At 61.5% G+C, this 51272-nt stretch carries 47 protein-coding genes, 1 tRNA gene and 1 pseudogene (1 of these 49 cut by a window edge); 35 read left to right on the top strand and 14 right to left on the bottom strand.

All coding sequences use genetic code 11. From position 1 onward, the window contains the following. A partial coding sequence (locus HMPREF2757_RS12070) for an IS3 family transposase (RefSeq protein WP_083304044.1) occupies positions 1-185 on the top strand: 185 nt, incomplete at its 5' end. Between the two features lie 218 nt (positions 186-403). Beyond that, positions 404-1327 carry a Na+/H+ antiporter NhaC family protein gene (locus HMPREF2757_RS02370; RefSeq protein ID WP_226829149.1) on the top strand — a complete coding sequence of 308 codons (924 nt, stop codon included), beginning with the start codon at positions 404-406 and terminating at the stop codon, positions 1325-1327. 70 nt (positions 1328-1397) lie between these two features. On the opposite strand, the gene HMPREF2757_RS02365 is transcribed toward HMPREF2757_RS02370, so the two are convergent. Then, positions 1398-2999, bottom strand: coding sequence for a sulfatase-like hydrolase/transferase (locus HMPREF2757_RS02365; RefSeq protein WP_226829151.1), 1602 nt, complete (start codon positions 2997-2999; stop codon positions 1398-1400). Positions 3000-3303: 304 nt separating this feature from the next. Between HMPREF2757_RS02365 and tig the strand changes: the two genes are divergently transcribed. The 4 genes from tig to clpX all read left to right on the top strand — a co-directional run bounded on the left by tig (position 3304) and on the right by clpX (position 7697). Beyond that, on the top strand, positions 3304-4623 hold the full coding sequence (gene tig / locus HMPREF2757_RS02360; RefSeq protein WP_070572960.1) for a trigger factor: 1320 nt from the start codon (positions 3304-3306) through the stop codon (positions 4621-4623). A gap of 239 nt (positions 4624-4862) precedes the next feature. Beyond that, a complete protein-coding gene (locus HMPREF2757_RS02355) occupies positions 4863-5477 on the top strand; it encodes an ATP-dependent Clp protease proteolytic subunit (protein ID WP_370919375.1) in 615 nt (204 codons plus the stop codon). Positions 5478-5499: 22 nt separating this feature from the next. Then, entirely contained in the window at positions 5500-6165 is a 666-nt protein-coding gene (locus HMPREF2757_RS02350; protein ID WP_070573047.1) for an ATP-dependent Clp protease proteolytic subunit, read from the top strand. Positions 6166-6425: 260 nt separating this feature from the next. Beyond that, positions 6426-7697, top strand: coding sequence for an ATP-dependent Clp protease ATP-binding subunit ClpX (gene clpX, locus HMPREF2757_RS02345; RefSeq protein ID WP_070572959.1), 1272 nt, complete (start codon positions 6426-6428; stop codon positions 7695-7697). A 94-nt stretch (positions 7698-7791) separates the two neighbouring features. On the opposite strand, the gene valS is transcribed toward clpX, so the two are convergent. Next, positions 7792-10446, bottom strand: a complete 2655-nt coding sequence (valS, locus tag HMPREF2757_RS02340; protein WP_070572957.1) for a valine--tRNA ligase — start codon at positions 10444-10446, stop codon at positions 7792-7794. Positions 10447-10608: 162 nt separating this feature from the next. On the opposite strand from valS, the gene HMPREF2757_RS02335 reads away from it, so the two are divergent. The 5 genes from HMPREF2757_RS02335 (at position 10609) to ndk (ending at position 17184) form a co-directional block, all read left to right on the top strand. Beyond that, entirely contained in the window at positions 10609-11361 is a 753-nt protein-coding gene (locus HMPREF2757_RS02335) for an SDR family oxidoreductase (RefSeq protein WP_070572955.1), read from the top strand. 279 nt (positions 11362-11640) lie between these two features. Then, the gene (gene ileS, locus HMPREF2757_RS02330; protein ID WP_070572953.1) at positions 11641-14943 is read left to right on the top strand and encodes an isoleucine--tRNA ligase; all 3303 of its coding nucleotides are present in this window, start codon (positions 11641-11643) and stop codon (positions 14941-14943) included. Further along, positions 14940-16319, top strand: a complete 1380-nt coding sequence (locus tag HMPREF2757_RS02325; protein WP_070572951.1) for a bifunctional folylpolyglutamate synthase/dihydrofolate synthase — start codon at positions 14940-14942, stop codon at positions 16317-16319. Before ileS ends, HMPREF2757_RS02325 begins: the two co-directional genes overlap by 4 nt. Next, positions 16316-16762 carry a DUF4233 domain-containing protein gene (locus tag HMPREF2757_RS02320; RefSeq protein WP_070572949.1) on the top strand — a complete coding sequence of 149 codons (447 nt, stop codon included), beginning with the start codon at positions 16316-16318 and terminating at the stop codon, positions 16760-16762. Before HMPREF2757_RS02325 ends, HMPREF2757_RS02320 begins: the two co-directional genes overlap by 4 nt. Next, positions 16762-17184: a nucleoside-diphosphate kinase gene (gene ndk, locus HMPREF2757_RS02315; RefSeq protein ID WP_070573043.1), complete on the top strand. Its 423-nt coding sequence runs from the start codon at positions 16762-16764 to the stop codon at positions 17182-17184. Before HMPREF2757_RS02320 ends, ndk begins: the two co-directional genes overlap by 1 nt. Before the next feature lie 139 nt (positions 17185-17323). Here ndk and HMPREF2757_RS02310 read toward each other — a convergent pair whose 3' ends face one another. Next, positions 17324-17965: a vitamin K epoxide reductase family protein gene (locus HMPREF2757_RS02310; protein WP_070572947.1), complete on the bottom strand. Its 642-nt coding sequence runs from the start codon at positions 17963-17965 to the stop codon at positions 17324-17326. Between the two features lie 305 nt (positions 17966-18270). Here HMPREF2757_RS02310 and HMPREF2757_RS02305 point away from each other — a divergent pair, with 305 nt between their 5' ends. From HMPREF2757_RS02305 to HMPREF2757_RS02220, 19 genes and pseudogenes are all read left to right on the top strand, one after another. After that, positions 18271-21267, top strand: a complete 2997-nt coding sequence (locus tag HMPREF2757_RS02305) for an Rne/Rng family ribonuclease (protein ID WP_070572945.1) — start codon at positions 18271-18273, stop codon at positions 21265-21267. A 3-nt stretch (positions 21268-21270) separates the two neighbouring features. After that, complete coding sequence (locus tag HMPREF2757_RS02300; RefSeq protein ID WP_070572944.1) at positions 21271-22884, top strand: 4-alpha-glucanotransferase; 1614 nt, start codon at positions 21271-21273, stop codon at positions 22882-22884. Beyond that, on the top strand, positions 22868-23167 hold the full coding sequence (locus HMPREF2757_RS02295) for a chorismate mutase (RefSeq protein WP_070572942.1): 300 nt from the start codon (positions 22868-22870) through the stop codon (positions 23165-23167). Before HMPREF2757_RS02300 ends, HMPREF2757_RS02295 begins: the two co-directional genes overlap by 17 nt. Before the next feature lie 159 nt (positions 23168-23326). Continuing rightward, positions 23327-23635: a 50S ribosomal protein L21 gene (gene rplU / locus HMPREF2757_RS02290; protein ID WP_019175393.1), complete on the top strand. Its 309-nt coding sequence runs from the start codon at positions 23327-23329 to the stop codon at positions 23633-23635. A 23-nt stretch (positions 23636-23658) separates the two neighbouring features. Beyond that, positions 23659-23910 carry a 50S ribosomal protein L27 gene (rpmA, locus tag HMPREF2757_RS02285; protein WP_019175392.1) on the top strand — a complete coding sequence of 84 codons (252 nt, stop codon included), beginning with the start codon at positions 23659-23661 and terminating at the stop codon, positions 23908-23910. A gap of 66 nt (positions 23911-23976) precedes the next feature. Continuing rightward, the gene (gene obgE / locus HMPREF2757_RS02280) at positions 23977-25503 is read left to right on the top strand and encodes a GTPase ObgE (RefSeq protein ID WP_070572940.1); all 1527 of its coding nucleotides are present in this window, start codon (positions 23977-23979) and stop codon (positions 25501-25503) included. 3 nt (positions 25504-25506) lie between these two features. Further along, positions 25507-26643, top strand: a complete 1137-nt coding sequence (gene proB / locus HMPREF2757_RS02275; RefSeq protein ID WP_070572938.1) for a glutamate 5-kinase — start codon at positions 25507-25509, stop codon at positions 26641-26643. 1 nt (position 26644) lies between these two features. Then, positions 26645-27934, top strand: a complete 1290-nt coding sequence (locus HMPREF2757_RS02270; protein ID WP_070572936.1) for a glutamate-5-semialdehyde dehydrogenase — start codon at positions 26645-26647, stop codon at positions 27932-27934. Positions 27935-28017: 83 nt separating this feature from the next. Continuing rightward, complete coding sequence (locus tag HMPREF2757_RS11830) at positions 28018-28170, top strand: hypothetical protein (protein ID WP_176745864.1); 153 nt, start codon at positions 28018-28020, stop codon at positions 28168-28170. Next, positions 28170-28778, top strand: a complete 609-nt coding sequence (nadD, locus tag HMPREF2757_RS02265) for a nicotinate-nucleotide adenylyltransferase (protein ID WP_370919374.1) — start codon at positions 28170-28172, stop codon at positions 28776-28778. The genes HMPREF2757_RS11830 and nadD overlap by 1 nt, the downstream gene beginning before the upstream one ends. Continuing rightward, on the top strand, positions 28771-29883 hold the full coding sequence (locus tag HMPREF2757_RS02260) for a hypothetical protein (protein WP_070572934.1): 1113 nt from the start codon (positions 28771-28773) through the stop codon (positions 29881-29883). Before nadD ends, HMPREF2757_RS02260 begins: the two co-directional genes overlap by 8 nt. A gap of 14 nt (positions 29884-29897) precedes the next feature. Further along, positions 29898-30278, top strand: coding sequence for a ribosome silencing factor (gene rsfS, locus HMPREF2757_RS02255; RefSeq protein WP_070572933.1), 381 nt, complete (start codon positions 29898-29900; stop codon positions 30276-30278). 97 nt (positions 30279-30375) lie between these two features. Next, the gene (locus HMPREF2757_RS02250; protein ID WP_070572931.1) at positions 30376-31545 is read left to right on the top strand and encodes a glycosyltransferase family 4 protein; all 1170 of its coding nucleotides are present in this window, start codon (positions 30376-30378) and stop codon (positions 31543-31545) included. Positions 31546-31644: 99 nt separating this feature from the next. Beyond that, positions 31645-34710, top strand: a complete 3066-nt coding sequence (locus HMPREF2757_RS02245; protein WP_070572929.1) for a DUF4040 family protein — start codon at positions 31645-31647, stop codon at positions 34708-34710. Continuing rightward, positions 34707-35033, top strand: a pseudogene (locus HMPREF2757_RS02240) (sodium:proton antiporter); the annotation flags it as partial. The gene HMPREF2757_RS02245 and the pseudogene HMPREF2757_RS02240, both read left to right, overlap by 4 nt. 77 nt (positions 35034-35110) lie before the next feature. Then, positions 35111-36637, top strand: a complete 1527-nt coding sequence (locus tag HMPREF2757_RS02235; protein WP_070572925.1) for a proton-conducting transporter transmembrane domain-containing protein — start codon at positions 35111-35113, stop codon at positions 36635-36637. Beyond that, entirely contained in the window at positions 36634-36999 is a 366-nt protein-coding gene (locus HMPREF2757_RS02230) for a Na+/H+ antiporter subunit E (protein ID WP_370919373.1), read from the top strand. The genes HMPREF2757_RS02235 and HMPREF2757_RS02230 overlap by 4 nt, the downstream gene beginning before the upstream one ends. Beyond that, entirely contained in the window at positions 36996-37256 is a 261-nt protein-coding gene (locus tag HMPREF2757_RS02225; protein ID WP_070572922.1) for a monovalent cation/H+ antiporter complex subunit F, read from the top strand. The genes HMPREF2757_RS02230 and HMPREF2757_RS02225 overlap by 4 nt, the downstream gene beginning before the upstream one ends. Beyond that, positions 37256-37648 carry a cation:proton antiporter gene (locus HMPREF2757_RS02220; RefSeq protein WP_070572920.1) on the top strand — a complete coding sequence of 131 codons (393 nt, stop codon included), beginning with the start codon at positions 37256-37258 and terminating at the stop codon, positions 37646-37648. Before HMPREF2757_RS02225 ends, HMPREF2757_RS02220 begins: the two co-directional genes overlap by 1 nt. A gap of 144 nt (positions 37649-37792) precedes the next feature. Here the strand turns inward: HMPREF2757_RS02220 and HMPREF2757_RS02215 are convergent, their stop codons facing one another. Together HMPREF2757_RS02215 and HMPREF2757_RS02210 are read right to left on the bottom strand one after the other, a co-directional pair. After that, on the bottom strand, positions 37793-38077 hold the full coding sequence (locus tag HMPREF2757_RS02215; protein WP_070572918.1) for an antibiotic biosynthesis monooxygenase family protein: 285 nt from the start codon (positions 38075-38077) through the stop codon (positions 37793-37795). A 29-nt stretch (positions 38078-38106) separates the two neighbouring features. Continuing rightward, entirely contained in the window at positions 38107-38967 is an 861-nt protein-coding gene (locus HMPREF2757_RS02210; protein WP_070572916.1) for an alpha/beta fold hydrolase, read from the bottom strand. Positions 38968-39155: 188 nt separating this feature from the next. Here HMPREF2757_RS02210 and HMPREF2757_RS02205 point away from each other — a divergent pair, with 188 nt between their 5' ends. From HMPREF2757_RS02205 to HMPREF2757_RS02190, 4 genes are read left to right on the top strand one after another with little or no spacing between them, the layout of a single operon-like run. Then, entirely contained in the window at positions 39156-40094 is a 939-nt protein-coding gene (locus HMPREF2757_RS02205; RefSeq protein ID WP_070572915.1) for a metal ABC transporter substrate-binding protein, read from the top strand. A gap of 11 nt (positions 40095-40105) precedes the next feature. Beyond that, the gene (locus HMPREF2757_RS02200; protein WP_070572913.1) at positions 40106-40894 is read left to right on the top strand and encodes a metal ABC transporter ATP-binding protein; all 789 of its coding nucleotides are present in this window, start codon (positions 40106-40108) and stop codon (positions 40892-40894) included. After that, positions 40881-41837 (top strand): metal ABC transporter permease, encoded by a 957-nt coding sequence (locus tag HMPREF2757_RS02195; protein ID WP_070572911.1) that lies wholly within the window; start codon positions 40881-40883, stop codon positions 41835-41837. The genes HMPREF2757_RS02200 and HMPREF2757_RS02195 overlap by 14 nt, the downstream gene beginning before the upstream one ends. After that, positions 41834-42754 (top strand): metal ABC transporter permease, encoded by a 921-nt coding sequence (locus tag HMPREF2757_RS02190; protein WP_070572909.1) that lies wholly within the window; start codon positions 41834-41836, stop codon positions 42752-42754. Before HMPREF2757_RS02195 ends, HMPREF2757_RS02190 begins: the two co-directional genes overlap by 4 nt. Before the next feature lie 102 nt (positions 42755-42856). Here HMPREF2757_RS02190 and HMPREF2757_RS02185 read toward each other — a convergent pair whose 3' ends face one another. The 8 genes from HMPREF2757_RS02185 to HMPREF2757_RS02150 all read right to left on the bottom strand — a co-directional run bounded on the left by HMPREF2757_RS02185 (position 42857) and on the right by HMPREF2757_RS02150 (position 48846). Continuing rightward, positions 42857-43078 (bottom strand): hypothetical protein, encoded by a 222-nt coding sequence (locus HMPREF2757_RS02185; protein ID WP_070572907.1) that lies wholly within the window; start codon positions 43076-43078, stop codon positions 42857-42859. A gap of 88 nt (positions 43079-43166) precedes the next feature. Beyond that, positions 43167-44186 carry an alcohol dehydrogenase AdhP gene (adhP, locus tag HMPREF2757_RS02180; RefSeq protein ID WP_070572905.1) on the bottom strand — a complete coding sequence of 340 codons (1020 nt, stop codon included), beginning with the start codon at positions 44184-44186 and terminating at the stop codon, positions 43167-43169. Positions 44187-44478: 292 nt separating this feature from the next. Beyond that, positions 44479-44551: transfer RNA gene (locus HMPREF2757_RS02175), tRNA-Ala, on the bottom strand. A gap of 77 nt (positions 44552-44628) precedes the next feature. Further along, positions 44629-45441: a cytochrome c biogenesis CcdA family protein gene (locus tag HMPREF2757_RS02170; protein ID WP_070572903.1), complete on the bottom strand. Its 813-nt coding sequence runs from the start codon at positions 45439-45441 to the stop codon at positions 44629-44631. After that, positions 45438-46250 (bottom strand): DsbA family protein, encoded by an 813-nt coding sequence (locus tag HMPREF2757_RS02165; RefSeq protein WP_061942687.1) that lies wholly within the window; start codon positions 46248-46250, stop codon positions 45438-45440. The genes HMPREF2757_RS02170 and HMPREF2757_RS02165 overlap by 4 nt, the downstream gene beginning before the upstream one ends. Positions 46251-46301: 51 nt before the next feature. Continuing rightward, positions 46302-46634 (bottom strand): peptidase, encoded by a 333-nt coding sequence (locus HMPREF2757_RS02160; protein WP_256174357.1) that lies wholly within the window; start codon positions 46632-46634, stop codon positions 46302-46304. Continuing rightward, on the bottom strand, positions 46631-47884 hold the full coding sequence (locus tag HMPREF2757_RS02155) for an inorganic phosphate transporter (RefSeq protein ID WP_070572901.1): 1254 nt from the start codon (positions 47882-47884) through the stop codon (positions 46631-46633). The genes HMPREF2757_RS02160 and HMPREF2757_RS02155 overlap by 4 nt, the downstream gene beginning before the upstream one ends. A gap of 143 nt (positions 47885-48027) precedes the next feature. Continuing rightward, a complete protein-coding gene (locus HMPREF2757_RS02150) occupies positions 48028-48846 on the bottom strand; it encodes a ribokinase (RefSeq protein WP_070572900.1) in 819 nt (272 codons plus the stop codon). A gap of 142 nt (positions 48847-48988) precedes the next feature. Between HMPREF2757_RS02150 and HMPREF2757_RS02145 the strand changes: the two genes are divergently transcribed. Continuing rightward, a complete protein-coding gene (locus HMPREF2757_RS02145; protein WP_070572898.1) occupies positions 48989-50680 on the top strand; it encodes an AMP-binding protein in 1692 nt (563 codons plus the stop codon). Between the two features lie 135 nt (positions 50681-50815). On the opposite strand, the gene HMPREF2757_RS12170 is transcribed toward HMPREF2757_RS02145, so the two are convergent. Next, positions 50816-51272 carry the 3' end of an NlpC/P60 family protein gene (locus tag HMPREF2757_RS12170; RefSeq protein WP_083304042.1) on the bottom strand. The gene runs 635 nt beyond the window's last position, so the window shows 457 of its 1092 coding nt (coding positions 636-1092); its start codon lies off the right edge, out of view; its stop codon occupies positions 50816-50818.

Here is a 51272-nt window from a genome sequence, read left to right as displayed (position 1 = left end):
CTTCCTTACCTAAGGTAGGAACTAAACCCAGGACACTTCATGATGCTGCACGCAAGGCCGTTGCCTACTGGATTGAAGTCGTCTACAACCGTCGACGCCGACATTCCGCACTCGGTATGGTCAGCCCCGTCGACTTTGAGAACCAAATTGGTCTAATCACTAGCAGAAAAGAAATAGCTGCCTAACCACTAGGTAGCTCCACTACGTGTCCACGATTTGCGGGTAACCCCAATTCTTCCGCCTTCAGTGTTGACAGCACTGGGTGGTCTTGCAGCCGTATGGCTGCTGATCCTGTCTTCTTGAACTGTTTGCTCAGAGGGTCACAAAGAAGACAAACGCAGAACAAGACACGGTAAACCTGGGCGCCAAGTGGGGGCTGTTCGGTCTGTTTGCGGGCGCTGCCGTGCTCAGCCAGAATCTCGTTCCCGTGCACATCGCCTTCATCCCCATCATGCTCCCGCCGCTCTTGGAAGTCCTCAACCGACTGCGCATCGACCGCCGCGCCGTTGCCGTCGTACTCGCCTGCTCCATGAGTGCCAGCTGCCTGCTGCTGCCCACGGGCTTCGGCGCCATCTACCTCAACGAAATTCTGATGACCAACGTCAATGGGTTCGGCAATGCGCGGGGGCTCACTGCAACCCCTGATATGGCGTGGAAAGCGATGTTCTGGCCCGTTATGGGTCTGGCAGCCGGGATGCTCACGGCCGTTTTCTTCAGTTACCGCAAACCTCGCGACTACCCTCAGCTGCCGCAGGCAGACCGTCAGGCTGACGCGCAGGGGAGTGCGGGATCTGAGAAAGCTGTGTCGCTGCACCCGTTCCAGCTGATCATGACACTCATCGCGGTAACCGCGGCACTCATATTCCAGATTGCCTTCGATTCTCTGCTTGTCGGCGCAATGATCAGATTTCTCATCCTGACCCTGGCCGGCGTATTCCGGTGGAGGGAACAGGACGATGTCTTCACCCACGGCGTGCTCATGATGAGCCACATTGCCATCATCATCACCGTCGCCTCCGGCTTTGCCGGCCTGTTCATCACGATCGGCTTCGGAGATTCCTTTGCCAGTGTGCCGATCCTTGCTCCGATCTACATTCCTCTCGCATTGGAAAAGGGACTTGATCCTCTTGCCGCAGTCTGCCTGCTCGGTGCGGCGGCGGGCCTCGGAGACGCTGGCTCTCCAGCATCGACCATTTCTCTCGGCGTGACCTCCGGCCTGGCTGCCGATGGGCACCACGATCACATCCGAGACACCGTGATCCCAACGTTCCTGCACTGCAATATCGGCATGCTGCTGTTCGCCGGGATCGCGGTGCTCCTGCTGTAGAACCCACGGCGCTGCCGCAGCAGAAACACTCGGGGGCCGTCAGTCAGACTGACGGCCCCCGAGCTTTGAATCATTCGGCGCTGTCGCCGGGCTGCGTACTCGGAGCTTCTTGCGGTTCTTCCATGCCCCACACCTTCTTATAGAAGTCAGCCGAACGAGCCAGTGTCAGCTCGGCATAGGCATCATCATTGAGTGCTTGAGCAGAGTCGTGTGGAACGGCCTGAGAGAAGACCGATACGCCAATGCCAGCCTGACGGTCCTTGACTTCGAGACCGGCCACCTCCAGCAGGGTAGGCAGCATGTTCAGCTGATCGGCACCGGAACGAGGCTCGCCGAGGGGAAGCTTGCCGTCCTTGGTGCCGGGCATCCAGATGCGGCTGAATACCGAACGGTCGGTCTTGTCGTCCAGCTCTTCGTGGTAGACGTTCCAGTCGGCCATGTGCTTGAGGTGGTCGCCCATCAGGACAACCGAGGTGTCCTCGAGGATCCCCTCATCTTCCATGTGCTTGACAAAGCCGCCGACAGCTTCCGACGAGCACAGCCAAACCGATGCGAGTTCATCGTCTCCGGTGCGCTGCGGGCAGTCGTGGTAGCGGTGGATGGGCTCGTGGGAATCGAGCGTAAGAACCGAAAGGTTGAACGGCTGGCCCGTCTCGGCCGATTCGCGGTGCAGCGTCGAGACTTCGTCCTTGGCGTGCTCCATGAGACGGCGGTCGCTCAGACCCCAGTCGGGACGCATGTCCTTTTCCTTTTCGCCGATTTCCCTCCAGTGGGCGAGGTCTTTGATTTCGTCGTAGCCGTGCGTACGCAGGAACGAGCCCTTTGATGCGAATTCGGCACTTGCGCCGCCGAGGAACACGTTCTTGTAGCCGTTTTCCTTCAGGACATCGCCGAAGCAGTCGATGCCCGGCATGAAGTCGGCAACAGCGAGGTTGTTCATGACCTTGTCACCGGTGGCAGATCCCTTCCCCTTGAGTGGGATGCCGCACTGGGTGGATGTGATGCCGGCCATGGTCCAGCCGCCTCCGTTGTACTGCTTGAGGTCTGGAATTTCGCCCCAGCCCTTCGTGGCATCCTCCATGGGCTCCAGCATGTTCACCGGGAACAGTGAATCGTCAGCAAGGTGGTTTTCGGCAGACTCCACGTAGACCACCACGATGTTGCGTGCGTTCTTATTGCCCACGACCGTCGGCTCACGGTAATAGTCGCCAATGTTCATCGAGCTGCTGACGGATTTGATGTAGGTGGGAAGCTGAACTGCCGAAGAGAACGAGGTCGAACCGGTGATGACGGTTCCCCCGATGAGCAGGACGACAAGGGCGGAGGCCACACCTCGCACCGCCGCGTGTCGAATACGGCGGCGCGCAGCAGACAAGCGCAGGCGAGCCGACACGCGGTATCGGATCCAGAGTCGGCGACCCGCGAACAGCAGAGCGGTGATGGCAAGAGGCGCGACGATAACCCAGAAGACGGTGATCCAGACGTAGCCGCCGCCCTGACCGGCGCCGGCTATGTTGGTCAGCATCTGGTCGACGGTGATCTGTCCCCACTGCTTGCGGATGAAGATTCCGGTGAGGAGCAGTGCAACGCTTAAGAAGATGAGCGTCCACAAGGTAGCGGCACCGATGGTTCTGAGGATCCGGTGCTTAGCGGTGGTTTTCGGTCCCTTCACGTCTTCGCCTCTGAGTCAGTTGGTTTCGCAAGGTATGCCTGGGGAGTGCCCGCGGAAATAGAAAGCGAGCGCAGTTGGACATTCAATCATAGCCTGATGTTCACTTCTTTGTCTTTGCGGGTTCACACAGAAACCTGTCCCTCGCGCAGCGCGGGTGCGCCCCGGTGTGCATTCTGATAGGCGGACACACTAGGATAGAGCGCTGTGTGTCGCACGCACAGCCGCACGTGCCCGGGGGAGTGGCTCCTCGGTCGGCCTGCGGTGACGGCGACGTTCCCGTTAGTCAAATTTGAAGAGGTAGACAGTGAAGAGCTCCGTCGAACGCATTGAACCCACTCGGGTGAAGCTCAGCATCGAAGCGCCCTACGCCGATCTCAAGCCGAGCGTCGACGAGGCATACAAGGAGATCGCCAAGCAGGTCTCAATTCCCGGCTTCCGCCGCGGCAAAGTTCCCGCGCGCATCATCGACCAGCGCGTCGGCCGTGCAGCTGTCATCCAGGAGGCTGTCAACAACAGCCTTGACGGCTTCTTCCGCAAGGCTATTGCCGAAAACGACATCCAGCCGCTGGGCACCCCGGAAATCGAAGACCTCGAAATGCCGGGCCTGGACGGCAAAGAAGAGGGCGACCTGACCTTCACCGTCGAAGTCGACGCCGTGCCGGAGTTCGAACTGCCCGACTACTCGAGCCTCGAAGTTGAAGTTGAGCCGCTCGAAGTCACCGAAGAAGATGTCGAGCAGGAACTCGAAGCCCTGCGCGGCCGCTTTGGTTCGCTCAAGGCAGTTGACCGTCCTGCTGAGAAAGACGACTTCGTCACCCTCGACCTGACGGCCAAGATTGACGACGAAGAGATCGACTCGGCCTCCGAGGTTTCCTACCAGGTCGGTGCTGGCACCATGCTCGACGGCATGGACGAAGCACTCGAAGGCCTGTCGGCTGACGAAGAGACCACGTTCGAAACGAAGCTTGCCGGCGGCGAGCACGAAGGCGAAGAAGCGCAGGTGACCATCAAGCTCACCGCGGTCAAGGAACGCGAACTGCCCGAAGCAGATGACGACTTCGCCCAGCTTGCCTCCGAATTCGACACCATCGACGAACTCAAAGAAGACCTCAAGGCGCAGGCGAAGTCCAACAAGGAACTGCAGCAGGGTGTTGAGGCCCGCGACAAGGTCCTCGAACTGCTCATCGAAAAGCTCGACCTTCCGGTGCCTTCGCGCATTGTCGAAGACGAAGTCAAGCGCCACCTCGAAGGCGAAGGCCGCGAAGAAGACGACGAGCACGCAGCAGAGGTCCGCGAGCAGACTGAAAAGCAGCTGCGCGCTCAGTTCATCCTCGACAAGGTGCAGGATGCCGAAGAGATCGAGGTCACCCAGCCCGAACTCATTGAGTACATCATCACCTCCGCTCAGCAGTACGGCATGAACCCCAACGACTTCGCTCAGGCCCTTGACCAGTCCGGTCAGGTTGGCGCCGTCGCAGGCGAAGTCGGCCGTCGCAAGGCGCTGGCCGCGGTTCTCGCAAAGGCTGTCGTGAAGGACACCAAGGGCGAAGTCATCGACATGACCGAATTCACCAAGGGTTCGGAAGAAGCTGAGGAAGCCGAAGAAGAAGCTTCGGAAGACTGACCCACCCCCTGTTTAGGCAGGTTGACCAGACGAGGCGGAGCCCAGCTCCGCCTCGTCTGCTTTTGTTTTCGACTGCTCGAAAAGCGGGTCGTGCGGGGCCTGGCCGTTCGCACGCACCTTGCGCTCAGCTCGCTGTGGCGCACGGGTTTTCACGCTCATGGCGAACATCCGGACCGGCTGGACTAAAAGTTGCGCGCGGGCGGTTAGGGTCAAGAGAAATCAACCCACAGGAGAAACTTGTGAGCAAACACGAACTGACCGCGCCGGTCGCCTCGGAGGGCACGGCGGGCATGGGTTTGGATGACCACATCTTCAACCGTCTGCTGAAAGAGCGGATCATCTGGCTCGGCTCGGAAGTCCGCGACTCCAATGCGAATCGCATCTGCGCCCAGATGATGCTGCTGGCGGCAGAAGATCCCGATCGCGACATCTGGCTGTACATCAATTCGCCCGGCGGCTCCGTTACGGCAGGCATGGCAATCTACGACACCATGCAGTACATCAAGCCCGACGTGGGCACCGTCGCAATGGGCATGGCGGCTTCTATGGGCCAGTTCCTGCTGTCCTCGGGTGCTAAGGGCAAGCGCTTCGCCACTCCGCACGCGCGAATCCTCATGCACCAGCCCCTCGGCGGCATCGGCGGCACTGCCACGGACATCAAGATCCAGGCAGAGCTCATCCTGCACATGAAGAAGCAGATGGCCGAACTGACAGCAGAGCAGACGGGCAAGTCGCTCGAGCAGATTCTCAAGGACAACGACCGCGACCACTGGTTCACTGCAGATGAAGCCCTGGACTACGGCTTCATCGACAAGGTCGTCACCCACGCCGCTGACGTGCCGGATGGCCGCTGAACCGCATTCCCAAGGAGAAGAAATGGCTGACCTCTATTCCGGCGGTGCCGGATACTACGGCGGAACCGCCGGCAACATGCCGAACTCGCGGTACGTCATGCCCCAGTTCGAAGAGCGCACCCCCTACGGCTTCAAGCGGCAGGACCCGTACACCAAGCTGTTCGAAGATCGGGTGATCTTCCTGGGGGTCCAGGTGGATGACACCTCCGCAGACGATGTCATGGCGCAGCTTCTTGTGCTCGAAGCCCAGGACCCCGACCGCGACATCACCCTGTACATCAACTCGCCCGGAGGGTCGTTCACAGCGCTGACGGCCATCTACGACACGATGCAGTACATCAAGCCGCAGATCCAGACCGTCTGCCTGGGCCAGGCGGCATCGGCCGCTGCCGTGCTGCTAGCGGCCGGTACGCCCGGAAAGCGTCTCGCGCTGCCGAACGCGCGGGTGCTCATCCACCAGCCGGCCATGCAGGGCGGCGGCCAAGGGCAGGCCTCGGACATCGAAATCCAGGCAAACGAGGTTCTGCGCATGCGCCTATGGCTGGAGAACACCTTGGCCAAACACACCGGGCAGGATGCCGCGAAGGTCAACACCGACATCGAGCGCGACCTGTTCCTGACAGCCGAAGAAGCCAAGGAATACGGTCTTGTCGACCAGGTGCTCAGCTCGCGCAAGGGCGCTGACTGACCCCTGGATGTGAGCGCACAGGCGCTGCTTGCAGCACGGGGCCGTCGGGGAAATCCCGACGGCCTCTTGCGTCTGTGATGTACTGACGGCTGTGCCAGCAGATGCGGTGAGGCAAGCAGCGCGAACTCCTGTGGCTGACAGCACCCGGTCTGGCATCGACACGCGACAGAGGTCGCGGCGCATACTCGCACAGTGTGAAAGACTCGACTAGTACAGCAATCTGATCTTCCCGGTACGGCCGGGCGCGAAAGGCAGTGTGAATGGCTCGCAGCAGTGAGGGAGCAGAGCTCCTCAAGTGCAACTTCTGCGGCAAATCGCAGAAGCAGGTCCGCAAACTCATCGCCGGGCCAGGCGTCTACATCTGCGACGAGTGCATTGGCCTGTGCAACGAAATCATCGAAGAAGAACTCGGCCAGCCAGACGCGCCTGCTGAGAAGCTCGAACTGCCCAAACCACACGAAATCTACAGCCACCTCGACGAGTACGTTGTCGGCCAGGATGCCGCCAAGCGGTCATTGGCCGTGGCCGTGTACAACCACTACAAGCGAATCAACGCCTTGGAAGACGGCAAGGGCAACGACGGCGGCGTGGAAATCGCAAAGTCGAACATCCTCCTTGTCGGTCCTACCGGCTCTGGCAAAACCTATTTGGCGCAGACGCTCGCACGGATGCTCAACGTTCCCTTCGCGGTAGCCGACGCCACGGCGCTGACTGAAGCCGGCTATGTCGGCGAAGACGTCGAGAACATTCTGCTCAAGCTCATTCAGGCGGCGGACTTCGACGTCGAACGTGCCCAGAAGGGCATCATCTACATCGACGAAATCGACAAAATCTCGCGGAAGTCTGAAAACCCGTCGATCACACGCGACGTTTCCGGTGAGGGCGTTCAGCAGGCACTTCTGAAGATTCTCGAAGGCACCGTCGCCTCCGTGCCACCGCAGGGCGGACGCAAGCACCCGCAGCAGGACTTCATTCAGATCGACACGACGAATGTCCTGTTCATCGTCGCCGGCGCATTTGCCGGAATGGAAGAGATCGTAGCTGCGCGCAAGGGCCGCCACGGCGTTGGCTTTGGGGCGCCGATCCACTCAAAAGACGACGAAATCGACCTCTACGCAGAAATGCAGCCCGAGGATCTCCTCAAGTTCGGGCTCATTCCCGAATTCATCGGTCGTCTGCCCGTTCTGACCGCGGTGGGAGATCTCGACCGCGAATCGCTCGTCACCATCCTTTCGGAACCGAAGAACGCGCTCGTCAAGCAGTACCAGGCGATGTTCTCCTACGACGGTGTGGAACTGGAGTTCTCATCTGAAGCGCTTGAGTCCATTGCAGACCTCGCGCTGCTGCGGGGGACCGGTGCGCGAGGACTGCGTTCGATCATGGAAGAAGTCCTGCAGCCGGTCATGTTCGATCTGCCCAGCCGCGATGACATCGCCAAGGTGCTCGTCACCCGCGAAACAGTCGAAGAGAACGCTGCTCCCACCCTCGTCCCACACAAACAGTCTGGCCAGCAGCGAAGGAAGACCGCCTGACGTAAAGCTGCTGACACAAAGCAGAAGAACCCGAACAGCAGAAAACACAAGAGCGCGCCGCTTCAAGCGGCGCGCTCTGCGCATTCAGAAGTCGCTACTTCTTGTCTGCAGCCGGTGCGAATTCGACATCGGCAACGCGTGGGCCTTCTGCATCTGCGGCGACTTCGAGGACGAGATCGGCTACACGGCCGGCGGCCTGCAGGTCGCTCTGGGCTGCGGCAATCGTGTCGATGTCAGCCTGGGGTGCGCGCAGAGTGGCCTTGACGATCTCGGTGCGCTGAGACACCTTGGCCTCTGTCTTGGTCCGGCGAATTTCCGAGAGCGCCTGTGAGACTGTCTCCAAGAATTCGCCTGCGACGTCCTGTTCCGGGACGCTGCCAGGTGCCGGCCATGCCTGAGCGTGCACCGAGCCTTCCTGCCACCAGCTCCACACTTCCTCCGTTACGAACGGCATGAAAGGTGCGAACAGGCGCAGGGAAGTCTCCAGTGCGGTGGCCAGGGTGACATGTGCTGAGCGCTGCTGTTCTTGCCCTGCCGCACCGTAGGAACGGTCCTTGATGAGCTCAACGTAGTCGTCGGTGAACTCCCAGAAGAAGGACTCAGCTTCCATGAGGGCGTGCGCGTAGTCGTAGTCCTCAAAGAACTTGCCGGCCCTGTTGACTGTCTTCGACAATGCCGTCAGCAGGGCCTTGTCCAGCGGATTGATGACATCCTCAAGCTGGCCCACATGACCGGAGTGGACGCCCTGGGCCAGAGCGAACTTCGACGCGTTGAGGATCTTCATGGCCAAGCGGCGGCCAATCTGCATTTGGGATACGTCGTAGGCGGTGTCGACCCCCAAGCGCGCCGAGGATGCCCAGTAGCGGACGGCATCCGGACCGAAGCCGGGCTTGTTTTCCGCCAGAATGTCCGAGGGCACAACGACATTGCCCTTAGACTTCGACATCTTCTTGCGGTCCGGGTCGAGGATCCAGCCCGACAGGGCAGTGTGCGACCACGGAACGGAGTCGTTGAGCGCATTGGCCCGCACGACCGTGGAGAACAGCCACGTGCGGATGATGTCGTGCCCCTGCGGTCGCAGATCGAACGGGAAGACCTTGCTGAAGAGGTCGTCGTCAGTGCTCCATCCGCCGACGATCTGCGGGGTGAGTGAGGATGTGGCCCAGGTGTCGAGAACATCCGGTTCGCCCATGAAGCCGCCGGGCTGGTCGCGCTGTTCTGGACTGAAGCCCTCGGGCGTCTCCTGCAGCGGGTCGACCGGCAGGGACTCCGAGTCCGGAACAATCGGGTTGTCGTAGTCGGGATTGCCCTCGGCGTCCAAGCGGTACCACAGCGGGATGGGCACACCGAAATAGCGCTGACGGGAGACCAGCCAGTCGCCGTTGAGGCCTTCGACCCAGTTTTCGTAGCGGGCGCGCATGAAGCCGGGCAGCCACCTAAGTTCGCGGCCGCGGGCAATGAGGTCATCGCGAAGCTCGGCAGAGCGGCCGCCGTTGCGGATGTACCACTGGCGGCTGGTGACGACCTCGAGCGGCTTCTCGCCGCGCTCGTAGAACGGCACGGGGTGGGTGATCGGCTGCGGAGCCTCAATGAGGTCGCCGGACTCTTCGAGCAGTTCGACAATCGTCTTGCGTGCCGTGAAGGTCGTCATGCCGGCCAGCTTCTGGTACTGCTCGGCGGCGTCGGCCTTGGCGGAGTCTGCAATCCATTCGGGGGTTTCAAGTTCGAGACGGCCGGCGCGGTTGACTACTGCGCGCAGAGGCAGTTCGAGCTCGCGCCACCATGTGACGTCGGTGAGATCGCCGAACGTACACACCATGGCAATGCCGGTGCCCTTGTCAGACTGGGCGAGTTCGTGGGCGCGGACTTCAACTTCCACACCGAAGATGGGTGATGTGTACTTCGTGCCGAACTTGTCTTTGTAGCGTTCGTCATCCGGGTGGGCTACGAGGGCGACCACGGCGGGAATGAGCTCGGGGCGTGATGTGACGATCACGATGGGCTCTTCCGAGGTGTCGGCAAGACCGTCGGGTCCGGCGGGGAAGAAGGTGACCTTGTGATACGCGCCTTCGCGTTCGCGGTCTTCCAGTTCAGCCTGGGCGACCGCGGTGCCGAATGTGACGTCCCACATGGTGGGTGCGTCTTGTGAATATGCCTGGCCGCGGGCGAGTTCGTCGAGGAATGCCCGCTGCGAGACTTCGCGGGAGTGAGCGTCAATCGTCCGGTAGGAGTGCTTCCAGTCGACTGACAGGCCGACCTTGCGGAACAGGTCTTCGAATATCTTTTCGTCTTCGCCGGACAGTTCGAGGCACAGCTCGATGAACTTTTGGCGCGATACGTGTTTGAAGTCGCGCGGATTGCGCGGGACCTTGGTCGGCAGTTCGAAGTCGTCGCCCTCGTAGGGCAGGGACGGGTCGCAGGTGACGCCGTAGTAGTTCTGCACGCGGCGTTCTGTGGGCAGTCCGTTGTCGTCCCATCCCAGCGGGTAGAAGACGTTTCTGCCGGTCATCCGCTTGTAGCGGGCCAGAACATCGGTCTGGGTGTAGGAGAACACGTGGCCGACGTGCAGTGATCCCGACGCCGTCGGCGGGGGAGTGTCGATCGAGTAGACCTCCTCGCGCGTCGTGTCGCGGTCGAAGGCGTATGTTTGCTCTTCCGCCCAGCGTGCGTCCCATTTTTCTTGGAGACCTTCGAGGGCGGGCTTGTCAGGCAAATGCACCGAGTCATGTGTGCGAGAACCAAAATCCATAGCGTCATTGTCCCAGACCGCGGCGGGGATTGGGCCCGGGGCTGTTCTGTGCGGTCCCCGGGCGCGAGGTGCCGCTGAGCTTGGCGGGTGCTCGGCGCCATTTCTCAACTACAGTAATCGGACGGGGCCCGCTGAGCGGGCCGGAAGCTGAGAGGGGAAGCTATGAGTCAACTGCGCGCGGTTGTGACAGGAGCGAGTTCGGGAATCGGAGCTTCGACCGTGGAGAAGCTCACAGAACTCGGCTGGAGCGTTGTCGCCCTGGCCCGTCGCGAAGATCGCCTGCGAGAGCTGGCTGCGAAGACCGGGTGTGACTATCAGGTCTGCGATGTAGCCGACGGCGCTTCGGTTGTTGCCGCGGCTGAGAGAATCACTGCCGAAGGCCCAGTGCACGCCCTGGTGGCCAATGCCGGTCTGGCTATCGGCAACGACTGGGTCGAAAACGCCTCACCGGACAGCTGGGCGCAGGAGTACAACATCAACGTGCTCGGCATTCTGCGCAGCGTGCGTGCGTTCCTGCCGGCCCTGGAAGCAAGCGGGCGCGGGGACATCCTGCTCATGGGCTCGACCGCCGGGCTCATCCAGTACGAAGGCGGTGGAGGCTACGTAGCATCTAAGCACGGCGTTCATGCGGTGGCAGGCACTCTGCGACTCGAGCTGGCCGGTCGTCCGGTTCGGGTGATGGAGATCGCGCCGGGCATGGTCGCAACACCGGAGTTCTCACTGAAGCGAATGGGTTCGCAGGAAGCCGCCGACACCGTCTACGAAGGCGTAGAGAACCCGCTGACGGAAGACGACATCGCCGATGCCGTCGTGTGGAGCCTGACCCGACCGCATCACGTCAATGTCGACCTCATGGTGCTGCGGCCGATCGCCCAGGCAGCTCAGCACAAGGTGGCGCGCAACGCAGGGCTGTGAGCGACTTCGGCAGCATTCGCAGTGGGGTAAGATCAGACCTGCGTTGATCCGGCTATCACCGGGGAGCATCCGGAAGAAAAGCCTGCACAGCTCAGGCGAGCTTCGCCTCGTGAGCTTCAGGCCCAGTAGAACCGGACGGGTGGGCCCGTCACAGCCTTTGAGCGATCCGCGTCAGCGGATAAGCGGGGTGGTACCGCGGCAGCCTTCGGGCAGTCGTCCTCGCACGGATGAAACCGTAAACGGGTTCGGTGCCGCCGGACCCGCGAATAAAGGACGCTCATGACTGAGAACATCTATCCCAAGCAGACGACCTCTGCTTTCGGCATGTCCTCCAGCCCGGACTTCCCGGCCCTGGAAAAGGACGTTCTGAAGTTCTGGAACGACAACAGCATCTTCCAGGAATCCATTGACAACCGCGATGCCGGCAAAAACGGCGAAAACGAATTCGTCTTCTACGACGGCCCTCCCTTCGCCAACGGTCTGCCGCACTACGGGCACTTGCTGACCAGCTACGTCAAAGACGTCGTACCGCGCTACCAGACCATGCGGGGCAAGCGCGTGGAGCGCCGCTTCGGCTGGGACACCCACGGGCTGCCCGCTGAGCTTGAGGCCATGCGCCAGCTGGGGCTGAAGACCAAAGACGAAATCCTTGACATGGGCATTGACAAGTTCAATGCCGCAGCCCGGGAATCGGTGCTCAAATACACCGACGAATGGGAAGAGTACGTCGGTCGCATGGGCCGCTGGGTGGACTTTGAAAACGACTACAAGACGCTCAACCCCACGTTTATGGAGTCCGTCCTGTGGGTCTTCAAGACGCTCTACGACAAGGGACTGATCTACGAGGGCTTCCGAGTTCTGCCCTACTGCTGGTCAGACGAAACCCCGCTGTCGAACCACGAACTGCGCATGGACGACGACGTTTACAAAGACCGGCAGGACCCGGCTGTCACCGTCGGTCTTCGCTGCACGTCCGGCCCACTGGCCGACTCGACGCTGAAAGACGCCCGCTTCCTCATCTGGACGACCACTCCGTGGACGCTTCCGTCTAACCTCGCGGTCGTCGTCGGAGCGGACATCGACTACTTCGTCGTCGAATCCGACGGGCCCACCGGCAGCACGCAGCGCTACGTCATCGCCAAGGAGCGCCTGGCCGCATACGCCCGCGAACTCGGCGAAGAGCCGACGGTTGTTGCCGAACTCAAAGGCTCTGACCTGCTGGGTCACACCTACGCTCCGCCGTTTGGCTACTTTGCCGACCACGACAACGCTTTCCGCATCCTCGACGGCGACTTCGTCACCACGAGTGACGGTACGGGACTCGTGCACACCGCAGGCGCCTTCGGTGAGGACGACTACGTTGTCACGCAAGCCGCGGGAATCGAAGCTGTCATGCCCGTGGGCCCCGACGGACGCTTCACCGCCCCGGCAGTCGACTACGTCGGCGATCTTGTCTTCGACGCCAACCCCAAGATCATCCGCCACCTCAAAAAGGCCACGGCCGGTGAAGGCGACACCGGCTCCGTCACCGACGGCACCGTCCTGGTGCGCCACGAAACCTACAACCACTCGTATCCGCACTGCTGGCGATGCCGCAATCCGCTCATCTATAAGGGCGTGTCCTCGTGGTTTGTCAGCGTCACCGAGTTCAAAGACCGGATGCTTGCCAACAACGAGCTGATCAACTGGGTGCCTGACAACGTCAAGCACGGTCAGTTCGGAAAATGGCTGGAAAACGCTCGCGACTGGTCGATCACGCGCAACCGCTTCTGGGGCAGCCCCGTGCCGGTGTGGAAGTCGGACAACCCCGACTACCCCCGCATTGACGTCTACGGCAGCTTCGAGGAGATTGAACGCGACTTCGGCCGTCTGCCGCTGAACCACGACGGCCAACCGGACCTGCACCGACCCTTCATCGACGAGCTGACCCGGCCCAACCCGGACGATCCGACCGGCAAGTCCACCATGCGCCGCGTGGAGGACATCCTCGACGTGTGGTTCGACTCCGGTTCCATGCCCTACGGACAGGTGCACTACCCGTTTGACAACAAGGAATGGTTCGACAACCACTACCCGGCGGACTTCATCGTCGAGTACATCGGGCAGACCCGCGGGTGGTTCTACACGCTGCACATTCTGGCGTCTGCGCTGTTCGACAAGCCCGCATTCCGCGATGTCATCTGCCACGGCATCGTCCTGGGTTCCGACGGCAACAAGATGTCGAAGTCGCTGCGCAACTACCCGGACGTCAACGAAGTGTTCGAGCGCGATGGATCCGACGCCATGCGCTGGTTCCTCATGTCCAGCCCCGTGCTGCGCGGCGGTAACCTCATCGTCACCGAGCAGGGCATCCGCGACTCCGTACGCCAGATCATCCTGCCGGCGTGGAATGCCTGGCACTTCTTCGCCACGTACTCCAACACGGCAGATGCTCCAGGTGAAACACCCGCCGAAGGGAAATCCGGTTCCGGCTACCGGGCAGGCCACCGCTATCAGTCCTCGCAAGTGCTCGACCAGTACCTGCTGGCGAAGACACGCGACTTCATCGACAGCTTCGCCAAGCACATGGACGAGTACGATCTGTGGAGTGCCTGCGGGCTGTTCCGCGAACACCTGGACATGCTCACCAACTGGTACGTCCGCCGCTCCCGGCGCCGCTTCTGGGAAGGAACGGAGCAGACACACGAAACCTTCGATGTCTTCTACACCTGCTTCGAGGCGTTCCTCAAGGTTGCCGCTCCGCTGCTGCCGTTCACGATCGAAGAGATCTATCGCGGTCTGACGGGCGAACGCTCGGTCCACCTGGCTGACTACCCGGACAGCTCGCTGTTCGAAGCCAATCCTGAACTGGTCAGGGCAATGGACCTCACCCGGTCGATCTGCTCGGTCGGTTCGAGCCTGCGCAAGGCGGAAAAGCTGCGCGTGCGCCTGCCCCTGGCCCGCCTGACCGTCGCCACAGATGTTGAGCTGGGCGAAGAATTCACGTCGATCATCGCCGACGAACTCAATGTTCGCGAAGTCGTCGTCATGCCTGTTGAAAAGGCAGAAGAGGCAGGCTTCAAACTCGAACAGAAGCTCACCGTCAACGCCCGTGCGGCCGGCCCGCGCCTGGGCAAGAACGTCCAGGCCGCCATCAAGGGCTCCAAGTCCGGCGACTGGTCGGTCAGCGACGGCATCGTCACCGCCGGGGGCATTGAGCTGCAGGAAGGCGAATACACCCTCGAGGACGTCGCTGAATCCGGTCACGACGGCATTGTTCTGGCGCCCACGGAATCGGGCTTCGTGGCACTCGACACGGTTGTGACTGACGAACTGCGGGAAGAAGGCCAGGCGCGCGACACCATCCGCGCCATCCAGAGCGCCCGCAAGGAACTCGACCTGCACGTCTCAGACCGCATCGATGTGACAGTCAGCGTTCCAGCCGAAGCCGCGGAAGCGCTCAGCGGCTACAGCGACCTCATTGCGAAGGAAACCCTGGCCGAAACCCTGCGGATCACCCAGGAGCCGCTCGGCGAAGGACAGGTGTTTCAAGCCGCTGAGCTCGCCGAAGGTGCCGCCGTTCGCGTGGAGAAGCACGCATGACGAATCCCGAACCGACGGGCCTGCAGCTGGCCGAAGCCGCGCTGCAGGCCCGGGCGGGCGAAACCGAGATCGAACTGCGCCTGGACGCCACCCTGCGGGCGTGCCAGCTGCTCGGCGACATCCACCGGGCAGCCCCGGTCATCATGGTCGCCGGAACAAACGGCAAAACCTCAACGGTCCGCATGGTCGATGCGCTGCTGAGCGCACACGATCTGCGCGTCGGCCGGTTCTCCAGCCCCCACCTGCACTCCGTCACAGAGCGGATCGCAGTCGACGGCGCCCCGGTTGCCGACGACGAATTCGTGCGAGTATTCGGCGAAATCCGCCCGTTTCTCGACATCGTCGACGCCGAACTGACAGGAGACGGGCGACCGACGCTCACATATTTTGAAGCGCTGACCGTGCTCGCGTTCGCCGTATTCGCTGACGCCCCCGTCGACGTCTTCGTGCTCGAGGTCGGGATGGGCGGTCAATGGGACTCAACCAATGTGGCTGACGCCGACGTCTGCGGCTTCACCCACATCAGCCTGGATCACCAGGCGTTCCTCGGAGACACCCTGACCGAAATCGCCGCCGCAAAGGCCGGGATCCTCGACAGGACGCAGGACGACAGCCCAGCGCCGACGCCCTCGGTTGTCATCGGCAGCCAGGACGACGAGGCGGCAGCCGAGCTCGAACGTCAGCTGGCCGACCGCGGGCTCACCGGGCGCTGGTTCGGCCGCGAGTTCGAAGTCCTCGAAGCCAAACAGGCCGTTGACGGACAGCTTTTCACCATGCGCGGGGCCTATGACGTCTACAGCGATCTGTTCCTACCGCTGCTGGGCCGCCACCAGGTCGACAACGCCGCCGCTGCAGTCGCAATCGTCGAACAGTTCCTCGGCACGGAGGACAAACCTCTGAACACGGACACGATCGGCACCGGGCTGAGCACCGTCACATCGCCGGGTCGCATGGAGGTTATGCGCTCCGATCCGACGATCGTCGTCGACGGCGCCCACAACCCAGACGCTGCAGAAGCTCTGAGGGAAGCGCTGGCAGACTCCTTCGATTTCTCGGACGTCGTAGCCGTCGTCGCAGTGTACGAAGACAAAGACGTGCACGGGCTTTTGGAGCACATCTACCGCACCGCGGGCAGGATCGTCGTGTCGCAGGCCCAGAGCCCCCGCGCGCTGAGCTCCCACAAGCTCGCGCAGGCCGCTGAAGAATGGTGGGACCCGGACGATGTCATCCGAACCGACAACCTCAACGACGCGCTCATGCGTGCCGTTGACCTTGCGCTTGATGACCCTGAGCGCAGCACGGGAATTGTTGTGACCGGTTCGCTGTCAACCGTTGCCGAGGCCCGCACCCTGCTGGGCCGAAAGGATGCTCAATGACGCAGGAGACCCCTGCTGAACTTCCACAGCTTCCGCTGAAGTCGAAGCTGCCGATTCTCGGTGGGACCGTTCTCATTTCCGAGGCGATCATCGTCTACTTCGCCCTGCTGGTCGGCTACGGGCTTCAGCCGCTGCCGTTCGGCTGGCTTGTTGCAGGGGCCGTGGTGCTCGGCGCTCTGTGCATCACCGCGACGGTGACCTTGCCGAAGAAGGCCGGCCAGAAAGGCCTCGGGATTGCGCTGGGGTGGATGATTCAGCTGCTCATACTGGCAAGCGGTATTGTTTTGGGCGGTCTTGCCGTCGTCGCAGCCGTCTTCGGCACCATGTGGGCCGTCGGCGTGTACTGGGGCCGGCGGATTGACCGCGAAGCCACCGCCTACGTCAAACAGGCCTATAGCGCGGGTACGCCCGCTGCACCCGGAGATCAGGAGAAAGAGGAATGATGAAGGAACGCACACTCGTACTTGTCAAGCCCGATGGCGTTGAACGCGGCCTCGTCGGTGAAGTCATCGCTCGGCTGGAGAAGAAGGGCTACGAGATCAGCGCCATGAAGATGGTTCGCGCTGACCACTCCATGCTCAGCCGTCATTACGAAGAACACGAGGGCAAGCCGTTCTACGAACCGCTGCTGGAGTACATGGGCAGCGGATCTGCGGTTGCGATCGTCGTCACCGGCGAAGAGGTGATCGAAGCCTTCCGGGTGATGGCCGGAACCACCAACCCGACAACCGCGGCGCCCGGTTCAATTCGCGGTGACTTCGGCCGTTCCTGGGGCGAGGGTGTTGTTAAGAACATTGTCCACGGATCGGATTCGACCTTGTCGGCAGAACGCGAAATCAAGATCTGGTTCCCCGAGCTCGGCTGACTTTCCAGACCAGAAGAAGCCGACCTCCACCTCGTGATGCGAGGGCCTCGTCATACGAGGCGGAGGTCGGCTTCTTCTGTTGGGCCGCGGTCCGTTCGGGATTGTCTGCAGACCCGACGGACCAGACGAACCCCTCTGTTCAGACGAGGCTGGAGAAGAACGTCCAGAACTTCGCGACGATGCTCAGGTAGATCAGCGTAAGTGCCGCGGCGGACAGGAGAACAGCGTGGGAGGCAAAGACCTGCACCGCGGGGGAGTTCTGGACAGCCGTTCCAAAGCCTCCCGTGAGTGCTAGGTGTCCGGCGGTGATGAACCACATCGGAATGACAACCGTCCACACGACGATGCACCACGGGCAGCCGATCCCGATGACGAAGATCGAGCTGACGAAGAGGAAGATGACGAGTGCGACACCGCCGGTGAGGCCGGTGAGCAGACCGACCATGACCCAGCGGGGGATATCGGTGCGGCTGATGAGCAGCACGCCCAGCAGGAGCGGGAAGATGAACGCGGCGATGCCGATGAGCTGATTGGGAAAGCCGAACAGCTGCGCCTGCCAGAAGTTCATCACGGAGCCGCAGGAGAAAAACGGGTTGAAGTCACAGGAAAGGACATGCCCGGGATTTTCGAGCTTTTTGATTTTCTCAATCGACAGGTCCAACGATGCGATCAGCCCGATGACGGCTGTCACCACGAGGAAGATTCCAAAGGGCCTCCCGCGGCTGAACCACGGGGACGGTACGGAGAGCTCTTCTGTCTGCACACTGGTTCCTGATGTCATAGAAACATCATCCACCGCATGAGCCGACCGGTCGAATCGAGGACGGCCCAGCAGGGTTCACGCGTCGGATTCAGCACTGTCCCGGGCGCACTGTGACATAATGATCTGCAGAGCTCCGGCAGAGCAACCGCGCCGGATGTGCTTCCACCTCTCCGAAGGACTTCGGCCAGGTTCAAGATGAAGCCCGGGCCACCGCGCTGAGCATTCGCGCGAGCCCACGACAGCTCACAGACTTTTGCGTTTCAGACACAGGACATGATCCCGGTCGCGGCTGTTGCACCGCTTGATCGGGACGGGAGTTTTCAATGAGTGACACAGTGGATCCCACAGAGGGAATCCTTTCCGATCTCGAACAGCTGCGTCAGCAGTCTCAGGGCCGCCAAGCCGATGCGGACGATGACGACAGTCGCCGCGCACAGCTTTTGGAATCAATAGCCGACAAAGCGGGACAGAAGCGCGGTGCGGAGAATCGTGCCGACAGTCAGCCGGAAGCGGCAGCAGCCCCGGGCAGTGTCCACGGGGACGTCGATGAAGACGAGGGCGACTCTGATCACGCGCAGGTGCACGGTGACGAGGACACCGCGCACAATGATGAAGACGCGGAGGACGGTGCTGGCGAAACCGCATTCGCTCGCGGACTGTTCTCCAACGCCGCCAAACCGGAGGTCGCCGGTCTGCCGGTGAGCGCCGATTCCGCGGAAGTGCAGGCCGCGCCGTCTTTCTCAGCGCAGACGTCTGACAATGGCGATGGCGCCGAGGCGGTGCCGGTCAGCGCTCCCTCAGGTGGGGCGCTGCTGTTCCAGCAGCCGAAGGCCGAACTGGGCGTCCAGGTGGATCCCGATTGGGAGCCTGAAGACTACGACGATTCGGAAGACGCACAGGACTCCGAGGGCTCTGACTCTGATGACAGTTCCCACGATGACAGTCATGACGGCGGACGCGAAGGCGGACGGCGCCGACGTCGGCGCGGTGGTCGCGGCCGTCGTTCGAAGTCGCGCGATGACAGCGATGACAACGACGATTCCCACGACGACTCCGCAGGTTCTGGTGGCTCCGGTTCTGAAGGCCGCGGCACTCGCCGCAGCCGAGACGACCGTAAACACAGTGACGACAGCGAACACGACGGGCGCGAATCGTCATCCGATGACAGCGATGATGACAATGATGGCGACAGCAGGCGCTCGCGGCGCCGCACGCGACGCCGCGAGCGCAGCAGCCGTCGCGCCTCGTCGCTGGAAAGCGAAGTGACCGGCATCCGCGGATCCTCTCGCGTAGAAGCCAAGCGCCAGCGCCGTCGGGAAGGTCGTGCCGCCGGACGCCGCCGCCCTGTCATCACGGAAGCCGAATTCCTCGCCCGCCGAGAATCGGTTGAGCGCGCGATGATCGTGCGCGAAAAAGACGGCCGAACCCAGCTGGTTGTGACTGAAGACGGCATTGCCGTTGAGCACTATCTTTCGGAGAAGCGGCAGCAGAGTTCGCTGATCGGCAATGTCTACCTCGGGCGCGTGCAGAACGTGCTGCCCAGCATGGAGGCTGCGTTCGTCGACATCGGGAAGGGCCGCAACGCCGTTCTGTACGCTGGCGAAGTCAACTGGGATGCCCTCGGCATGGACGGCAAACCCCGTCGCATTGAAGTCGCCCTCAACCCCGGCGACCCAGTGCTCGTCCAGGTGACAAAGGACCCTGTCGGGCACAAGGGTGCACGCTTAACAGCGCAGATCTCTCTGCCCGGGCGGTTCCTCGTGTACGTTCCCGGCAACCAGATGACCGGCATTTCGCGCAAACTTCCCGACAGCGAGCGCAGCCGTCTGAAGACGATCCTGAAAGAAGCCGTCCCCGACGGCTCTGGCGTCATTGTGCGCACAGCCGCCGAAGGCGCCTCGGAAGATGACCTGCGGCAGGACATTGAGCGCCTGCACAAGCGCTGGGAGACGATCGAGGGCAAATCGAGTTCGAACAAGGTGCGCGCCCCCGAACTCCTCTACAGCGAACCGGACATGATGGTGCGCATCATCCGCGATGTCTTCAACGAAGACTTCACCGAGCTCGTGATCGACGGCAACCGCATGTGGGACGTCATCACCGAATACGTCGAATCGGTCGCACCTGACCTGCGGGACCGTGTGTCGCGCTACGAGGGTGACGATGACATCTTCGAGCACTACCGCGTCTCCGAGCAGATCGACAAAGCGCTCAACCGCAAGGTCAATCTGCCCTCCGGCGGTTCTCTCGTGATTGACCGCACGGAAGCGATGACCGTCATCGACGTCAACACAGGAAAGTTCACCGGCTCCGGCGGATCCCTCGAAGAGACCGTCACCAAGAACAACCTCGAAGCGGCCGAAGAAGTCATCCGCCAGCTGCGCCTGCGCGACATCGGCGGCATCATCGTCGTCGACTTCATCGATATGGTTCTGGAGTCCAACCGCGACCTCGTGGTTCGCCGCCTCGTCGAGTGCTTGGGCCGCGACCGTACCAAGCACCAGGTTGCCGAAGTGACATCACTGGGGCTGGTGCAGATGACTCGCAAGCGCATCGGCACAGGCTTGGCTGAGGGGCTTGCCGCAGCCGGAGAAGACCTCTCCGGCCGTGGCCTCATGCTGCCCGGCACCGAACCGGACCACTCCGGACGTCAGTACAAGTCGCGCCGGAAGGGCCGGGACAACAAGGACACCGCGCACAGCTCCAACGGCAGCTCAGGTGGCAAACAGCAGTCAGAAGAAGACGAAAAGCGCAGCCGGGAATCCCAGAAGGCCATGGCTGCCATCGCCAAGGCGACCATCAGGGACCACGACGAATCCGAAGTCCCCGCAGAAGCAGACGAAACCGCAGTCGCGCACAGCGAAACGGCTGAGGCAGCGCATGACAACCCGGACAATGGGAACGCGGAATCCGCGAAGACACACGGCGACAGCGCTGAGGCAGCTGAGCCGGGTGAGCGCCGTACGCGGCGTCGTCGCGGCACCCGCGGAGGCGGCCGGCGCATCAAATCCGCAGAAGCGTCCGAAAGCGCTGAATTCGGTGCCGATGGGCAGACGGGTTCGGACAGCAGCTCCGGAAAAGACCGGGGCAGCGAAGCAAAGGCAGGCGCTGCGGCGGGCGGGCAGGCTGAGGACATCAGCATGCCGACACCGGAATCGGAGGGTCTGCTCATGATCGGAGGCGGCTCCCAGACGCGCATCCAAAAGGCCGTCCAGAAGCCCGAACCCAAAGTCGAGCCCGCTGCCAAGAAACCGACCCCGGCCGAGCCAGAGGCGCTGACAGAGCCGAAGCCGCCGATCCTCATCATCGGCCAGGACTGACCCGTGACGGGGATCCTGCAGTCGGATATGACCGGCGGGATGCGCCGACTGGCCGCCCTGCTCGGCATCGACGGCGAAAGCGATGTCGCGGGTCGGCCGCTGTCCGACGATCAGCTGGTCTCTGCTCTGCAGACTCTGGGCTTCACCGCTGAGGACAGCGGCGAACTGCAGATTCTCATAGATCGCGAATCCCGCCGGCAGTGGCTTTCCGCCCTGCCGGCGGCAGTGCTTGCGCAAACCGGCCAGCCCGTGACAATACCAGTGCGCACATCGGATCCAGCATCAGCGCGGGTTTCGATCGTTGGCGCCTCGGACCTGCACGCAGCCGCGAGGCTGGCTCCGACGATTACCGGAACTCACACCGTGACGGTCGGCGGCGCCTCGGAGGTCAGGCACGAGTACATTGCGACCGCACCAGCGCAGGAACCGGGTATTGCCGAAGTCCGATGCGAAGCAGCCGGCACCGTCAGCCGAGCACCTCTCATTGTGAGTGAACCGGCTGTGCAGCCCAGCGCGCGCGGTTTCCGTCTCCACCTGGCCTCAGCCCGTATGAGCCGTTCGTGGGGCGTGGGCGATTTCGCTGATCTCAGGGACATCGCGGTACAGGCCGCCGAGGTCGGCGCCGAATCCATTGTGACTGCCCCGGTGACCGCCTCTTCTGGGTACAGCCCCTTTGACGTGGAGAGCCGATGCGCCCTTGATCCGCTGTACATCAGCATCACCGACACCCCGGAGTACGCAACCGCGCAGAGCGCGACCCGTCAGGCAGTGCGGGCGCTCGGCATCGATCTGCTGGAAAGCTCATCGCGCAACGAGCCGATGAACCCGCAGCTGGTGCGCGATCGCAAACTCCGGTCGCTCTTGGCGCTGTACGAAGTTCCCGTGCGAACCAGCAGACAGGCTGAATTCGCCCGCTTCTGCGCTCAAGCCGGTCCCGGCCTGCGCGGTTGGGCCGTCTATCGGGCCATGCTGATGGATGCCTCGGTACCCGCGTCATCAGGTTCGCGCGAAGTCCACATATTCAAGGAAGAGCGCGAAGACCTCATCGACTTCTGGCTGTGGGTGCAGTTCATAGCCCGCGAACAGTTCACTGCGGCCGTCTCAGCTCCGACACGGCTCGGTTATGGACTGCGCGTCGCGGTGCAGGTGCCGCAAGCCGGACACGTGGACGCCTGGGCTCTGCCCCAGACAGTCATCAGTCTGGACGAAGGCCAGCGCCCCTGGATGCGAGGAGTATTCGCCGATGCAGTCGCTGCGGGCTCGGCGATTGACGCCCTTGCCGACACCGTATTCCTGCTGGCCGGGGCTGATCTCTCAGCGGGGGATGACTGTGAGTGCGTTCCGGGTGGCGATGCCGACATCCCGATCACCGAACCGGCTGTGCCCGCAATAATGGGTGCGCTTGCCAACAGATACGGCGGGCGCGGCGTGCTCGACGGACCGCTGGGCGAGTTCGCTGCGATCATGGGCGACAGCAGACCGCGAGGTGAACTTCCCTGGCGAGTTCCCGTGTGTGAAAACGGCAGAAAGCCCATCACTTCGCGTTCGCTGGCTGAACATCTCAAACGGTGGGGCGCGTCCGCCGGTACCATTGGCTCCCATGACGGAGATTCCTGACGAACTGCGGCAGCTGCGAGCCAGCATTGACAACCTCGATGCCGTGCTCATCCACATCATGGCCGAGCGTTTCAAACTCACTGAGAAAGTCGGCCATCTCAAAGCCGCCGCCGACCTTCCGCCGGCCGACCCCGAACGCGAACGCGGGCAGCTGGAGCGCTTGCGCGCACTTGCTGAGGCCAGCGGACTGGACCCAGAATTCGCAGAAGAGCTTCTCGCCTTCACCGTCGCCCACGTCATCCGCCGACACCAGCGGATTGCCGAGCAGGAAGCACACCACTGACTTTGACTTTTGGGTGCCGCGGAGATTATAATTACAGGTCGGTGCAATCGCATCACGGCTGACTTTTCCTCCTAATGGGCTCCGTGCCAAGGGAAGGTTGCCGATACGTATGTGAGTGGAGCGCAAAGCCGCTTGCAGCAAAGCAGAAGGGGACTGTCTATGGTCTACGCCATTGTCCGCGTCGGTGGTCACCAGGAAAAGGTGTCTGTCGGCGATGTCATCACCGTCAACCGGATCAAAGCCGAAGCCGGAGACTCTGTCGATCTTGACGTCGTTCTCCACGTGGACGGCGACACCGTGACCCACGCCCCGGAAGACGTGGCCAAGCTCAAGGTCAGCGCTGAAGTCGTCGACGAGCTCCGCGGCCCCAAGATCGTCATCCAGAAGTACAAGAACAAGACCGGCTACAAGCGTCGTCAGGGCCACCGTCAGGAGCTCACGCGCCTGAAGATCACCGGTATCAAGTAAGCAGAACCCAGGAGTACTGAACTATGGCAACAAAGAAGGGTGCGAGCTCTACTCGCAACGGTCGTGATTCCAACGCCAAGCGCCTGGGTGTCAAGCGCTTCGGCGGTCAGCTGGTGAACAACGGCGAAATCCTCGTCCGCCAGCGCGGAACCAAGTTCCACCCCGGCGTCAACGTCGGACGCGGCGGCGACGACACACTGTTCGCGCTTGCTGCGGGAACGGTGGAATTCGGCCAGAAGCGCGGCCGCAAGACGGTCAGCGTCATTGCTGAATAACAGAGTTTAGAATTGTGGGGCGAGTCGCGACGCGGCTCGCCCCACAATCATTAGAAAGGGAAGGCCGTGGCTGTCGAGTTCGTCGATCGCGTGACTCTTTTCCTCGCCGCCGGAAACGGTGGTGACGGCTGCACCTCTGTGCGCCGCGAGAAATTCAAGCCGCTGGGCGGGCCTGACGGCGGCAACGGGGGAGACGGCGGGGACATCGTCTTCCAAGTCGACCCGCAGACCACGACACTTCTGAGCTACCACCGATCGCCGCACATCAAGGCGGACAACGGTGCCGCCGGTTCTGGGGATCTGCGGCACGGAGCAAAGGCCGGTGATCGCATCGTCCCGGTTCCCAATGGCACGGTTGTGAAGAACCGCGATGGCGAAATCCTGGCTGACCTCGTTGGTTCGGGTGCTCGCTTTGTCGCCGCCTCGGGCGGTCGCGGGGGTCTGGGCAATGCGGCTCTGGCTTCGACTAAGCGCAAAGCTCCCGGCTTTCACCTGCTGGGCACGCCCGGCGAAGAAGCCGACGTCGTCCTCGAACTCAAAACTGTCGCAGACATCGCGCTTGTCGGCTATCCCTCTGCCGGGAAGTCCAGTCTCATTGCTGCACTTTCTGCTGCGAAGCCCAAGATCGCCGACTACCCGTTCACCACGTTGGTGCCCAACCTGGGCGTGGTGCAGGCGGGCAGCACGCGCTTTACCGTTGCGGACGTGCCCGGGCTCATCCCTGGCGCGGCTCAGGGTAAGGGGCTCGGCTTGGACTTCCTGCGGCACATTGAACGATGCGCCGCTATCGTGCACGTCATCGACATGGCAACGTGGGAAGCGGAGCGCGATCCCGTCACCGACCTCAAGACAATCGAAGCCGAACTGGCCGCCTATGAAGTCGATGTCGACTCCAGCGGCGAGCTGCTGCCGCTGACTCAGCGGCCGACGCTGGTTGCACTGAACAAAACCGACATTCCCGACGGCAAAGACCTCGCTGACATTGTGCGCGCAGAGCTGAACGAAGCGGGCTACCGCACTTTCGACATTTCCGCTGTTTCCCACGAAGGGCTGAAAGAGCTGTCCTTTGCTATGGCCGAGATCGTGCTTGAAGAACGCGCCAGGCGAGCAGAGCTTGACGAAGAGCCCGCCCGGCAGATCATCCGACCCGCGGCGGTCGACCGCGCGGGGTCGTTCACCATCACGCCTGAAAACGGCCCCGAAGGGCCTGTCTACCGGGTCCGCGGCGATAAGCCCGAACGCTGGATTCTGCAGACTGACTTCACCAACGACGAAGCCATCGGCTACCTGGGCGACCGCCTGCAGCGGCTCGGGGTCGAAGACGAACTTGTCAAACAGGGCGCACACCCCGGCGACACGATTGTCATCGGCCCAGCCGAAAACGCCGTCGTGTTCGACTGGGACCCCACGCTGCTCGGTGGGGGAGAGCCCCTGGGCAAGCGCGGCAGCGATTCGCGCCTGGAAGAGAACCGCCGAGCTTCGCGTGCTGAGCGCAAAGCCGCGTTCCATGAGCGTATGGACGCGAAAGCCGCCGCACGTGCAGAACTGGAAGCAGAGCGGCTGGCGGAGAAAAGCCAGCGGGAGGCTGAATAGCCGGTGACTGATGCAGCCGCAGTGCGCGACTCCGTCCGTCGTGCCGAAACAATCGTCGTCAAGGTCGGTTCATCGTCGATTACTGATGAACGGGGACTCAATCGCGATCGGCTCGTCGAACTGACGGAGATCATCGGCAAGCTGCACGACGACGGCAAGAACGTCATTCTCGTAACCTCCGGGGCGGTCGCAACAGGACTTGGTCCCATGCCAATCGATCAGCGCCCTTCGGACCTCCCGACCCTGCAGGCAGCGGCCGCTGTCGGCCAGAGTCTGCTCATGACCGCCTATACGGAAGAGCTCGCAGCGCACGCAGTGGTGACGGCACAGGTTCTCCTGACAGTCGATGACATGGTGCGCCGCTCCACGTATCGCAATGCCCAGAACACCATCAACCGTCTTCTGGCGATGAACATTCTGCCGATTGTGAACGAAAACGACGCTGTGGCAACGGACGAACTTCGCTTCGGAGACAACGACAGGCTTGCCGCTCTCGTCGCGCAGATGGCTCACGCCGAAGCGCTCGTTCTGCTGTCCGATGTGCCGTCCCTGCTGTCGGCACCCCCGGAAGACCCGTCGGCGGTGCGGATACCGTTCGTCGCCGGTCCTGACGACCTCTCCTCGCTCACAATAGGTGGCAGCGGCAGTGCTGTCGGCACAGGAGGCATGGCGACAAAAGTCCAGGCGGCAGTGATCGCAGCAGATTCAGGCATCCCCAGCGTCCTCACGTCCTTCGACCTTGCCGTCTCCGCGGTTCGCGGTCAGGACGTCGGAACGTACTTTGGTCCCACCCATTCCAGACGGCAGACACGGCTGCTGTGGCTTGCACACCTTGCTGAGCCCGCCGGATCCATTCGCGTTGACGCTGGTGCAGCGAAAGCCCTCACCGAGGGCGGAAGCTCTCTGCTTGCCGCGGGTGTTGTGGATGTGTCCGGCCGCTTTGAAGCGGGGGAGCCAGTGGACATCGTCGACCCGCGCGGCACTCGACTGGCCCGCGGTCTTCCAAACTTCAGTGCGGACGAACTCCCTCAGATGTTCGGCCTGAGCAAAAGTGAACTCGGTCGCCGCTTCGGCGTATCGTTCCAAAGAGAAGTCGTTCACCGAAACGACATGATGTTGACAAAGAACGGGACAGTGTGACATGACGGAAACCCCTGAGATCGACCGCAAAACTGAGCGGGCAGTCACCCGCGTCGCCGCGGCCGCCAAGAATGCCTCGGCTGTTGTGTCGACCGCGTCTACAGCAGACAAGAACGCGGCCCTCGAAGCGATAGCCCGGATCTTGGAAGACAACATCGACGATATCGTCGCGGCAAGTGCGGAAGACATCGAAACGGGGAAGAAGCGCGGCTTGTCCGATTCGCTGCTTGACCGGCTTGAACTGAACGAGCAGCGGGTGCGCAGCATTGCCGCAGCTGTTCGGCACGTGATCGGTCTGTCGGACCCGGTCGGCAGCTTGATCAGCGGTCGAACTCTGCCGAACGGCATTGAGCTCATGCAGAAGCGCGTTCCCATGGGCGTGATCGGCGCGATCTACGAAGCTCGGCCCAATGTCACGGTCGACATTGCGGCTCTGGCAATCAAAGCGGGCAATGCGGTGGTCCTGCGCGGAGGTTCGGCCGCGATTTCTGCCAATACCCTCCTCGTGGAACTGCTGCGCAGAGCGGTGGCTTCGGCGGGGCTGCCGAAAGACACAGTCTCGAGTATTGACTCGTGGGGCCGTGACGGCGCCGCGGTGCTGATGAAAGCACGCGACTACGTCGACCTGCTCATTCCGCGGGGTGGTCCCGATCTCATCCAGCGGGTCGTGCACGACTCGATCGTGCCAGTCATCGAAACCGGCGCCGGGAACACTCACATGTTCATTGACTCGTCGGCGGGTGTGCGCATGGCCTCTGACCTGGTCCTCAACGCGAAAACCCACCGACCGAGCGTGTGCAATGCCCTGGAGACGCTGTTGGTGCACGAAAAGGCCGCCCGTCGTGTGCTTCCGAAGATCCTGTATCGCCTGAACGAGGCGGGGGTTGCCATCCACGGCGGCTCTGATGTCGCCGAATGCGCGCCAGAGGGCGTCCGGATCCGCCGCGTCACCCGGCGCGACTGGGCAAAGGAATATCACGACCTCGAGATCGCCGTGCGCATTGTGGCCGACGTCGACGAGGCGATCGAGCACATCCGGGCCTATTCAACCGGTCACACCGACGTCATCGTCACAAACACGATCGCCAATGCCGATGTCTTCGTTGACGCAATCGACTCCGCTGTCGTCGGAGTCAATGTGTCTACCAGATTCACTGACGGCGGTGAGTTCGGTTTGGGAGCAGAGGTCGGAATCTCTACGCAGAAGCTCCATGCCCGTGGGCCCATGGGCATTGCGGAGCTCACCACCTCTAAGTGGGTCATGCGCGGTTCGGGGCAGATTCGCAGCTGACCCCGACACGCCGAGCGGCACCGCGTGCCAACGGGTAAAGTGGTGCCCAAACAGACCCTGTACACCTACCTATAGGAGAAAAAGTGAACGAGATTCTCATTACCGCTGCAGAACACGCGCACGAAGGGGCCGAACTTCCCATGGAGCCCATCTGGTACGGAGTGACCGCTCTGAGCATCCTGTTGTTCACGGGCATCATCGCCCTCAGTTGGAAGGGCATCTCCTACCGCCACTGATGATGAACCACGAAGCGCGCAGGGTCGGGGTGATGGGCGGTACATTTGACCCCATCCACAACGGCCACCTGGTCGCCGCCAGCGAAGTGGCGGCACGGTTCGGGTTGGACGAAGTGATCTTCGTCCCCACTGGCCGCCCGTGGCAGAAGACCGGCCGAAACGTCAGCGATGCCGAGCACCGCTACCTCATGACCGTGATTGCCACGGCGTCCAACCCGCGCTTCACCGTTTCCCGTGTTGACGTTGATCGTCCAGGAAACACCTACACCATCGACACGCTGCGCGATCTCGCTGAGAAGCTCGGTGAAGGCACCGAGATGTTCTTCATTACGGGAGCCGATGCACTTGCACAGATCCTGTCATGGAAAGAAGTCGACGAGCTTTTCGAACTTGCCCATTTCGTCGGCGTCAGTCGGCCGGGCCACGAACTGTCGTCAGAGGGTCTGCCCAAGGACGGCGTGAGCCTCTTGCAGATTCCCGCTCTGGCAATCTCGTCAACTGACTGTCGCGACCGGGTTCGTGACGATTTCCCGGTGTGGTACCTCGTTCCCGATGGCGTCGTGCAGTACATTGCAAAACACAACCTCTACAGGAGCGAAATTGGCTGAGCAGTACCTAACCCGACGCGAACGGCGAGAAGCCGAACGTCGTGCCGCGGAAGCTGAAGCTGCTGCACAGCACTCTGCGGAAGTCCCAGATGACGACTATAGTAGCGATTATCAGGCTCCTGCCAAGCTGACCGTCAAACCGCAGGCGTCCGCTGCCTCAGAGACTCCCTACTCCGAACGTGAATCGAATTGGCGGGCGGGCGGCAGCACGCCCACCACCGGCACGGCGCCCGCACGCAGCGAGGCTCCGTCTCTTCCAGAGGCTCGCTTCGGCCAGCACGAAGATCAGCACTTCCAAACGCGCGCCGAGCGCCGCCAGTACATGATCGATCACGGGCTGAACCCCACACCGGTCTATGCAGATCAGGACGATGCTGATCAGGGCCTGCGGACTAACACCTCATCATTTGCAGAACCGGCGGCACAGCCGCAGCCGGGCGCATACTCTGACAAAGGTTCGGCTCCCGTGGTGAGGACGACCCCCGCGTCGGTCGCACCGTCTAGTCCAGCGGTCACTCGGGCCTACGCGCCGAGCTCCAGTGCAGAAGCTCACCGGCTTGGCGAAACAGCTCCGAAGATTTCCGGAGCTGTTGACAGGGCCAACGAAAGCCCGAAGGCCGACGACTGGGTGGCGCGCAGGCAGGCAGCGAGCAAGCCGCGCGAACGCCGCGCACCGGTAGTCAAGCCCACCAATCCGGGAATCACCGTCGTATCGGCCGCGTCGGCTCCGACTGCTGGCTCCGCGACCAAGGACATCGCGAATCTCGGCACCAGCACACTCGGCACCAGCACACGGGTCAACTACCAGCCGTCGACTGAAAAACAGCAGCCGAGCCCTGACTTCCGCAACGAGGCTTCGGGTCCTGCGACAATGCCGCTTGAATCGGTGAAGATCTCGCCGGAAGAAAGCCAAACTCTGCAGGCAGACGAAGGCGAAGAGGTCGACAACCCGCCGGTTGGACCCATGAAAGCCCGCGATGTCACATACGGAGACGGAGAAATCCTCGTCGGCGACCGCCCCTCTGTGCTTCCCTATATTGTCCTCGGGGTCGGCGGCCTTGTGGCCATCGTCCTGATCATCGTCGCCCTCATCATGCTCTTCTGAACAGAAAGGTCACAGTGCCCGCAACTGACACGGCAAAAGAGCTGGCCCGCACGGCAGCTCAAGCAGCATCCGACCGACTCGCAGCCGATATCACCGCAATCGACGTCGCAGACAATCTGGTGCTCACAGATGCCTTTGTCATCGCATCAGCATCGAACGAGCGGCAGGTCCACGCTGTCGTTGACAACATCGAAGAGCAGCTGTTGCGCAAGCACCAGGTCAAGCCGATTCGGCGCGAGGGCACGGGAGAGAATCGTTGGGTGCTTGTCGACTACGGTGACATCACTGTGCATGTCTTCCACGAAGACGACAGGGAATACTACGGTCTCGACAAACTGTGGGGCGACTGCGAAGCTATTGAACTCCCCGAATTCGAAGCCCAGCCTTCACAGTGATCCGCTGCGCGTGTGCGCACGCGGGCCCGGCCTTACAGGGCAGTGCCGTGTGCGACGCACCTTCGGCAGCCTCTGATGCTTTGAGATCGGCGGTTTCATGAAATTCCTGTTGGTGTGTGACTACGACCTGGATTATGTGGGCGGCGCGCAGACAGCCTTTGTTGCGCAGGCCAAAGCCCTGCACGACGCCGGGCACAGCGTGGCTGTTATGGCACCGCGTGCACGGCTGGTGGCAGATCTGCCCTCCGTTGAAGTCATAAACCCGCCGGGCACTGTTCGCGTTCCCGGCGCGGGACTGCCGGTCTTTCGCTTCGGCCGGGGGTTGGAGCGCTGGATGCGGCGCACACTGGCAGCAGCCGCACCGGACGCGGTTGTTGTGCATTCGGAATTCGGTCTTGCCGCGGCAGCGGTCACAACTGCCTCGGCGATGGGGATAGTCACCCTGCACACGGTGCACACCTTTTTTTGGCGTGCACCGAAAGCCGCTGGTCCGGCCGCACCTGCCCTGCGCGGTCTCTACAGACTCTTCACTCGGCAGAAGGCCCCACGTGCGAAACTTTCCGACCGTCCAGCTGATTCAGCGCTGCGGTCGATGACGCTGGCCATGGCTCGACGTGCTGATGTTGTGCTCTCGCCGTCAGGACATCAGGCTCAGAAGCTGCGTGCCGCGGGCGCGCAGAACGTTGTGGTCCTGTCAAATGCGTCCAAGCGAACAGCTCAACCGCAGCCGCTGCCTCGTTCAGTTCCGCTGCGTCTGGCATGGATTGGTCGCTTTGCCCCCGAAAAGCGGTTGGAAGTTGCGCTGGAAGCCATGCAGATTCTTTTGGATCGGCAGGTGCCGGTTCTGTTGGAAATCGCCGGTGGTGACCTGGCTCGGCACCCGGTAAACGTTCGGTGCATCGGCTCGATCCCTCAAGAACAGGTCGAGCAGCTTCTGCTGCGCAGTCACCTGGCTGTGCAGACTTCACTGGGCTTTGACAACCAGCCGATGGTCATGGTCGAAGCCTGTGCCGCATCTCGCGGAATTGTTGTGAGTGATCCTGTTCTTGCGGAGGAATTTGCAGACGCGGCGGTCCTCGCCTCTTCGACGGATGCCGCGGGACTGGCTGCCACTCTCGAAGCTCTGACCGCTGACTGGGCGGCAGTCACGGCCGCTTCGTGCGCGGCGGGGGAGCGGGCGGCAGAATCGGCCCCCACAGCCCATGCGCGGAAGCTCGCCGCGATCGTCACCGCCGAACGCAAGAGGCAGTCTCGCCTGGGCGCTTGAACACGGTCTCGAATGAAGGGGGTCAGCGACGGTGAAACCCTTCCCGAAGACCGGTGTTTGTCCTGGCCGGGTTGGTGATGGAGTTCCCCCGCCGCTAGGATGTCTCTGACCTTTACCGATTCGCCGATGATGAAAGGCGCCCACGTGGAACTCGCATCGACACTTGGCCTGTTGGGTGCGGTTGTTGTTCTCGTACCGCTGATCACGCGGATCTTAGGACGCAATTCCGGCTGGTTCATCGGCGCGGCGTACATAGCCGCCGCGGTTGTCTTCACTCCGGCCGCAGCCGCGGTCTTGGCCGGGAAGACCCCGTCGTGGTCCGTTGCCTGGGTTCCGTCGTTGGGCGCTCGTGCCGCGCTGCAGGCTGATGGGCTCGGCGTCATCTTCACCTATATCGCGCTTATCATCGGCGCGGTCGTGCTGTTCTATTCAACTCGCTACTTCCCGCCGGGGCGCACTACAAGCTTCTACTGGCTGATGGCGACATTCACTTTCGCCATGGTGGGCCTCGTCCTGGCAGATGACCTCTTCCTGCTGTTCGTGTGCTGGGAAGTCACGTCGTTGGCCTCGTTCATGCTGATTGCCCGTTCGGGTCCCGCTGCGTGGGCGCCGTCTCTGCGCACCATGTTCATGACTTTCTTCGGTGGGGTGCTGCTGCTGGCTGCGGTCGCGCTCATCGCTATGGCAACCGGCACCACCTCGGTGTCTGAGGCTTTGACCTCCAGCGCGTGGATCAATGTTCCGTGGCTTGCCCCGACGGCGGCTGTTTTGGTGGCGGTCGCAGCGTTCACCAAGTCCGCTCAGTTCCCGTTCCACGCCTGGCTGCCCGATGCGATGGCGGCCGCCACACCGGTGAGCGCCTATCTGCATGCCGCCGCCGTGGTGAAGGCCGGTATCTTCCTGCTGTTTCGCTTTTCACCCGCGTTCCACGATGTTCTCGTGTGGAATGTTCTGCTCACCACGGTGGGCCTTGTCACGGTGGCGGTAGGCGGCTGGCTGGCGCTGACGCAGGACGATGTCAAGAAGCTCATGGCGTTTTCCACAGTCAGCCAGTTGGGACTCATTGTGGCGGCAGTGGGTGTTGGCACCCCGCTTGCACTGACCGCCGGCCTGCTGCACGTTGTTGCCCATGCGCTGTTCAAGTCCGGCCTGTTCATGATGGTCGGCGTCATCGACCACATCGGACACACCAGGGTCTTCGGCTCAATCCCGAAGCTTGTGCGCATCGCTCCTTTCAGCTTCGCCGTCACCGCTGTCGGTGCGGCTTCCATGGCCGGCATTCCGCCGCTGATGGGCTTTGTGTCTAAAGAAGCGATCTTCACCGGTCTTCTCTCCGCGGGGTCTGCCGCGGGTGTGGCGGCACTTGTCGCGGCGGCTCTCGCATCGATTTTCACTATCGCCTACTGCGTGCGGGTTGTCTTCGGCGCGTTCATTGACGGGCCGGAAGCTGACAAGTCCGAGCTCAGCTCGTCTGATCCCATCATGTTCACTTTTGCGGCCTTGCCGATTCTCGTATCGGTGCCGCTCGTGTTCTCGCTGGGCAGTCTCGAAACGCTCCTCACTCCCGGTGTGGCCTCTGCCCTGGGCGCTCCCGCGGATGTTCACCTGTCCATGTGGCACGGTTTCAACCTTGAACTCGCAGCCAGCATCGTCATCATCATCGCGGGCCTTGTTGTCATAGCGTTCCGCAGCAGAGTGTTCGCTGCTTTCGCCAAATCGGGTCCGCCCATTACGACAGCCCAGGTTCTGCGCGGCATTCAGGGAGTCTTCCGTCGCTGCGGTGTTGCTCTGAACCGACTTGTCGGCTCTGAACGAGCCCTGCCGCACATCACCGCTTCGTTTACGCTCGTTGCCGTCATCGTCTACGGCGGCGCGATCGCCGTGTATGCCACCGGGGGAGTGCCGCCCCTGCAGAAGAACCTCAACCGCACGATGGACGTCGTCCTCATGCTCGTCATCGGGTTCGCGGTTCTGTCGGTCTGCATGGCCCGTTCGCGTCTGACGGCCACCATCTCGCTTTCAGCAGTCGGCATTCTTGCCACAGTGCAGCTCATGGCCCTTGGAGCTCCCGATGTCACGCTGACGCAGCTGCTCGTTGAAGCGATGACGATCATCGTGTTCATGCTTGTTCTGCAGAAGCTGCCCAAGACTTTTTGGCGCTACCCTAAGCGCAAGCAGTTCAGTCGTGCGGTATTCGCAGTGATCATCGGCGGCGCTATGGGGCTCGTGACGTTCCTTGTGTCAGGCCGGCGCGAACGCTCCGAGATCGCCATGAAGTATCTGCACGAAGCTCCTGAGATCTCCGGCGGGGACAACATCGTCAATACCATCCTCGTGGAGTTCCGCGCGCTGGACACGCTGGGCGAACTCACGGTGCTCGGCATGGCGGGCATTGCGATTGTCGCCGTCATGTCATCGGTTCGCGACCGCTACATTGACCCGCCGGCGTCTGAAATCGCAGAAGTTCCGCGCAAACCGTGGGTCGCCGTCCGGCCCAAGGGAACCGTCGCCCACCGTGCAGTATTCGAAGCCTGGCCCAATCTCGTTGCGCTGCGTTTGACGTTCAAGTTTGCAGCACCGATTCTCGCTATCACTTCGTTCATCATCTTCATGCGCGGCCACAACGAGCCCGGCGGAGGCTTCATTGCCGCGCTGGTCGGTTCGGCCATCATCGGGCTTGCCTACATGGCGACCTCGGGCGACCGCGCAATCGGACCGCCGCGTCTGCCGCTGTACCTCATCGGCGGCGGCATCATGACTGCTGTGCTGACCGGCTTCCTCAACCTGGGCATGACCGGTTCGTTCCTCGAGCCGGCCCACGGATACTTCGCCGGGCAGCACTGGACCACATCGATCATCTTCGACGTGGGCGTCTACCTGGCCGTGGTCGGACTGATTCTCGTGTCGTTCAACCTGCTCGGAACCTCCGATTCGGCCTTTACGCCTGCTGGCTCGGACATCCTCGCCGGTGGGCGCATGCACCGCGATGTCGACTTCGAGCGCACCCGCGAACGCACCGATGAAATGGTCCACGGTGAGCTTTCCGGTCCGCTTGAGGCAGTTCGCGCACAGAGGCCGACAGCCGCGCAGCGTCTGCGGGGCGGAAGGCGCCTGGGAATCGCCGAACAGAAGAAAACAGACCAGAAGAACGGAGGCCGACAGTGATTCTTTCGATCACCATCGGAATCCTGACCGCCGGCGGAGTCTATCTCATGCTGCAGCGGTCGATGGTGCGGGCCGTCTTCGGTTTGGCGATGGTCTCCCACGCCGCGAACTTCGCACTGCTTGCCTCCGGTGTATCGGCTTGGCGTCACGAACCACTGGGCGGTCGCTCCCTTCCGGCTGATGCGGCCGACCCTCTGCCGCAGGCGTTTGTGCTCACAGCCATTGTCATCACCCTGGCCGTTACTATCTTTATGCTCGCCCTGGCAGTTCTTGGACACGATGATGACCAGAAGGTGTTTCCCGAAACCGGTGAAATCCGCGAGGGCGATGTTTCTGAGGACGAACTGCTGAGCGACTCAGCTCTCGCCGAGGTCAAACAGGGACTGCGGGAGGGCGAATCATGAGCGCTGCTCTTCTCACCGTTCTTGTCGGCCTGCCGCTGTTCGGCACCGCGCTGACGGTTCTTATCCGTCATCGTGTGCTCAATGTGGTCGCGCTGCTCGGCATTCCGCTGATCAATGCGGCAGCGGCTGTTTACATGCTCATAGCCACGATCGACGGCAGCGTCTACGCCGAAAACGTCGGCGCTTACGAAGGCGGATTGGCAATCCCATTTGTGGTCGACGCGTTCGCAGCGCTCATGGTGCTCGTCACTTCGCTTGCCGCGGTGGTGTGCTGCTGGTTCCTCGTTGTGACCGGCGAAGACCAGTACCGCTTCCTGCCGTCGCTCGTGCTCATGATGATGGCCGGTGTCACCGGCGCGTTTCTCACCGGGGACCTCTTCAACTTCTTCGTGATGGTCGAAGTGATGGTGCTTCCCAGCTACGCACTCATCGCTGTGACCGGCACGTGGAAGCGTCTGGGCATCGGTCGCATGTTCGTCATGGTCAACCTGCTGACCTCCACGCTGTTGGTGATGGGCGTCGGCTTTGTCTACGCCGCTCTGGGGACTGTCAACATCGCTGTGCTCGCTCAGATGGGAATGAACGGCGACATCACAGCCCAGGGTGGACTGGGCTTGGCCATCGTCGTTACGGCACTCGGCATTAAGTCCGGCTTTGTTCCCGTGCACGGCTGGCTGGTTCGGTCCTATCCCGACACCTCGGCAGGCATGATGGCCCTGTTCTCGGCCCTGCATACGAAGGTAGGCCTCTACGGCATCTACCGCATCTACACCGTGGCCTATGGGTCTGCGAACTCCTGGCAGATCCCTTTGGCGATTGTCGCCGTTGTCACGATTCTGACAGCAACGCTGTCGGCGTGGGGCATCAACCGCATGCGCAATGTGCTGGCCTTTATGATGACCGACGGCGTTGGCCATATTCTCATCGGTGCTTCTCTGCTGACTGTCGCATCGCTGTCGGCGGGTATGTTCTACATGGTTCACCACATCATTACGATGGCCGGTCTGCTGCTGTTGACCGGGGCTATTGAGCAGACCTACGGAACCGGGGCATTCCGGCGCCTATCGGGCCTTGCTTTTCGCGACCGCTGGACCGCCGTGTTCTATGTTCTGGGTCTGCTTTCCCTTGTCGGCCTGCCTCCGACATCGGGACTGTGGGGCAAGCTCGGCATTGTGCGCTCTGCCGCGGAGAATCCCGCACCGTTGGGATTCGTCTTCATCGGGGTCATTGTGCTCGGCGCCTGCATTACGGTGCTGGCTCTGCAGCGCATGTGGCGCAACACTTTCTGGGGTGGAGCAATGAGCAGCTACCGTCCGGACTCTTCGAGCACCGGCAGGGCCGCCCTGACAGATCTGCCCGCCGATGTGCGCATCCCCTCTAAGCTGTTGGCCCCGGGCGCTTCGCTCATCGCTGTGTCCGTTGCCCTGTTCGTCGGTGCGGGTGCTCTTGCGGAGGTTACGAACTCGGCCGCCGAATCCATGCTTGACTACACTCCCTATATCGAGGCGGTGCTGGGACGATGATGAAGCCTCTGCGCCTGTTCGCCTACGCTCTGTGGATTTTCAAGGAGATCCTGTCGGGCACGTGGGATGTCATATCGAATCTGTGGCGCACACCGTATGGAAACCCCATGATCGTGCAGCTGCCGTTGCGCTGTGTTACCGACTTCGAAATCACGTCGATGGCTCAGTCGATCACGATCACACCCGGCACACTTGTGGTCGCGACCGCGTACGGCACTTCCAAGACTCCGCCGACTCTGTTCGTCCACTCTCTTTTCGGTGAGTCCGAACAGGATGTGCTCGAAGGCCTCTATGACATGGAGGACAGGCTGCTCAAGGCCCTGCGCGGCGAAGTTCCTCCGCGAAGGAGTGACCAGCAGTGACTGTCATCATTTGGGTATGCATTGCGATTCTCGCCTGCACGATCGTTCTGGGTCTGATTCGCGTTCTCACCGCTAAGGAAAGCGGTTCCCGGGCGATCATCGGCGACCTCGTGTACTTCTGTGCAATCGGCATTCTGGTGTTCATAGCGATGCTGGTGAACCTGTCCATTCTGCTGGACGTCATCTTCTTGGCTTCGCTGTTGGGCATTCTGTCGACGATTGCTCTGTCGCGTATTCTCACCAGGGGGCATCGCTGATGGAAACGCTCGCTGTCGTTCTCGTGGGCATCTTCGGGATCGGGGGAAGCCTCATCCTGTTGGGCACCGTCATCGCCATGTTCCGGGCGCGCGATGCCCTCAGCCGCATCAATGTTTTCTCGCCGGGCACGGGACTTGCCATGCCGATGATTCTGGCGGCAGCCTACGTGTTTACGCTCAGCACGGAGGGCTTTAGGTTCCTGCACCTGTTCATGGCGATCCTCGCTTTTCTTTCGCTGATCATTGTGTCGAGTGTTGCGTCGAATGTGCTGTCGCGTGCGGTATACGTGTCAGGTTCGCCGGTCAGCCGCAAGACTGTGGTCAACCGGCTCGCTGAGCCCGGGCGTCTGCGTGACGCGGCCGATGTTGATGAATTCAACCCCTACGACTGAGTTCGTTTCTCCTTGAAGATGGCAACCCCGCCGAAGCTGGCAGCCTCGCCTCGATCTGCCAGCTTTTTGGCGGGACGCATATGACAAAGCCGGTGACCGCACACTGCGGTCACCGGCTTTGCCTGGTTTCGACCTGATCGAAGGTCAGTCGAATTCGACGACTTCGAATTCCAGCAGGCCCTCTTGTTTGGACAGGGCTTCATTGGGGCTGCGGTGCGTGCGCTGTGCTGCCCACGCCTGGAAAGACTCTTCTGAGTCCCACTGGGTAACGATGTAGTAGGACTCGGTGCCCGCTGTGGGCCGAAGCATCTGGAAGCCTTCAAAGCCCGGGGCCTGGTCGACGCTGTGTGCGCGTTTTGCGAACCGAGCTTCGAGCTCTTCGCCCTGTGCTTCAGGCACTGACAGAACATTGATTTTCACAACCGACATGGTTCCTCCTGATGTCTGGACGTGTGGTTTCAGTCTAGCCAGTCTTCAATGTGATGAGCCGTCTCGGCCGGTCTTTCGTAGTGCACCAAATGCCCTACGCGAGGAAACTCATGGTGTTCGATGTTCGGCAGGCGTTTGACGAACTCATGAGTGGCCCGAGGTGAAGCGATCGCGTCCGCCCTGCCGCTGATGACCAACACGGGCATGGTCAGCTGCTTCTCCACCTCGCGGACCGTGTGGTGGGTCGATACTCGGTAGGCATCAGCCAGGGATTTTCGGTCGCTGAAGCTGCTGAAGTGCTGCTGGTGTTGATCGTGGATGAAACGACGTGTGTCACGGTCGCGGCTGGTGGCCATGGCTTCGCTCATGAGCCGCACCGTCGGTCGGTTCTTCAGCAGGAAATTGCCGACTTTCTCTGGAGCGGCTTCGGCAATGCGGTAGTAATTGTCGACCGTCACTGTGAGCAGACGGCCCGGTCCTCGGTCGGGCAGGCTGACGATCGGATTGATGAGCACGAGGGGTGTGGACGCTCCCGCGTCAGCCGCAGCATTCGCCGCCACGATCGAACCAAAGGAATGGCCCACCAGAACGGGCTGCTTCCCTGTCTGGTTTTCAATCCAGTCGGCAAGACCGCGAACAAATGACGTGTAGGTCTCAAGCGTCTGTTTGCCAGGCAGGGGAGGGGTCTGACCGAAGCCAGGCAGGTCGGGAATGAACGACTGTCGGCCTTTGATGTTTTCGGCAATGAACTGCAGGCCGTGGTGATCGCCTCGAAAACCGTGAATGAACAGCAGCGGCTGGCGCTGTGACGGTGTTCCGGTGGTCCAGATGTGTGCTTGTGCCTGCCCCGAGGGCAGTTGGAGGGCGACCTGTGTGTGTTCGAGTGCCATATGCCAACTGTAGTCCCCGGAAACAGATCACGAGGCGGAGCTCAGGCTCCGCCTCGTGAGTTTTGGGAGCGCTCGACTCAGGTCGGATCTGCATAAACGGACACTTATTTGTTCGTGGCATTAGGTGATCCTAATATGTGTTAAGCGAACTTAATATATGCGTGATTCGCGGCAACGAAAGGCAGAAAATGAAGCGACTCGGGTTCAAGCGCGCAATGGCGGGCATCGCAGGTGCGGTACTGGCAATGAGTGCGGTAGGTTGTGCCCCCTCCACGACGGGCAACGGTGAAGAGGGGCAGCTCAGCATCGTTGCCACCACCGGCTACTTGGGGGACGCGGCAAGGAACATCGCCCCCGACGCCGATGTCACCGTGCTCGTCAAGCCCGGGGGAGACCCGCACACTCAGCCTCTGACCACTCGCGACACCGAGAAGCTCGATTCAGCCGACGTCGTGCTGTGGACCAGCCGCGACATGGAGCACCAGATGATGGATCAGCTGGACAAGCTCGGCGACAAGCAGCTTGCCGCGGCTGGACAGCTTGACGAATCTGAGCTGCTGCCGTGGGAAGAGGACGGCAAGATCGAAGGCCATGACCCGCACGTGTGGAACTCACCCGACCTGTGGAAGCAGGTTGTGCAGGCCTCGGCAGAGAAGATCGGTGAGATCGACCCCGAAAACGCGGATCAGTACACGACTAACGCGGAAGAGTACAACAAGAAAATCGATGCAGTTGCGGCGGATGCGAAAGAAAAGCTCGAGCGGATTCCCAAAGAGAATCGCGTCCTTGTGACCGGACACGACGCGTTCAACTACCTGGGCAAGACCTACGACATGGAAATCTACGCAACAGACTTCGTGTCATCCGAATCCGAAATGTCGGCTGCTGAGATTGATGAACTTGCAAAGACGATTGCCGACCACAAGGTGCCGGTCATCTTCCAGGACAACCTGAAGAGCCCAGAGGCGATCAAACACCTCAAGCAGGCGGTCAAAGCGAAGGGGTGGGAGGTCGAGATCTCCGATAAGGAGCTCTACGCAGACTCACTGGGCGAATCCGCCCCGCTTGACACGTATCTCGGTGTTTTTGAACACAACGCAAATGCAATTGCAGAAGCCCTGAGCTGAACGGAGCATCGATGACAAACAGAGCTCGGGAAGCTAAACCCATTGCGGGAGCCCCAGCGTTGGAAGCGCGCGGACTGACAGCCGCGTATCACGACAAGCTCGCACTTGACGGCGTTGATCTCGCGGCTCCCGTTGGGGAAGTGCTTGCCATCATGGGCCCCAACGGTGCAGGCAAGTCGACTTTTCTGAAAGCAGCACTGGGACTGCTCAAACCCCTGGCGGGTACGGTGCAGTTCTTCGGTGGGTCGCTTTCGCAGATGCGCAGGCACGTGGGCTACATGCCCCAATCTGCGGATATCGACTGGGATTTCCCGGCAACAGTGCGCGATGTCGTCACGATGGGCCTGTATGGCGAAGTCGGGCTGTTCGGCCGCATCAACGCCAGCCGGCGTCAGCGGGTTGATGAAGCTCTGAACGCCATGGGGATTGCGGATCTCGAAGGACAGCAGATTTCTGAACTCTCCGGCGGGCAGAAGCAGCGAACCTTTATGGCCCGCATCCTCGCACAGGACCCCGGCCTGTTTCTCCTTGACGAACCTCTGGCGGGCATCGACGCGTCGAGCGAAAAAGTCGTCCTCGAGGTCATTCGACAGCTGCGCGCATCCGGAAAGACAGTCGTTGTTGTCCACCACGACCTGACGACAGTCCGCGATTTCTGCACTCGCGCCGCCGTTTTGAACAAGGGCCGCTGTGTGCTCAGCGGGCCTGTTGACGAGGTGCTCGTAAGTCGGGAATTCAGCTCGGTCTACGGTTTCGGGACCATCTTCACAGCGGAGGGAGGTCCCAGTGGAGACCGCTGATCTGCTGGCCGCGGGTTTCGTCGCACCGAGTGAGCTTCTGCTGAACTACACGTTCCGCGCCATGCTCATCGGGACTGTTCTCGTTGGGGCCTTCTCGGGTGCGATGGGCTGCTTCCTGTATCTCCGCCGGCAGGCTCTCATTGCCGATGTCATCGGCCACTCGGCCGTCTTCGGTGTTGCGGCCAGCTTCGTCCTGGCTGTAACGGTGCTCGGTGTGTCAGGCAGGTCGATGGTGACTCTGACGATTGGTGCGGTGATTTCCTCGTCTCTTGCGGCGTTTGCCGTGAATTGGATCAGCGGCACCCGCCTGGGCTCAGATGCAGCCATGGCCGGAGTTCTCGCTTTGTTCTACGGCAGCGGTATCGTGCTGCTGCGCTCGGCGTCGCTGTCGTCGCTGCCGGGCCGCGGCGGAATCGAAACGTATATCTTCGGCAATGCCGCAACCACAACGCACGAAGACCTGCTTGTGATCGCGGTGTGCGGCGGTGCGGCGCTGCTGACGATCATCATCGGCTGGCGTGCTTTTGGGCTGTTCACCTTCGACCCGGTCTTCGCGCACACCGTGGGTTATCGATCAGCCGTGATCGGGCCAGTACTTGGGGTGGCGACAACAGTTGCCGTCGTCATCGGCGTGAAGTCAGTGGGGCTCATCCTCATGGTGGCGTTTGCGATTATGCCGGCCGCATCTGCTCGCCAGTGGACGGGAAGCCTCAGATCTATGGTGATGCTCGCAGGTTCTATCGGCGGCGCTGCCGGCGCCGTCGGGTCCTATGCCGCTGTCAGCTTCGGGCGAGTGCCGACAGGCCCGATTGTGGTGTTGGTGCTCTTCACAGTTTTCCTCGTGTCGGTTCTTTTTGCCCCGCGGCGCTCGGTTATCGGCAGGGCCGTGCGTGCCCGGCGGAATGCAGCCCGGTTGGCTGTTGTGGGAGGTGATGGCAGATGAGCATTGCAGCGGCGACCGTGTTTTTGGCTGTTACCACCGCGGTGACATGTGCTCTGCCGGGGGTGTTCTTGGTGCTGCGGCGCCAGTCAATGCTCGTTGACGCGATGTCTCACGCTGTTCTTCCCGGTGTTGTCATCGGGGCGATTGTGTCGGGCACAACCCATTCGCCGTGGATGATTGCAGCCGCGTCGGCCATGGGCATGATCGTGGTGCTCGGCTCTGAATGGCTGCGCCGGACCGGACTGATAGCACGAGGCGCCGATCAGGGGCTCATTTTTCCCGCTCTTTTCGCCGGTGGTGTGATTCTTCTGTCCACGAGCCTGAAGTCGGTGCACATCTGTGAGGACACCGTGCTGACGGGTGATCTGAACCTTATGGCTCTGCCGAGTGAACACGTGCTTGTCAGGGGAGTGAACCTCGGTCCGCAGACGGCGCTCATGCTTCTTGGTGTCTTCGCTGTCACGGCGGTTTTCATCGCCTGCACTTACAGGGTGCTGTCCCTGGCGACTTTCGATCCGGTTCTGGCGCGCACTATGGGTCTGCCTGTTAGAACGGTTGACTACACGCTCATGGCTCTCGTGGCCGTAACTGTCGTGGTGGCGTTCAATGCCGCGGGCGCTATTCTCGTCGTCGCGCTCGTTGTGGTGCCGCCGGCGGTTGCGGTCCTGTTCGGCAATCGTCTGCCGGTCGTCATCGCACTGAGCCTCGTCATTGCTGTCATCAGCGCGGTGGCGGGCTTCTGGACGGCCTATGTGCTCGACCTGCCCACAGCTCCGCTCATGGCGGCTGTCAGCGGTGTGCTGCTTGTGAGCGCCGTGGCGTTTGTGAAGATCCGTTCGAGAGCAAGGACAAAGGTACGAAGCTCCGAACGAGCCGCGGTTTCCATGAGTGCTGGCTCTAAGCTTTCCGGGCGTTGAGCAGAGAGTCGAGTTTTCCGGTCTCCTTTTCTGCGGCAGTCTCTAAACAGAACACGAGGCGGAACGTGAGTTCCGCCTCGTGAGGGTTGGCTGTTGTTATCCTCAGTTTTTGGAGAAGCGGCCCTTCACTGCAAAGATTGCGGCGATTGCGGCGGCAATGAGTGCTCCGATTCCGGAGATGGGAAAGATCAGCTCGGACGGCCCGCCGTAGATATTCGCATCGCGTTCCATTCCTGAAATGGTCCCCGATGCAATGAATGCGCCGAACAGTACGATGAAGGCTGCCAACGATAGCCAGAAGCCGATATTGGCTTTAGTAGTCATGGTGCACCTCCTTTCAATTGGGTTCACGAGGCGGAGCCAAGCTCCGCCTCGTGAACGTCGGCTGCCGCTGACGGCGGCAGGGGAGTCATCAGTATTCGATGACCACGCGACCTTCGATCTTGCCGTCGCGCATCTCCTGGAAGACGTCGTTGATCTCCTCAAGGCGGCGTGTGGAGTACGTCGGCTTGATCTTGCCCGCGGCATAGAAGTCGAGAGCTTCGACCATGTCCTGACGCGTGCCGACGATCGAACCGCGGATGGTCAGACCAGCCAGGACGACGTTGAAGATCGACACGGAGAATTCGCCCGGCGGCAGACCGTTGAACACAATGGTTCCGCCGCGGCGGGACATGCCGATCGCCTGACTGAAGGCCTGCTCGTGGACGGCGGTGACAAGCACTCCGTGGGCTCCGCCGATCTTGTCCTGAACGGCCTGTGCGGGGTCTTCTGTCAGAGCATTGACGATGATTTCAGCGCCGTGCTTCTGAGCCAGAGCCAGCTTGTCTTCGGCAATATCCACTGCGACCACGCGCAGTCCCATTGCGACAGCGTACTGGACAGCGATGTGTCCCAGCCCGCCGATGCCGGAGATGACAACCCACTGTCCGGGCCGAGTGTCGGTCATCTTCAGGCCCTTGTACACGGTCACACCGGCACACAGCACGGGTGCGACCTCTTGAGGATCAGATCCTTCGGGAATGACCGGGGCGTAGCGGGTGTCGACGAGCATGTACTCACCGAAGGAGCCGTTGACGGAATAGCCGCCGTTTTCCTGCTGCTCACACAGCGTTTCCCATCCCTGGCGGCAGTGTTCGCAGTGCCCGCACGCGCTCCACAGCCACGCATTGCCGACCATGTCGCCAACCTTCACGGTGTGTTCGCCGGGGCCGAGCTTCTCGACGATGCCGACACCCTCGTGGCCGGGAATGAAGGGCGGGCTGGGCTTGACAGGCCAGTCGCCCTCCATGGCGTGCAGGTCTGTGTGGCAGACACCGGAAGCGATGAGCTTCACCAGCGCCTGGTGTTCGCCGGGTTCTGGCAGATTGGAGTCAGAGACATTGAGGTTGTGACCGAACTCTTCGGCAACCGCTGCTTTCATGGTTGACATGGAAATTTCCTAACTCATCCGATGATGAACGTCGTTGTTATGGGTTAGGCGGACGTAGCCGCAGTCACCAGTCTTATAGATGAATGCGCATATGGCTAGGGGTCTGCGGGAAGAACCAGGATGTTGCCATGGCAGTGAAATGCAAGTGGTATGCAGCGCGTGAGGGTGAGCCCAGGAAGCCGGTATGCAGGGCAGTGGCTCACAGTCAGTGCAGAGTGGCAGAAGGGGAAATGAAAAAGCCTCCGGAACAACCGGAGGCTTTTTTACGAGTGCTGTCTCAAAGCTTCTCGAGTGGAGGATAGGGGATTCGAACCCCTGACCTTCTCCATGCCATGGAGACGCGCTACCAACTGCGCCAATCCCCCAGAACCCGTCTGGGCAACAGGTGCTAGCTTAGACCATGCATCGGCCCAATGCAAAATCGACTGCCCGGCCACTGAAGTCAGTCATTGCGCGGACCGCGGCGTTTGAGAACAACGACGGCGATTACTGCAGTGATCACGGCAATGGCACCGAGAATGACGAACTCGATGCCGGCTGATGAATTCTGCAGAACCCACCCTTCAATGCGCGCCTGCGTTCCTGCACCGAGGAAGCCAGTCAGCTTGGCCGTGCCGCTCGTGAAGAACAGCAGCGCGGCAAGTGCCACCATGAGCAGACCGCCGATTAGGTTTGTCCACGTGGTTGTCACCGGGCCGAAAGAAACCGGTCGCGGGCGCACGATCCTCTGCACGACGGGCAGACGCGTCCACAGCACTGAAAGGAGCACGAGCGGAAAAGCCATGCCGGCTGCGAAGAACACCAGAATCAGACCGCCCCACAGTGCCGAGGCACTCGCTGCAGCGACAGTCAGAACGGCGCCGAGAATGGGACCGGCGCACACACCGGCGACCCCGTAGACTGCACCGAGCAGGTAGACCGAAGCGGATGACCGTCCCGCGCTCTGCACCCCGGAGGGCATAAACGGCAGGTTGATGTTGAGAGCTGTGAGAACACCCATGATGGCCACCACAATGGCGGCCACCGCCACGACAGCTTCGCGGTGGACCGTGACGAAGGCGCCGACTGAACCGGCGAGAATTCCCAGCGGGACGAGCGTGGTCACCAGCCCCAGGTAGAAGATGAAGGTCCTTCCCAGCAGCTCTTTTGGTGACGTGAAAGCGTAGGAAAAGAATGCCGGCAGGAGCATGGCAGAGCACGGGCTCAAGAGTGTGAGAACTCCGCCGGCAAAAGCTCCAAGAAGCCCCAGGCTCATTGAGCTTCGGCCTTCTCCAGCTGTTCGTCGATGAACTCTTCGAAGTTCTCTACCGGCTGGGCACCCCGCAGAGCGCTTTCGCCATCGGACGACGCGAAGAAGGGCACTGCCTGGATTCCGTAGTACTGCTGAGCCTTCGCAGTTTCGTCATTGACCTTGTCGATGAGCGCCTGGTCGTTCATGTCTTTGCGGAACTTCTCGATATCGCCGACGCCAGCGGTTTCGGCGAACTCCACCAGTTTGTCTTCCGGAAGATCAGGGTGGCCCTTGTCGGGTGCGGCCGCATAGAGCGCATCCGAGTACTCGCTGTACTTGCCCTGTTTGCCGGCAGCTTCCATAGCCGCTCCGGCGGCCGCGGACTGTTCGCCGAAGAACGCCACGGTGATGAATTCGAAGCGCACCTTGCCGGTGTCAGCGTATTTCTTCTGCAGGTCCGGAAGGATGTTGTTGTGGAAGTGCGCACAGAACGGGCAGCGCGGGTCGGTCCATTCGGTGATGACGACGGGAGCGTCAACATCGCCAACAGCGGCGGAGTCGTCTGCGTCCCGGCGAACCCATTCGCCTTCCTCGGCGGCTGCGGCTTCCGCACCTTCCGATGAATCGCCTTCTTCTTGCGCATTGTCCCCATCGGCGGACGAGGCGGAGGGGGCACTGCGCTGTGCCTGCTCGTCACCGGAGGGCGTGCCGCCGGACGTGAACTGTGCGAGTGCGACAACCGCGATGAAGGCCGCCACCGCGATAATGGCGATGATGATGTAGGCGGTGCGACTGCGCCCCTGCTTGGTGCTGTGAGGTGAGTTTTCGGCCATGCTTCTCACCCTATCGGCCCAACCGTCACAAATCCTGGAGGAGCGGGAGTATCAGCGGAACACCAACAGCAGCAGAACACCGAAGACGATGACGGCTGCGCACAGGGCAAAGCAGCAGTAGGCGCACAGCAGCACGAGCTTCTGTGCACCAGGCGACAGTGGCACCTTTTTGGCTGCTTTGGCTGCTTTCTTTTCCGCCTTGCGGATCTGCTTGGGTGACATCACGGTTATGGCGTCGGGAAACTCTGCCGGGTGCACCACCGGAGGCTTGCCGCCGGCCACCAACAGGCGCAGCCCGAGGGCATAAAAGCCCACGAGGAACACGGCTGCCGCCAAAGCGGAAACGAACACCAGGAGGAATGCGCCCCAGTCAATTGTGATCACGATTCTTCCTTTCCGCTGTCACCATCGAGGCTGATCCGTTCAATGCGGCGGCGCTCCTGAGCACGTGCCTGCCGTGGCGTGGGTGGGAGGTCGGTTTCAACGTCAACCGCGAGGCCGGCATCGGCGACATCGTGTGACAGAACTTCGGCCGATTTGCCGCTGTCGCGCTTCGAGTACAGGTAGAGGCCGAGAACAATTGCAGTGGCTGCGAAGAAGTCAATGACAAGACCGACGTTGCCCAAAAGAACAACGAAAAACGCGGCCAGAGCACCGATGAGGCCCGCGGCCGGCAGAGTGACCAGCCAGCCGAGCACGATCTTTCCGGCCATGGACCATTTCACGGTTGAGCCGCGCCTGCCCATGCCCGAACCGATGACAGAACCTGACGCGACCTGGGTCGTCGACAGTGCGAAGCCGAGGGCGGAGGACGCGAGAATCGTCGCTGCTGTCGAGGACTCAGCCGCGAACCCCTGAGCGGGGCGTACCTGGGTGAGGCCCTTGCCGAGCGTGTGGATGATTCGCCAGCCGCCCATGTACGTACCCAGGGCAATTGTGAAGGCGCAGGCGAGGACAACCCACATCTGCGGATCGTGATCGGCAGACGACTGCCAGCCGACCGCGATAAGGACGAGGGTGATCACGCCCATCGTCTTCTGTGCGTCGTTCGTTCCGTGGGCGAGTGCAACGAGGCTTGAAGTGAGGATCTGACCCCACCGGAACCCGTCACGGCCCGAGGGTTTTTTGTCGTAGCGGCGGGTAACGCCGTATGCGACCTTGGTCGCGACGAAGGCGATGATGCCGGCTGTCAGCGGCGAGAGGATGGCCGGCAGAACGATCTTGGACAGGACGCCGCCGACGTTGACGGCTGTAAACCCGATGCCGACCACCGTCGCGCCGATCAGTCCGCCGAAAAGAGCGTGCGACGAACTTGAGGGCAGGCCCAAGAGCCACGTGAGCATGTTCCAGCAGATGGCGCCGATCAGTCCGGCGAAGATGAGGGAGGGGAACAGCTGCCCGCCTATCTGCTCTTCGTTGATGATGCCGCCGGAAACAGTCTTTGCCACCTCCGTCGACAGGAGAGCTCCGATGAGGTTGAGAATTGCGGCGAGTCCCACCGCCGTTTTCGGCTTGAGAGCACCTGTCGCAATCGGGGTGGCCATGGCGTTTGCCGTGTCGTGAAAGCCGTTGGTGAAATCGAAGAACAGCGCCAAGGCGATGACGAGAACGACGATGAGTAGGACGAAATCCACTGTCTGCTTCCGCTTATGTGCGAGGTCGGCTCCGCTTGGCGAGGGACCCGTTCCCGCAGAGCGCGCTCGGCCGGACGAGGGTCGGTGTGGAACCGAAAGATGACAAGGCTTACGTTAACGCGAAATGAACGCAGGGGAAAATCTCAGGAATCCAGCGTTTTCCAGTCCTGCGCGCCGTCGTGTTCGCAGACTCGTGTCGCCGCTGCTGTCGCTGTCTGCAGGGCCTCTTCCGTTGAAAGCTCTCGCGCAACCGCCGCGGCCAGTGTTCCGGCGAAAGTGTCGCCTGCGCCGGTGGTGTCGACCGCCTCAATACGGCGTGCGGGAGCGTGGACGCCGCGCCACAGGGCGCCCTGAGCGCCGAATGTTATGCAGACCCTTTCGTCGACTCGGTTGAGCCGGGCAGATTCCTGTTCGTTGACGATCACGATGTCGGCTGAATCGGCGAGGCTCTGAGCGGCAGGCGTCCAGGGGGAGGGGTTGAGCAGGGTAGTGACACCGCGCTCTTGAGCCACAGCAAGAGCGCGCAGGGCCGTCTGGTCCTGGATTTCCAAAACGATTGACAGAACATCGCCCGGCTGTGCCAGGTTGAGGATGGTCTCGATTTCCGGTTCGCCGACAGCTGCATTGGCACCGGGATCGAAGAGGATCGCATTGTTGCCCGCATCTTCGACGATGATCGTCGCTGAGCCCGTCGGCCCCGCGGTTGTCCGCACAAAATTCGTGTCCAGTCCCGAAGCCTCGAGGTGTTTGCGGTAGAAGGCGCCCTGGGCGTCTGATCCCACGCACGAGAGAAACAGTGTTTCAGCACCGGCGCGGTTGGCCGCAACTGCTTGGTTGGCCCCCTTTCCTCCCGGCATGGTGCGCACGCTGTTTGCCATGAGCGTTTCGCCCAAGCGAGGGTAGCGGGGTGTGCGGATGACCGTGTCGATGTTGATCGATCCGAGGACTATGACTTTGCCCATGCCTCCATAATAGGCGTGAAAGTCCTGGTGGTAGGTGGTGTCTGCAGAAGCTGCTGTGTTTGTAGAAACCAAAGCTCGTTTATGGCAAAGTGATTTTCATCGCACACAGGCGTGTGAAAACAACAGCAAGGAGCACAGAGCCGTGACCCTATCGTATTCATCCGGCCCTGCTTCGGCAGGGCTTATCGGCGACACCATCGCCGGCCATTTTGCCGTGCAGACAGCACAGGCCCCGGATGCACAAGCACTTCTCGACCTTCCCACAGGCCGTTCGTGGACCTACGCGGAACTTGAGCGTGACACAGACCGCTTGGCCGCCGCTCTTATGGACCGAGGGCTCAAGAAGGGCGACCGGCTTGGCATCTTCGCCCAGAATATTCCCGAATGGGTTTTGACAATGTACGCGGCCGCCAAGCTCGGCGTCATCATCGTCAACATCAACCCCGCCTACCGGGAGCACGAACTGGAGTTCATCCTCGAACACTCCGGAGCCTCGATGCTCATCAGTCAGGTGGCTGCACCGCCTCACATCGACTTCGTCGAAGTGACAAGCGCGGTCGCTGCGAAGCTCGAGAACCTGTCGGTGGTCTACGTTGACACATCGCAGGAGCAGACTGCCACCCCTATGCGGCAGCAGGACATCAACGCGGAAAGCCGCTTCTCCGCCCTCCTCGAAACAGGGGAGAGGCTGTTGGCTGACGACGGGGCCAAGATCCGCACTCGCATCCGCCAGATCACAGACACCCTCAACTGTGATGAGCCGATAAACCTGCAGTACACCTCGGGAACAACCGGTTTTCCGAAGGGTGTGACTCTGACACATCACAACATTCTCAACAACGGCTTTCTCATTGGGGAGAACCTGGCCTACACCGAAAAGGACACGGTTGTTCTTCCCGTGCCGTTCTTCCACTGCTTCGGGATGGTCATCGGCATTCTCGCAGCCTTCAGCCATGGAAGCACGGCGGTGATTCCCAGCGCAGGATTCGATCCGAGCGCAGCCCTGAGCGCAGTTGAGAAGACGAAGGCGACCTCGCTCTACGGTGTGCCGACAATGTTCATCGCCGAACTCGAACTGCCGAACTTTGAAGACTATGATCTGTCGACGCTGCGCACCGGCGTCATGGCAGGATCCACGTGCCCCGTTGAAGTCATGCGGGCCGTCATCGGCCGAATGAATATGTCTGAAGTGGCGATCTGCTACGGGATGACGGAGACCGCACCCGTGTCCACCATGACGCGGGTCGACGACTCGCTTGAAGCTCGTACCGAAACCGTGGGCACCGTTATGCCGCACACGGAAGTCAAGGTCGTCGACCCGGTGACGGGGGAGACTCTGCCTAGAGGCCAGAAGGGGGAGGTATGCACTCGCGGCTACTGCGTTATGAAGGGCTACTGGAACCAGCCGGACAAAACTGCCGAGGTGCTCGATCCCGATGGCTGGATGCACACCGGAGACCTTGGGATCATGAGCGAAGCCGGCTATCTCGACATATCCGGTCGGATCAAGGACATGGTTATTCGCGGCGGCGAAAACGTCTACCCGCGTGAGATCGAAGAGTTCCTGTACACCCACCCGTCTATTCGCGATGTGCAGGTGGTCGGCGTTCCCGACCCCAAGTACGGCGAAGAGCTTATGGCCTGGGTGATTCTCCGCGAAGGAGAAGAGACGCTGACAGCTGATGACGTTCGCGAATTCGCCCAGGGCAAATTGGCCCACTACAAGATCCCGCGCTACGTCGAGGTCAGGGAGTCGTTCCCGATGACCGTTTCCGGCAAGATCCGCAAGGTCGAGCTGCGCGCGGAAGGAGCGGAGATCGTCTCTGCAGGTTGATCGCCGCGCCGCAGGCTGGGAGTCCCACTTTCCGGTGCGGTGCCCTGAAAACAGCCATAGGTGAGGGCCGCAGACTGGGTGTCTGCGGCCCTCACCTGTGGCTGTGATGTCGTCAGCTGAGCTGGCGCGTGCGCATCAGATGTAGCGGATGAACTTCGCTCCGCGTTTGACCATCCAGTTGTAGCTGCGCTCGGATGTGCCGGTGCGGCGTGAACCGGCGTCGATCATCTTGCCCTTCTTGTCAGACACGATGCCGACGTGGCCGGGTGTCCAGATGATGTCGCCAGGCTTGGCTTCGGACGCCTTGACCACCTTGCCCGCACTGCGCTGAGCACCAGACACGCGTGGGATGTTGATTCCGTTCTGGCGGTACACGTGCTGGGTGAACCCTGAGCAGTCCCAGCCCTTTGTGGGGCTGGTGCCGCCCCACACGTAGCGGGTTCCGATGCCATTGCGCGCATGTTTGATGATGTTCTTGCGCAGTTGGGCTTCGGAAAGGTTTGTCGACTTCTTGGCCTTCGGAGCCTTCTTCTTGGCCTTCGGCTTCGGTTTGGGGGCCGATTTCTTCTTGGTCTTGGGCTTAGGTGCTGGT

Origin of the sequence: Brevibacterium sp. HMSC063G07 (genome assembly GCF_001810665.1) — a bacterium.
Taxonomy (GTDB): domain Bacteria; phylum Actinomycetota; class Actinomycetes; order Actinomycetales; family Brevibacteriaceae; genus Brevibacterium.
The sequence above is the reverse complement of the archived record's forward strand: the minus strand, read 5'-3'. Positions and strand labels throughout refer to the sequence as shown.

Coding starts and splice junctions, on each gene's coding strand:
- HMPREF2757_RS02310 (WP_070572947.1), bottom strand. CDS start 17,965: ATGACATCAGGAACCAGTGTGCAGACAGAAGAGCTCTCCGTACCGTCC.
- ndk (WP_070573043.1), top strand. CDS start 16,762: ATGAAGGAACGCACACTCGTACTTGTCAAGCCCGATGGCGTTGAACGC.
- HMPREF2757_RS02215 (WP_070572918.1), bottom strand. CDS start 38,077: ATGTCGGTTGTGAAAATCAATGTTCTGTCAGTGCCTGAAGCACAGGGC.
- HMPREF2757_RS02320 (WP_070572949.1), top strand. CDS start 16,316: ATGACGCAGGAGACCCCTGCTGAACTTCCACAGCTTCCGCTGAAGTCG.
- valS (WP_070572957.1), bottom strand. CDS start 10,446: ATGGATTTTGGTTCTCGCACACATGACTCGGTGCATTTGCCTGACAAG.
- HMPREF2757_RS02170 (WP_070572903.1), bottom strand. CDS start 45,441: ATGAGCCTGGGGCTTCTTGGAGCTTTTGCCGGCGGAGTTCTCACACTC.
- HMPREF2757_RS02235 (WP_070572925.1), top strand. CDS start 35,111: ATGAGCGCTGCTCTTCTCACCGTTCTTGTCGGCCTGCCGCTGTTCGGC.
- ileS (WP_070572953.1), top strand. CDS start 11,641: ATGACTGAGAACATCTATCCCAAGCAGACGACCTCTGCTTTCGGCATG.
- nadD (WP_370919374.1), top strand. CDS start 28,170: ATGATGAACCACGAAGCGCGCAGGGTCGGGGTGATGGGCGGTACATTT.
- HMPREF2757_RS02250 (WP_070572931.1), top strand. CDS start 30,376: ATGAAATTCCTGTTGGTGTGTGACTACGACCTGGATTATGTGGGCGGC.
- HMPREF2757_RS02220 (WP_070572920.1), top strand. CDS start 37,256: ATGGAAACGCTCGCTGTCGTTCTCGTGGGCATCTTCGGGATCGGGGGA.
- HMPREF2757_RS02305 (WP_070572945.1), top strand. CDS start 18,271: ATGAGTGACACAGTGGATCCCACAGAGGGAATCCTTTCCGATCTCGAA.
- clpX (WP_070572959.1), top strand. CDS start 6,426: ATGGCTCGCAGCAGTGAGGGAGCAGAGCTCCTCAAGTGCAACTTCTGC.
- HMPREF2757_RS02230 (WP_370919373.1), top strand. CDS start 36,634: ATGATGAAGCCTCTGCGCCTGTTCGCCTACGCTCTGTGGATTTTCAAG.
- HMPREF2757_RS02295 (WP_070572942.1), top strand. CDS start 22,868: ATGACGGAGATTCCTGACGAACTGCGGCAGCTGCGAGCCAGCATTGAC.
- HMPREF2757_RS02205 (WP_070572915.1), top strand. CDS start 39,156: ATGAAGCGACTCGGGTTCAAGCGCGCAATGGCGGGCATCGCAGGTGCG.
- HMPREF2757_RS02165 (WP_061942687.1), bottom strand. CDS start 46,250: ATGGCCGAAAACTCACCTCACAGCACCAAGCAGGGGCGCAGTCGCACC.
- HMPREF2757_RS02270 (WP_070572936.1), top strand. CDS start 26,645: ATGACGGAAACCCCTGAGATCGACCGCAAAACTGAGCGGGCAGTCACC.
- HMPREF2757_RS02335 (WP_070572955.1), top strand. CDS start 10,609: ATGAGTCAACTGCGCGCGGTTGTGACAGGAGCGAGTTCGGGAATCGGA.
- HMPREF2757_RS02210 (WP_070572916.1), bottom strand. CDS start 38,967: ATGGCACTCGAACACACACAGGTCGCCCTCCAACTGCCCTCGGGGCAG.
- adhP (WP_070572905.1), bottom strand. CDS start 44,186: ATGTCAACCATGAAAGCAGCGGTTGCCGAAGAGTTCGGTCACAACCTC.
- HMPREF2757_RS02350 (WP_070573047.1), top strand. CDS start 5,500: ATGGCTGACCTCTATTCCGGCGGTGCCGGATACTACGGCGGAACCGCC.
- HMPREF2757_RS02185 (WP_070572907.1), bottom strand. CDS start 43,078: ATGACTACTAAAGCCAATATCGGCTTCTGGCTATCGTTGGCAGCCTTC.
- HMPREF2757_RS02245 (WP_070572929.1), top strand. CDS start 31,645: ATGTCTCTGACCTTTACCGATTCGCCGATGATGAAAGGCGCCCACGTG.
- HMPREF2757_RS02325 (WP_070572951.1), top strand. CDS start 14,940: ATGACGAATCCCGAACCGACGGGCCTGCAGCTGGCCGAAGCCGCGCTG.
- HMPREF2757_RS02190 (WP_070572909.1), top strand. CDS start 41,834: ATGAGCATTGCAGCGGCGACCGTGTTTTTGGCTGTTACCACCGCGGTG.
- rpmA (WP_019175392.1), top strand. CDS start 23,659: ATGGCAACAAAGAAGGGTGCGAGCTCTACTCGCAACGGTCGTGATTCC.
- HMPREF2757_RS02150 (WP_070572900.1), bottom strand. CDS start 48,846: ATGGGCAAAGTCATAGTCCTCGGATCGATCAACATCGACACGGTCATC.
- rplU (WP_019175393.1), top strand. CDS start 23,327: ATGGTCTACGCCATTGTCCGCGTCGGTGGTCACCAGGAAAAGGTGTCT.
- HMPREF2757_RS02200 (WP_070572913.1), top strand. CDS start 40,106: ATGACAAACAGAGCTCGGGAAGCTAAACCCATTGCGGGAGCCCCAGCG.